Origin of the sequence: Streptomyces sp. 1331.2 (assembly GCF_900199205.1) — a bacterium.
In the GTDB taxonomy this organism is placed as follows: domain Bacteria; phylum Actinomycetota; class Actinomycetes; order Streptomycetales; family Streptomycetaceae; genus Kitasatospora.
Genome location: NZ_OBMJ01000001.1, coordinates 2,581,029 through 2,637,154, shown reverse-complemented (window position 1 = coordinate 2,637,154; position 56,126 = coordinate 2,581,029). Strand labels below are relative to the sequence as shown.

The window sequence follows — 56,126 nt, the reverse complement described above, 5'->3', positions numbered from 1 at the left end:
GTCTACACCACGCAGATCCTGCTGGTCGGCATCGTGCTCGCGGTGTTCAAGAACACCGAACTGTTCAACCGACAGGCGTTCGCCTTCACGCTGCTCGGCTGCGCCCTGATCTGGACGGGCTTCCAGGTGCGCGGCGCGCTCAAGGCCAAGACCTTCTACGTCGACACCGACGCCTCGGAAAACAAGGACGACAAGCCCTCCGACAAGGGGCGTCAACAGTGACGAGGCCTCACTGTCCCCCCAACGAGGGGGGCGGTGTTTATGCCGCACTGACGGGCTGCTATCGTCCGTCGCAACAACGGAGTACGGGAAGAGGCCTGGTCTGTCCGAGTAGCGGACGGATCGCCCCCCGGATCCGCGCAGTCTTCGATGATCCCGCTGTGGTGCAGTCCACTGCCGCGCGGGGTCGGCGAGAAACCCATCAAGTTCCAGTGCCGCTCCGTGGCCTCAGGCCACGCCGACACACCGAGGTTGCCGTATCCATGCGTCACGACGAAGGAGTCCGTGGTGAGTTCTGACCTCACGTCCCTCGCCTCAGGCAGTTGCCACTTCGGGGATGCTGGCTGCGGCTTCCCGGCCCCGGGTCTGAACGAGTTCGACTTCAAGCCGATCTTCCAGATCGGCAGCTTCTACTTCAACAAGCCGATGCTGCTGTCGATGATCGTCGCAGTGCTGGTGGTCGTCTTCTTCTGGGCCTCGTTCGCCAAGCCCCGCCTGGTCCCCGGCAAGCTCCAGCTGGTCGGCGAGATCGGCTACGACTTCGTCAAGCGCTCCATCGTGCTGGAGACGATCGGCAAGAAGGGCGAGAAGTACGTCCCGATGCTGGTCTCGATGTTCTTCTTCATCTGGTTGATGAACATCATGTCGATCATCCCGTTCGCGCAGTTCCCCGTGACGGCGGCGATCGCGTTCCCGGCCGGCCTCGCCGGCGTCGTGTGGATCACCTACATGACGCTGACCTTCAAGAAGCACGGCTTCGTCGGCGGTCTGAAGAACCTCTGCTGGCCGTCGGGCATCCCCGGCTGGGTCATGTTCATCCTGGTGCCGATCGAGTTCTTCTCGAACATCTTCGTGCGCCCCTTCACGCTCGCGGTCCGAGCCTTCGCGAACATGTTCGCCGGCCACCTGCTGATCGTGATGTTCTCCATCGCCTCCTGGTACCTGCTCAGCCCGACCCTGGGCGCGCTCTACGGCTCGGCCTCGTTCATCGTCGCCGTCGGCCTGACCGCCTTCGAGCTGCTGGTCCAGTTCCTGCAGGCCTACATCTTCGTGATGCTGGCCAGCAGCTACATCGCCGGTGCCCTGGAAGAGGCGCACTGAGCCCCGAGGCCCTGGCCTCCCGTGAACCACCATCCGGATCGCCCGGTGGCCAATCACCACCGGTTCACCACCCCTTGCAAAGGACACAACTGCAATGACCATGATCGCTGAGGGCGTCGTCGGTTCCATCGCTTCCGTCGGTTACGGCCTTGCCGCCATCGGCCCCGGCATCGGCGTCGGTCTGATCTTCGGTAACGGTGTCCAGGCCATGGCCCGTCAGCCCGAGGCTGCCGGCCTGATCCGCTCGAACATGTTCATCGGCTTCGCGCTGACCGAGGCGCTCGCGCTCATCGGCATCGTCATGCCGTTCGTGTTCGGCACCGGCAAGTAATTCCGGCGTAGCCCCTTTCTGAGGAAGGTCCAGATATGACCATCGCGGCTTCGCTCGCGGCCGAGGAGCAGATGAACCCGCTCCTCCCCGCGTGGCCCGAGATCATCATCGGCCTGCTCTGCTTCTTCATCGTCTTCGGGCTGCTCGGCAAGAAGCTCCTCCCCAGCATCGAGAAGGTGCTGTCGGAGCGCCGGGACGCCATCGAGGGCGGCATGGAGCGCGCCGAGGCCGCTCAGGCCGAGGCCCAGGCCCTGCTTGAGCAGTACCGCGCCGAGCTCGCCGAGGCGCGCCACGAGGCTGCCCGCATCGTCGAGCAGGCTCGCGAGCAGGGTGCCGCCCAGCTCGCCGAGATGCGCGAGGAGGGCCAGCGTCAGCGCGAGGCCATCGTCGCGGCCGGTCACGCCCAGATCGAGGCGGACAAGAAGCAGGCGACTGCCGCCCTGCGCCAGGACGTGGGCTCGCTGGCCACCCAGCTGGCGTCCCGCATCGTGGGTGAGTCCCTTGAGGAGCACACCCGCCAGAGCGGCGTCGTCGACCGCTTCCTGGACGAGCTGGAGGCCAAGGCCGCCGTTGCTCAGGGTGCGGCCAAGTGATCGGCGCCAGCCGCGAAGCGCTCGCCGCCGGCCGGCAGAACCTGGAGAGCCTGACCGACTCCACCTCGGTGGACGCGGCCAAGCTCGCCGAGGAGCTCACCGCCGTCACGGCCGTCCTGGACCGTGAGGTGTCGCTGCGCCGCGTCCTGACCGACCCCTCGCGGTCGGGCCAGGACAAGGCCCAGCTGGTCACCTCGCTGCTGACCGGTCAGGTCTCCGGCGAGGCCGTCGACCTGGTCTCCGGGCTGGTCCGCTCCCGCTGGTCGGGCTCGCGCGACCTGGTGGACGCGACCGAGGAGCTCGCCGCGTACGCCGAGATCATCGCCGCGGACAAGGCCGGCGCCCTGGACGACGTCGAGGACGAGCTGTTCCGCTTCGGCCGGGTGGTGAGCGGCTCGCACGAGCTGCGCTCCGCGCTGACCGAGCCGAAGGCCGGCGCCGTCGCCAAGGCGGAGCTGATCAAGAAGCTGCTCGGCGGCCGCGCCAACGCGGGCACCGTCCGGCTGGTCACCGCCCTCGTGAACGCGCCGCGTGGCCGTAGCCTTGAGCAGGGCCTGGAGTCCTACTCCAAGCTCGCCGCCGCGCGCCGCGGCCGGGTAGTGGCCCTGGTCACCACCGCGGTTCCGCTGTCGGACACCCAGAAGGAGCGCCTGACCGGTGCTCTGGGCCGGATGTACGGCCGCCAGGTCCACCTGAACATCGACGTCGACCCCGAGGTCGTCGGCGGCGTGCGGGTGCAGATCGGCGACGAGATCATCGACGGCACCGTGTCGAGCCGCCTCGAAGGCGCTCGCCAGTCGCTCGAAGGCTGAGCAACCGAGCAGCACATCCGACCCTCGGTCGGGAAACCGGCTCCCCAAGGAGCCGGCAAAACGTACGGCCGGTTCATACGACCCGGCCGAGAGTCGAGTACTTGCGGCCCTCAATGGCGGGCCGAGGATCGCAAACTAGGAGAGCAGGGAAGCCTGATGGCGGAGCTTACGATCCGTCCGGAGGAGATCCGGGACGCGCTGGCCGACTTTGTCCAGTCGTACCAGCCGGACGCCGCTTCTGTGGAAGAGGTCGGCACGGTCACTGACGCGGCGGACGGTATCGCGCATGTCGAGGGCCTGCCCTCGGTCATGGCGAACGAGCTGCTGAAGTTCGAGGACGGGACGCTCGGCCTCGCGCTGAACCTCGACACCCGCGAGATCGGTGTCGTCGTCCTGGGTGAGTTCGGCGGCATCGAAGAGGGCCAGACCGTGCGCCGCACCGGCGAGGTCCTCTCGGTTCCGGTCGGCGACGGCTACCTCGGCCGCGTCGTGGACCCGCTGGGCAACCCGATCGACGGCCTCGGCGAGATCGCGGCCACCGGCCGTCGCGCCCTGGAGCTGCAGGCCCCCGGCGTCATGGCCCGCAAGTCGGTCAAGCAGCCGCTGCAGACCGGCATCAAGGCCATCGACGCGATGACCCCGATCGGCCGCGGCCAGCGCCAGCTGATCATCGGTGACCGCCAGACCGGCAAGACCGCGGTGGCCGTCGACACGATCATCAACCAGCGCGACAACTGGCGCTCGGGCGACCCGGAGAAGCAGGTCCGCTGCATCTACGTCGCCGTGGGCCAGAAGGGCTCCACCATCGCGTCCGTCCGCGGCGCCCTGGAGGAGGCCGGCGCGCTGGAGTACACCACCATCGTGGCCGCTCCCGCCTCCGACCCGGCCGGCTTCAAGTACCTCGCCCCGTACACCGGTTCGGCCATCGGCCAGGAGTGGATGTACGACGGCAAGCACGTCCTGATCATCTTCGACGACCTGTCGAAGCAGGCCGAGGCCTACCGCTCCGTCTCCCTGCTGCTGCGCCGCCCGCCGGGCCGCGAGGCGTACCCGGGTGACGTCTTCTACCTGCACTCCCGTCTGCTGGAGCGCTGCGCCAAGCTGAACGACGCCCTGGGCGGCGGCTCGATGACCGGTCTGCCGATCATCGAGACCAAGGCCAACGACGTCTCGGCGTACATCCCGACCAACGTCATCTCCATCACCGACGGCCAGTGCTTCCTGGAGTCCGACCTGTTCAACGCCGGCATCCGCCCGGCCGTGAACGTCGGTATCTCGGTCTCCCGCGTCGGTGGCTCCGCCCAGATCAAGGCCATGCGCTCGGTCGCCGGCCGTCTGCGCCTGGACCTCGCCCAGTACCGTGAGCTGGAGGCCTTCGCCGCCTTCGGTTCCGACCTGGACGCGGCCTCCAAGGCCCAGCTGGAGCGCGGTGCGCGCATGGTCGAGCTGCTGAAGCAGGGCCAGTACCAGCCGTTCCCGGTCGAGGAGCAGGTCGTCTCCATCTGGGCCGGCACCACCGGCAAGATGGACGACGTCCCGGTCGCCGAGATCCGCCGCTTCGAGCGCGAGTTCCTGGACCACGTCCGCCTGCAGCACAAGGACCTGCTGGCCGGCATCGTCGAGACCGGTCTGCTGGCCGACGGCACCGTCGACGCGCTGACCACCGCGATCGAGGCCTTCAAGCAGGGTTACCAGACCGCTGACGGCAAGCTGCTCTCCGAGCAGGCCTGAGTCCGGTAGCGAGGGAAAGGACGTAACGACCCATGGGAGCACAGCTTCGGGTCTACAAGCGCCGGATCCGCTCTGTCACCGCGACGAAGAAGATCACCAAGGCGATGGAGATGATCTCCGCGTCGCGCATCGTCAAGGCGCAGCGCGCGGTGGCCGCCTCCACTCCGTACGCCGATGAGCTCACCCGGGCGGTGACGGCGGTGGCCACCCGGTCCAACGCCAAGCACCCGCTCACCACCGAGAACCCGAACGCCTCGCGCGCCGCCGTGCTTCTGATCACGGCGGACCGCGGCCTGGCGGGCGGCTACTCGACCAACGCCATCAAGGCCGCGCTGACGCTCACCGAGCGCCTGCGCGCCGAGGGCAAGGACGTGGTGACGTACATCATCGGCCGCAAGGGTGTCTCGTACTACACCTTCCGCAACCTCGCGATCACCGCGTCGTGGACGGGCTTCTCGGACAAGCCCACCTACGGCGACGCGAAGACCGTGGCGGCCGACCTGATCGAGGCCTTCACGGCCGAGACCGGCGGTGTGGACGAGCTCCACCTGATCTCGACCGAGTTCGTGTCGATGCTGACGCAGAACGCGGTGGAGGCCCGGCTGCTGCCGCTGAAGCTGGACGAGGTCCAGCTCAGCGACCAGACGCCGGCCAAGGCGGAGATCTTCCCGCTCTACGACTTCGAGCCGTCGGCGGAGGGCGTCCTGGACGCGCTGCTGCCGCGGTACGTCGAGAGCCGGATCTACAACGCGCTGCTGCAGTCGGCCGCTTCCGAGCACGCCGCCCGCCGCCGCGCGATGAAGAGCGCGACGGACAACGCCGGCGAGCTCATCAAGTCGCTCACGCGGCTTGCCAACTCGGCCCGTCAGGCCGAGATCACCCAGGAAATCAGCGAGATCGTCGGCGGCGCCAACGCCCTCGCCGACGCTAGCCGCGGGAGCGAATGAGTATGACCACCACTGTTGAGCCGACCACGGCGACGGGCCGCGTCGCGCGGGTCATCGGCCCGGTCGTCGACGTGGAGTTCCCCGTCGACGCGATTCCGGAGATGTTCAACGCCCTTCACGTCGAGGTGGACAACCCCGACGGCTCGGGCAAGAAGACCCTGACCCTTGAGGTCGCCCAGCACCTCGGCGACGGCATGGTCCGCGGCATCTCGATGCAGCCGACCGACGGCCTGGTCCGCGGTTCGCAGGTCACCGACACCGGTGCCGCGATCTCCGTGCCGGTCGGCCAGATCACCAAGGGCAAGGTGTTCAACGCCCTCGGTGACGTGCTGAACGTCGACCAGAAGGAGTTCGACCAGCAGGTCGAGGTCCGCTGGCCGATCCACCGCAAGGCCCCCGAGTTCAAGGACCTTGAGTCCAAGACCGAGATGTTCGAGACCGGCATCAAGGTCATCGACCTGCTCACCCCGTACGTCCAGGGTGGCAAGATCGGTCTGTTCGGTGGTGCCGGTGTCGGCAAGACCGTTCTGATCCAGGAGATGATCTACCGCGTCGCCGAGAACTTCGGTGGTGTGTCGGTGTTCGCCGGTGTCGGCGAGCGCACCCGTGAGGGCAACGACCTCATCGACGAGATGGTCGACTCGGGCGTTCTGGACAAGACCGCGCTGGTCTTCGGCCAGATGGACGAGCCGCCGGGCACCCGTCTGCGCGTCGCGCTCTCCGCGCTGACCATGGCGGAGTACTTCCGTGACGTCGAGAAGCAGGACGTGCTCCTCTTCATCGACAACATCTTCCGGTTCACCCAGGCCGGTTCCGAGGTGTCGACCCTGCTCGGCCGCATGCCCTCCGCAGTGGGCTACCAGCCGAACCTGGCTGACGAGATGGGCCTCCTGCAGGAGCGCATCACCTCGACCCGCGGTCACTCGATCACCTCGATGCAGGCGATCTACGTCCCCGCGGACGACCTGACCGACCCGGCGCCGGCCACCACCTTCGCCCACCTGGACGCGACCACCGTTCTGTCGCGCCCGATCTCGGAGAAGGGCATCTACCCGGCCGTCGACCCGCTGGACTCCACGTCCCGCATCCTCGACCCGCGGTACATCGCGCAGACCCACTACGACACGGCCATCCGTATCAAGGGGATCCTGCAGAAGTACAAGGACCTCCAGGACATCATCGCGATCCTCGGTATCGACGAGCTGTCCGAAGAGGACAAGATCACGGTTCACCGTGCCCGTCGCATCGAGCGCTTCCTCTCGCAGAACACCTACGTGGCGAAGCAGTTCACCGGTGTCGAGGGTTCGACCGTGCCGCTGTCGGAGACCATCGAGGCCTTCAACGCGATCGCGGACGGCAAGTACGACTCCGTCCCGGAGCAGGCCTTCTTCATGTGCGGTGGCATCGAGGACCTGGAGAAGAACGCCGCCGAGCTGGCGAAGAAGTAGTCGCGGCCGGTAGCAGCTGAGTGACCGTGAGGGGTGGGCCCCAGCCCTGGGACCCACCCCTCGCGTCGCATCGGCTGTGATTCCGGTCAAATCCGTGCCGCCGGTTTCATGCCGGAGGCGCGGGGCCGTTATTCTTACCGAAACTCCCGAGTAATCGGGCGTTGCATGAGCCTAGGAGCCCACGTTGGCTGAGCTGCACGTCGAGCTGGTCGCAGCCGACCGCAAGGTGTGGTCCGGCGCGGCCACCATCGTCGTCGCCCGTACGGCCTCCGGTGACACCGGCATCATGCCGGGCCACACCCCGGTGCTGAGCGTGCTGGAGACCGGTCCGGTCACCATCCGCACGGTGGACGGCGGCACCGTGATCGCCGCGGTGCACGGCGGCTTCATCTCCTTCGCCGACAACAAGCTGTCTCTGCTCGCGGAGATCGCCGAGCTGGCGGACGAGATCGACGTCGCGCGTGCCGAGCGCGCACTGGAGAAGGCCCAGTCGGACCTGGACGCGCACGCCGAGCGGCGTGCCGAGGTCCGGCTGTTCGCGGCGCGCGGCCTCAAGGCCCACGTCTGAGTGTGCCGGACCCCGGCTTGGCGGGGTCGACCGACGGTCCCGGGGACGCGCGAGCGTGACCCCGGGACTGTCGTCGTAGTTGGTAGGTCAGCGCGGTCGCTTGATACGACCGCTACGGGGAACGCGGGTAGCGAGGAGGTAGGTGAGCATGGTCCTCGCGCTTGTGGTGTGTGCGGCGGTCGTGGCCCTGGGTGTGATCGGCCTGATGGCCTTCGCCGTGCGCCGCCGCCTGATCCAGCGGGTGGGCGGCACGTTCGACTGCAGTTACCGGCTCAAAATGCCCGCGGACGCCTCGACGCAGCCCGACCTCGACGAGAACGGCAAACCCACCTCCGCCCCGGTCCCCCCGACCGACGGCAAGGGGTGGGTTTTCGGTATCGGCCGGTACAGCGGCGACTCGATCGAGTGGTTCCGGGTCTTCTCGTACGCCCCGCGCCCGCGCAAGGTGCTGCCGCGCCGGGAGATCGAGGTGCTCGGCCGGCGCTACCCGGAGGGCCAGGAGGAGCTGGCGCTGCTCTCCGGCTCGGTGGTGCTGCGCTGCCTGCACAACGGGGCGCCGCTGGAGCTGGCGATGAGCGAGGACGCACTGACCGGCTTCCTCGCCTGGCTGGAGGCGGCCCCGCCCGGGCAGAGGGTTAACGTCGCCTAACCCGCCGGGCTAGGGTGGCCGCATGGTCAATCTGACGCGCATCTACACCCGTACCGGCGACGACGGCACCACCGCGCTCGGCGACATGAGCCGGACCACCAAGACCGATCCGCGGCTGATCGCGTACGCCGACGCCAACGAGGCGAACGCGGCGATCGGGGTGGCCCTCGCGGTCGGGGGGCTGCCGGAGGACGTGGCGGCGGTGCTGGTCCGGGTCCAGAACGACCTGTTCGACGTCGGCGCCGACCTGTCCACCCCGGTGGTCGAGGACCCGAAGTACCCGCCGCTGCGGGTGCTGCAGTCCTACGTCGACCGGCTGGAGGGGGACTGCGACCACTACCTGGAGCAGGTGGAGAAGCTGCGCAGCTTCATCCTGCCCGGCGGCACGGCCGGCGCGGCCCACCTGCACCTGGCCTGCACGGTGGTGCGGCGGGCCGAGCGCTCCACCTGGGCGGCGATCGCGGAGCACGGCGACACCGTCAACCCGCTGACCGCGAAGTACCTCAACCGGCTCTCCGACCTGCTGTTCATCCTGGCCCGGGTGGCCAACAAGGAGCGCGGGGACGTGCTCTGGGTGCCGGGCGAGAACCGCTAGAGCCGGTCGGCCGGGGCCTTCTCCTCGGCCACCACGCGGCCGTTCTCGACCCGGACGCCCTCCGGCGCCTCCTTGGGCCAGAGCGAGAAGCAGCCGGCCACGACCAGGTTGACCACGGCCGCGATGCCGAGCTTCCAGTACCACTGGGCGAAGGTGTCGTAGTGGGCCGAGCCCGCGGAGAGCGGGACGAGCAGGGTGATCAGGCTCAGCGTGATCGCGGCGGAGACGACGGTGCGGCCGGCGACCTGCCACTCGTACCTGGTCCGCTCCGGGCCGTACTTCGGCGAGGGCAGCGGCTTGGGGCCGCCGGCGAAGCGGTGCAGGAAGTGCCGGTCGGCCCAGCGGACCAGCGAGGGGCCGTAGCCGACCGAGAAGCCGGCGTAGCTCGCGGCGAGCGCGTGCACCCAGCTCGCCTCGGCGCCGCCGCGCAGGTTGAGCACGGTGAGCGCGTACAGGGCGAGGTCGACCGCGGGGAGGCCGAGCAGCAGCACGGTGCTGGTGCGCTGCCACCGCAGCAGGTAGCGGGCGGAGAGGGCGAGGCCGAGCACGATCCACCAGGAGATCTCGGCCGCGACGATGAGGGTGACGATCACGTTCTGCTCCAGGGCGTTCGGCGGTGCCTCCAGCCTCGTGCGCGGGTGCGCCCGTGTCGTCGTCGTGCGGTGCCGTCCGGGCCTGCATCTTTCGATGTAGCGGCCTCCTCCGTGGACCCGAGCCGGGTGGGCCGCCGGGAATGGTGGGATGGGGACGTGCTCCTACCGTCCGTCCCCCCGCGCCGGCTCGACCGGCTGATCGCCCTGGCCGGGCTGCTCGGCGGCGCCGTGCTGATCGCCTTCAAGGTGTACGACCGGGCCGACCGCCTGCCGCTGTGGGCGGTGGCGCTGCCGATGCTGGTGATGGCGGGGCTGGAACTGGTCCGGCGGACCCGGCCGGTGCTCGCGGTGACGGTGGGCGGGCTGGCCTTCGCGGCCAGCGTGTTCTCCGGCAGCCTGCTGGCGACGATGATCATGTACACCGATCTGCTGTACGCGGCGGTGCTCTACGGCACCCGGCGGATGTCGCGGGTGCTGCACCTGACCGGCGGCGCGACCGTGCTGGTGCTCTCCGGCCTGGCCTGGTACGCGGGCGGCACCGCGGCCGGACTGCTGATCGTGGTGGTCGGCTCGCTGGTGTTCCTGGCCCCGGTGTGGACCGGCGACCTGGTGCGCAAGCACCGGCAGGAGGCGGAGACCGAGCGGCTGCGGGCCGAACAGACCGCGCTGCTCTCGGAGCTCGACCGCCGGGAGGCGGTGGGCGCCGAACGGGCGCGGATGGCACGGGAGTTGCACGACGTGGTGGCCAACCACCTGTCGGCGATCGCGATCCACGCCACCGGCGCGCAGTCCGTCGCCCGGCGGCGGAGCCTGCCCGAGGACGACCCGCTGGTGGAGGTGCTGGCGGTGATCCGGGAGAACAGCGTCCAGGGATTGGCCGAAATGCGTCGCATGATCGGACTGCTCCGGGACAGTGGCGGGGGAGAGGTCGACGAGTCGTACGCGGCGCCCGACCTGGCCGCGGTGGACGCCCTGCTGGCGAAGGCCCGGGCGGCCGGCCGGGACGTCGGGCTGGACTTCGAGCTGGCCGAGCACGGTGAGCGCGGGCAGCTGCCGGTGCCGGTCGGGCTGGCCGCGTACCGGATCGTCCAGGAGTCGCTGACCAATGCGCTCAAGCACGCCGCGCCCGGACTGGTCCGGCTGCGGCTGGAGTTCGGGCCCGAGGACCTGCGGATCGCCGTCGACAGCCCGTACCGGGACGAGCCCGGCCGCGGACTGCCCGGCGCCCGGGCCGGATTGGTGGGCATGGCGGAGCGGGCCGGACTGCTCGGCGGCAGCTTCGAGGCCGGACCGAAGGACGGGTACTGGAGCGTGCGCGCGGTGCTGCCGCGGGCGCAGGAGAGCGAGGGGCGGGCATGACGATCCGGGTGCTGGTGGCCGAGGACCAGGCGGCGGTACGGGCGGCGCTGGTGATGATCCTGCGCGCCGAGCCGGAGTTCGAGGTGGTCGGGCAGGCCGCCGACGGCGAGGAGGCCGTCCGGCTCGCGCTGGAACTGCGGCCGGACGTGGTGCTGATGGACGTGCAGATGCCCCGGCTGGACGGCGTCTCGGCGACCCGCGAGGTGGTCGCCGCCGGGGCCGCCCAGGTGCTCGTGCTGACCACCTTCGATCTGGACGAGTACGTCTACGGGGCGTTGCGCGCGGGTGCGGCCGGGTTCCTGCTCAAGGACCTGGAGGCGGACACCCTGGTCGAGGGCATCCGGACGGTGGCGCGCGGGGACGGCATGCTGGCGCCCTCGGTGACCAGGCGGCTGATCGGGGCCTTCGCCCGCCCGGAGCGGCAGGTCGGGCCGGAGGCCCGGGAGGCGGTGGCCGGGCTGACCGGCCGCGAGCGGGAGGTGCTGGCCTGCCTCGGGACGGGGATGTCCAACGGGGAGATCGCGGCCCGGCTGGAGATGGCCGAGGCGACCACCAAGACGCATGTCAGCCGGATCCTGGCGAAGCTGCGGCTGCGCAGCCGGGTGCAGGCGGCGATCCTCGCCCAGGACCTCGGACTGACCATCTGACCGTCCGACCGTCCGACCCTCCGATCGGCTACTTGGGCGGCTGACCAGGTCGGTTGCAGATCACACTCTCGATTGCTATTGCGGGCGGGATCCGGGCACTAGAGTCCCGGGGACGAGCGATGCGGCTCTCCGGCGGTCACCCCTGCCCTGAGCCGCCTTCAGGGCCCGCCCGCGAGGCGGCGACGGCATCGGGAGACCCAGCCATGAGCAACGCGTCCAGCAAGCAGATCGCCGTGATCGGTGCCGGCCTGATGGGTGCCGGCATCGCCCAGGTCTCCGCCCAGGCCGGCCACCCGGTGGTGCTGCGGGACGTCACCGAGGAGGCGCTGCAGCGCGGCCTCGCGGGTATCCGCGCCTCCTACGAGAAGTTCGTCGCCAAGGGCAGGCTGAGCGCCGAGGACGCCGAGGCCGCGCTGGGCCGGATCACCACCACCACCGACCTGGGCGCCGTCGCCGAGGCCGACATCGTGGTCGAGGCCGTGTTCGAGCAGCTGGAGGTCAAGGAGGCCGTCTTCCGCGAGCTCGACAAGCTCGCCAAGGACGGCGCGGTGCTGGCTTCCAACACCTCCGCCATCCCGATCACCCGGATCGCCGCCGCCACCCGGCGCCCGGAGTCGGTCGTCGGCGTCCACTTCTTCTCGCCGGTCCCGATGATGAAGCTGGTCGAGCTGGTCCGCGGCTACAAGACCAGCGACGAGACGCTGGCCACCGTCCGCGCCTACGCCGAGGGCATCGGCAAGGAGGTCGTGGTGGTCAACCGCGACGTCGCCGGCTTCGTCACCACCCGCCTGATCACCGCGCTGGTCGTCGAGGCCGCCAAGCTGTACGAGTCGGGCGTCGCCACCGCCGAGGACATCGACACCGCCTGCCGCCTCGGCTTCGGCCACGCGATGGGCCCGCTGGAGACCGCCGACCTGACCGGCGTGGACATCCTGCTGCACGCCGCCCGCAACATCTACACCGAGACCCAGGACGAGAAGTTCGCCGCCCCGGAGCTCATGGCCCGCATGGTCACCGCCGGCGACCTGGGCCGCAAGAGCGGCCGCGGCTTCTACCCGTACGAGGGCAAGTAGCCGACGGGGGCGAACGACCGGGCGGGCCGTGCGATCGGAGCATCGTGCGGCCCGCTCCACCGAGGGCGGGTGAGTTTCCTCACGCCGGGTGCCGCAGACGGGTGATTTGGGCGGTAATCGAGCGTAGGTGTGGAGGCTTCCTGCGTATATTCCCTCGGACGAGTGAAGTTGCTTCAGATCCGGCCGGAACCAGCAACCTGCGGAGCCGGTACACCGTCAGATGAGGGAACCCGGCATTCCGACCGGGTCCGGGTGTCAGGGCCACGGCCCGCCCGGAACGCCCCCCGCTCCCGCACCCGGTACGGCCGGGGCGGACCCGCCCCGCACAGGCCGTCCAGGCGAAGGAGGAGAGCATGCGCATCACCGGCGACCACAGGGCGCTGGCCATCGAAGGCCGCCTCGACGTGCGCACCGCTGCCGACGCGCGGGCCCGACTGCACCAGGCCGTGGACGGCGGCTTCGGCGACCTCGTACTCGACCTCGCCCGGCTGGAGTTCTGGGACGCCACCGGCCTCGGCGTGATCATGGGCACCCACCGGCGGGCCGGCCGGATCGGCCGGCGCCTGGTGCTGCGCTCAGTCCCGGCCCAGCTCCAGCGGCTGCTGGTCGCCACCAAGCTGCACCGCATCCTCGCCGTGGACGGCGGCATCGCCGAGGCGCACGGAGTCGCGCTGTAACGTTCCTGGTCAGCGCCGCCCACCGGTCTCCGGCCCCGGTCCGCCCTGCACGGGCGGGCCCGGATGTGCGAGAGTCTGCCCGTCAGAAGACGGCGACAGGCCCCGAGACCGCCCGCGGCCGCGACCGGGACGTCAGCCGGTCGGTGCGGAGCGCCGGCGGCCGAGCACGATGCGGAGCAGAACGTGGCACAGCCATCCGGGGAGTTCCGGCAGGAGGCGGTCCGCACCCGCGGCGGTGAACTGGTCTCCGGCGCCCTGCTGGTGGGGGTCGGCGCCCCGGAGGGCTCGGAGGCCCGGCCCTGCCCCGAGGAGTGGCGGCCCCGCCCGCGCCGGATCGGACGCAGCGAGCCCGCCCGCGGCCCGGTCGGCGGCGTCGGCCGGGCCGTCGGCCCGCTCGCGCTCGGCGCCGGACCCGCCGACCTGCCGCTGCTGGACCGCGAGGCCGACATCGCCGAACTGCTCGGCCTGCTCGCCGAGGGCCGCTCGATACGCCTGGTCGGCCAGGCCGGCTCGGGCCGCAGCGCGCTGCTGTCGGCCGTCGCCGAGGCCGCCGCCGACCTCGCCCCCGGCGGAGTCGTCCAGCTCTGCGGCCACCGCCGCACCGCCGCCGACCTGCTCCAGGACCTCTTCGCCGCCACCCACCACGCCCCCGGCTTCCGGCCCGATCCGGCGCAGCTGGCCGCCCACCTCGCCGAGGTCGCCGCGGTCGTCGTGATCGACGAGGCCGAGCCCTCCGGCGCCGAACTGGAGCACCTGCTCGCCACCGCCCCCGGCTGCGCCTTCCTGGTGTCCGTCGCCCCGGGCAGCCCGCCGCCGGCGGCCGGCTCCCGGATGCAGGACCACCTCGTCGCCGGGCTCTCCCGCTCCGCGTGCCTCGCCCTCACCGGCCGGCTGGCCGGACGGCCGCTGGACGTCGCCGAGAAGGCCTGGGCGGTGGACCTCTGGTTCGAGTCCGAGGGCCTGCCGCTGCGCTTCGTCCAGGCCGCCGCCCTGCTGCGCCAGCGGGACGTCTCGGTGGACGCGCTGGTCGCCGCCGAGGACGACCGGATGGACGTCTTCGGCGCGGTCGAGGAGCCCGTCCGCGACGCCGACCCGGCGATCCGCGAGGACGCGTTGCGCCGCACCGTCCCGCTGCCCTCCGTCGCCGAGACCGCCTCGCCCGCCGTCCGCCTCGCCGAGGGGCTGAGCGAGCCCGCGCGGGCCGTGCTGCGGCTCGCCGTCGCGCTCGGCGGCGAGTGCCCCACCGCGCCGCACCTGCCCGCGTTGATCGACGTCGGCCAGGGCGAGGCCGCCCTCGCCGAACTCGCCGACGCCGGGCTGGCGGTGTCCATCGGCGGGCACCACCGGCTGACCGCCGGCGCGCTCGAACTGCTCGCCCCGCACTGGCCGCCGCTCGGCTGCGTCGACGGCGCCGCCCAGCATTTCGCCTGGTGGGTCGGGCACAGCTCGGTGACGCTGGAGCAGATCGCCGCCGAGGCCGAGGTACTGATCGGCGTCCTGCTCGCCGACCGGGACGCCGGACGCCACGAGGCGGTGGTCAAGCTCGCCCGCGCGGCGGCGCCGGCACTGGCGCTGGCACTGCGCTGGGGCGCCTGGGAGCGGGTGCTGCAGCTCGGCCTGGAGGCGGCCCGCCGGGCCGGCTCGCCGATCGACCAGGCCTGGTTCCATCACGAGGCGGCCGTGCACGCGTTCTGTGTCCAGCAGCCGTCCCGGGCCGTCGCGGAGCTGGAGACGGCACTGACCCTGCGGGCGACCGCGGGGGAGCAGCGCGGGGTCGCCTCCGCGCGCCGGATGCTCGACCTGCTGCGCGCCGACGGACGGCAGCTGCCGCCCGCCGCGCCCGCCGCGGCGCCCAGCCGGCCGGTCATCCGCAAGATCGCGGCCCGAGTGCCGGCCCGGCTGAAGTCCAGCCGGCGGCGCCGGGTGGTCGTGGTCTCCACGGCCGTCCTGACCCTCGGGGTGCTCGGGACGGCGGTGGCGATGAGCTTCAGCGGGCCGCAGGACCGTACCGGCAAGGACCCGCACAGTGGCCGGCTGGACGACGGCAGCGCCCAGGACGCGCCGTTCCCGCAGCCCTCCGGCAGCGGCACCGGCCCGGCCGCGCCCGGCACGGTGCCGGGCAGCCCGGCGGCGCAGAGCGGCAGCGCGGAGCCCTCGGCGAGCGGCAGCGCGTCGCGTTCGCCGAGCGCCACGGCGTCGAAGAAGCCGAGCTCCTCGCCGGGGGCGACCGAGTCGCAGGCCCCGCAGCAGCCGCAGCCGCCCGCACCGGGCCAGCCGCAGCCGCCGGCGCCGCAGCCGGGGCAGCCTCAGCCGACCTGGCCGCAGCCGACGAAGACGGCGCCGAGCCAGTCCACGAGTCCGGTGCCGACCCCGAGCAACCCGACGACGTCGCCCTCCGCGACGCCGACGACCCCGAGCGGGACGGCCACCTCGACCTCCGGGACCTGACCGGTCAGAACAGCTTGAGCTTGTCGTCGTCGATGCCGCGCAGCTCGTCGTAGTCCAGGACCACGCAGCCGATGCCCCGGTCGGTGGCCAGCACGCGGGCCTGGGGCTTGATCTCCTGCGCGGCGAAGACGCCCTTGACCGGGGCCAACAGCGGGTCCCGGTTGAGGAGTTCGAGGTAGCGGGTGAGCTGCTCGACGCCGTCGATCTCACCGCGGCGCTTGATCTCGACGGCCACCGTGGCGCCGTCGGAGTCGCGGCAGAGGATGTCGACCGGGCCGATCGCGGTCGGGTACTCGCGGCGGATGAGCGACCAGCCGGCGCCGAGCACCTCCATCCGGTCCGCGAGCAGCTCCTGCAGGTGCGCCTCGACGCCGTCCTTGATCAGGCCCGGGTCCACCCCGAGTTCGTGGGAGGAGTCGTGCAGCACCTCCTCCAGCGTGATGATGAGCTTCTCGCCGGCCTTGTTCTCCACCGTCCAGACCCCGTCGGCCTCCTTCAGGGCGCACGGCGGGGACATCCAGTTGAGCGGCTTGTAGGCGCGGTCGTCGGCGTGGATGCTGACGCTGCCGTCGGCCTTGACCAGGATGAGCCTGGTGGCGGAGGGCAGATGGGCGGAGAGCCGACCGGCATAGTCGACTGAGCAGCGGGCAATTACGAGACGCACGGTCGACCACGCTAGCCCACCGGGGCCAGTTGATGCGATTCCGCGACGACGGGGTGAAGAAAGCGCGAACCCCGCGAACATGGAGGTTCAGCGGTTCCGCTCCCTCCGTCGGGGTCTGGCGCCCATCCCCTCGGGTCGCTACGGTGTGTGACGGCACGCTTGCGGGATCGTTGTCAACGGGGACGGAGACTTCAGATGAACGATCCGACAGGATCCGGCCAATCTGGTTCACCACGGCGTAATTCCGAAGCAATCCACAGGAACGACCGGCCTGTTCCGCCGTTGACTGCCACGCTGTTCTGAGCGCTGTCGGTGTTCGGGACGTCACGTCCCGTGCCGCAGCGGCTGGTCGCGAAGGTGCCGGAAACGCCTGTCCCACGGCGTTCCGGACACCCCACACGATGTCGCCCACCCTCACCTGAGCTTGGACTACGCACGACCACCCGGGCGCCGCGCGGGTGGACCGCGAGAGGAGAATCCATGTCGCTCGACGTCTCACCGGCCCTGCTGGAGAAGGCTGAGCGGGGCGAGGTCGACGAGCGGGAATTCGTCGACTGCGTCCGCGTCTCCCTGCCCTACGCCTGGGACCTGATCAGCTCGCTGGTCGCCCAGGCGAAGGTCGACGGCACCGACTTCGCCGACAACCACGTGCCGCCGCCCAGCGAGCAGGCCCGTGGCCAGCTGCTGCGCGCCCTGGCCAGCGACGCCATCCGGGGCGCCCTGCAGCGCCACTTCGGGGTGCAGCTGGCCTTCCAGAACTGTCACCGGGTGGCGGTGTTCCTGCCGTCGGAGGCCAACGAAGCGCGGTACACGCGCTTCACCTCCGTCCGGGAGCAGCTGCTCAACCAGTCCGAGGAACTGCGGGACTGCTGAACGGCGGTACCACCGCCACGGCGCCGGCCGCCCCCGTCCCCCGGTTGCGGGGGAGGGGGCGGCGGCGTTGCGGTCGCCCCGGCCGCCATTGCCCCGGTCGCGGTCACGCCAGTTGCGGCAGCACCTCGGAGCCGAGCCGGGCGATGTTGTGCAGGGTCGCGTCCTGGTCGCCGCTGCCCTCGGCGAGCAGCGCGAAGCGGCGGATACCGGTCCGCTCGGCGGTGGCCAGCAGCCGGTCGGCGCACTGCCGCGGGGTGCCCACCGCGTGCAGGTCGCAGAGGAGTTCGGTGTACTGGCGCGCGTCACGCATCTTGCGCTCGCGGCCGTCCACGGTGCGGTGCGCGCCCAGCCCGAGGTCGAACCAGCCGGGCATCGCGTTCAGCAGGGTGGAGCGGGCCGCCGCGGCGCGGTCGTCGACCTGCGCCACCCCGGCGGCGACGTGCCGCCGGCTCACCCGGCGCAGCTGTTCCTCGCTGCGCCCGGCGGCCAGCCAGGCGGTGCGGTACAGCTCCAGCATCCGCAGCTTGTCCTCGTCCCCGGAGTGCATGCCGAGCAGCATCGGCAGGCCGCGCTCGGCGGCCAGCCTGACCCCGCCGGGGGAGGTGCAGGCGACCACCACGGGCGGACCGGCCACCGGCCGTCCGGTGACGGTGAGCTCCTCGCCGAGGCCGTCCTCGTCCTGGCGCTGGCGCGGGAAGCGCACCGTGCCGGGACGCTCGCCGAGGCCGAGCCAGCTGCTCAGGGCGGGCCGCCGCACCGGTTCGGTGGCCCGTGGGACCACCGCCACCTCGGGGAAGGAGAACTGGGGGCCGTCCGCGCCCACCCGGGAGCCGCGCAGCCAGCGCAGCAGCAGGTCCAGCCGCTCCGGGAAGCCGTGCTCGAAGGCGTCCACGCCGTCGCCGAACACGTCCAGGTCGATCCACGGCCCGCCGCGGCCGACCCCGAGCGTGAAGCGCCCACCGGAGGTGAGGTGCAGCAGCGCGGCCTGCTCGCCGAGGGCCACCGGGTGGCGGGTGGAGAGCACGCTGACCGCGGTGCCGACGCCGATCCTGCGGGTACGGCCGAGCAGCAGCCCGGCCAGCGTGGCGGCGTCCGGGCAGACCCCGTACGGCACGAAGTGGTGCTCGGCCAGCCAGACGCTGTCCAGGCCTGCGCGTTCGGCCTCGACGGCGGAGTGGACGGTGCGCTCCAGCGCCTCGCCGTGGCTCTGCCCGGGGAACTGCGCGGACAGCAGGAACAGGCCGACCCGCACCGGCGCGGTGTCGGCCGGCCGTGTCCCGGCGCGCTGGGCCGTGGGCAGTGGCTCGCCCGCGACGGCCGTCACCGGGGGGACGGAGGTCAGCGACGGCCCGGACGCGGGCGGCCGGACCCCGACGGGTCGACGGGTCTCGGCACGGGCACTGGTCTTGGTCATCCTTGGGCCTCCTCGGGTGCGCGCAGGGTCTGCGGGCCCCGCCTCTCCCCCTGTGGGTATCCGATGTCATGTGCCAATGGCACGCGGAGACCCGAATTTCCCCGATGATCGGGTGGATCTCGGCAAAAACACCGGAGCGCCCGACGGAGCCGTGATAGTGGCCGAACGGGAGGCCGGGCGGCCGTAGGCTGGAACGACCGAGAGCCCCCGGAAGAGAGGCAGTCCGCCGTGTCGCCGCGCCGTAACCGGATCAAGAGCGCCGCCCCCCAGGAGAGCATCGAGCCGACCGCCCCGCTCGGCGGTTCGCTGCGCCGCACGGAGAGCTATCAGGGCGACGACTGGGTGGTCCAGACGGTCGCCGGGACGTCCGGACGGTCCTACCGCTGCCCGGGCTGCGACCAGGAGATCCCGCCGGGCATGGGCCACGTGGTGGCCTGGCCGATGCACGGCGCGGGGGTGGACGACCGGCGGCACTGGCACCGGGCCTGCTGGGGAGCGCGGGAGCGCCGGGCCTCCAACGTGCTGCGAGGCCGCGGCGCTCCGCGGTACTGACGGCCTGTTACCGACTCCCTTACGCGTCCCGCTTCTTGAGCACCAGCGCGCCGCCGGCCAGGGCTGCGGCCGTCCAGGCGAGGCAGATCAGGAAGCCGGGCCACGGCCCGTAGGGCTGGCCGTGCTGCTCGTACACCAGCAGCATCCGCGAGCCCGCGTAGTCGGGGAAGTAGTGGGCCAGGGTCTTGACCTTCGGCACCGCCGAGAGGATCGGCGAGAGCAGGAAGAAGAACGGCACCAGCACGCCGAGTGCCAGCGTCTGGTTGTGCAGCATGGTGGTGACGCCCGCCGAGAACAGGCAGAGCATCGTCAGGTACAGCGCGGCGCCGAAGACCGCGCGCAGCACGTGCGGTTCGCCGAGGGTGGTGGAGTGCGAGCCGAGCAGCGCCTGGCCGACGAAGAAGGTGACGAAGGCCGTCACCAGCGAGACCACCAGGGCGAGCGCGCCGAGCACCGCGGCCTTGCCGCCGAGCAGGGTCGCGCGCTGGGGGACAGCGGCCAGGGTGACCCGGATCATGCCGCTGCTGTACTCGTTGCCGATCGCCAGCACGCCGAAGACGATGATGGCGAGCTCGCCGAGCATGATGCCGGCGAAGGCCGTGCCGGTGGCGTCGAACGGGGTCTGCTCGTTGCGGCGGAACTCGGTGAAGTTGTTGTTGGTGAGCAGGGACAGCAGCGCGCCGATGCCGACGGTGACGACGAAGGTCAGCGCGAGCGTCCAGACCGTCGAGCGGACGCTGCGGATCTTCGTCCACTCGGAGCGCAGGATCGCCGGGAAGGACGCCATCTCAGTTCTCCTCCTGCCGTGCCGCGGCGGTCTGCCGGGCGCCGTCCGCCTTCCAGCCGGCGCCCCAGACGCCGGCCGCGCCGGCCGCGTCCCGGCCCGGTCCGTCGCCCGCGTGGTACTCCACCGAGTCGGCCGTCATCTGCATGAACGCCTCCTCCAACGAGGCCTGTTGCGGGCTGAGTTCGTGCAGCACCACGCCGTTGGCCGCGGCCAGTTCGCCGAGCCGGGCGAGGTCGCCGTCGACCACCTCCCAGGAGCCGTCCGGGCCCGCTTCGTACCGCAGGCCTGCGGCGGCCAGGACGTCGAGGAGCCGTTCCGGCTCGGGGCTGCGCAGCCGTACGGCGGAGCGGGAGTTGCGCCGGATGAACTCCGGCATCGGCAGGTCGGCGAGCAGCCGGCCCCGGCCGATGACCACCAGGTGGTCGGCGGTGACGGCCATCTCGCTCATCAGGTGGGAGGAGACGAAGACCGTCCGGCCCTCGCCGGCGAGGCGCTTCATCAGGTTGCGGATCCAGAGGATGCCCTCCGGGTCCAGGCCGTTGACGGGCTCGTCGAACATGACGATCTCCGGGTCGCCGAGCAGGGCCGAGGCGATGCCCAGGCGCTGGCCCATGCCGAGCGAGAAGCCGCGGGCCCGCTTGCGGGCGACCGGGGTGAGGCCGACCAGGGCGAGCACCTCGTCCACCCGGCGCTCCGGGATGCGGTTGCTCTGGGCGAGCCAGAGCAGGTGGTCGCGGGCGGTGCGGCCGGGGTGGACGGCCTTGGCCTCCAGCAGTGCGCCGATGTACTTGAGCGGCTCGCTGAGCTGCCCGTAGCGCCTGCCGTCGATGGTGACCCGGCCGCCGGTGGGGCGGTCGAGGTCGAGGATCATGCGCATGGTGGTGGACTTGCCGGCGCCGTTGGGACCGAGGAAGCCGGTCACCACGCCCCGGGGCACGGTGAAGCTGAGCCGGTCCACCGCGAGCGTCTTGCCGTAACGTTTCGTCAGGTCGTGCAACTCGATCATTCGCGCTCCCTTGCTCCTTGGCAGGTTAGGACAAACCGGATATCGCGGCCCGCTGAGTGGGCCCGCCGGGCGTGCCGGAATACGGTGGGCGCATGACCGAGCTCCCCTCCGCAGTGTCCGTCCGCGAGAGCGGTACCGGAACACCCCTAGTGCTGCTGCACGCCTACCCGTTGAACGCCTCCATGTGGTCGTCCCAGCTGGACACGCTGCCCGGTCCGACCGGGGCCGGGGCCCGGGTGCTCGCCCCCGACCAGCGAGGGTTCGGCGGCACCGAGCTGGGCTCCGACGAGCCCTCGCTGGATCACGTCGCGGACGACCTCGCACTGCTGCTGGACGCCGCCGGGATCGAGCGCGCCGTGGTCGTCGGGCTCTCCATGGGCGGCTACGCGGCGCTGGCCCTCGCCCGCCGCCACCCCGGGCGGCTGTCCGGCCTGCTGCTGGCCAACACCCGCGCCACCGCCGACCCGGACACCGTCCGGGCCAACCGGGAGCGGATCGCGGCCGCCGTCACCGCGCGGGACAGTGTGCAGCTGCTGCTGGACGAGCGGGTCGCGGCCGGGCAGCTCGGGCCCGACTCGCAGCACCTCGTGGAGCGGGTGCAGACGATGGTCGCCGCCGCCTCGCCGGCCGCCGTCGCCTGGGCCCAGCGGGCCATGGCGGCCCGCCCGGACTCGCTGGACGTGCTGGCCGGGCTCCGGGTGCCGGTCGCGGTGGTGACGGGCGCCGAGGACTCCCTGGTGGCGCCGGAGGAGGCCGAACGGATGCTGCGGGCCCGTCCGGACGCCGAACTGACCGTCATCCCCGGAGTGGGCCATCTGAGCGCCCTGGAGGCGCCCGAGGCCTTCGACACGGCCGTCCGCGCCCTGCTGGACCGGGTGGCGGCCGGATGAGCCAGGAGAGCCAGGACGCGGCCGCCTGGGACTTCTCGGCACTGGAGGTGACCGGCCGGATGCCGGTGACCAACCGGGGCGAGGGGCTGCTCGAACTGACCCTCGAACCGCTCGGCGAGGACTACTGGATGCGCCCGGGGGAGACCTTCACCGTCACCTCGTACGGCGACCACGGATCCGGGCACCCCTTCGAGGTGCAGTACTGGCCCGACTCGGTGTCGGTCTGGTGCACCTCCTGGTTCGGCACCGTCTCGGACGACGAGGGCAACCAGCTCAGCAGCGGGCACCAGCGGCCGGACGGGGCCTACCCGAGGTAGTGACGGGCGATAAGCCCGCAGGCCCTCACCCGGGAGGGTGAGGGCCTGCGGTACTGCGGTGCTGCGGGGTCACTGCGCACGAGACAGGGGCACGTGCGGCCGGGACGTCAGCGCGACTGCTGGGCGGGCACGCCCATGGTGTCGTCGTTCGGCAGCGAGGCGGCGGCCACGGCCGCGCCGGTCAGCGTCGCCAGCATCTCGCGGACGTTGGTCAGCTGGGCGTTGATGCTGTCGCGGCGGTTGGTGAGCGCCGCCAGCTCGCGCTCGGATTCGCTGCGGATGCGGTCCGCCTTGGCGTTGGCGTCCGCCACGATGTCCTCGGACTGGCGCTGGGCCGTCTCGACGGTCTGGCGGGCACGGCGCTCGGCGTCGGTGCGCAGCTTCTCGGCCTCCAGGCGCAGCTGCTCGGCCCGGTGCTCGATCTCGGCCAGGCGCTTCTCGGCCTTGGCCTGACGGGCGGCCAGGTCCCGCTCGGACTGCTCGCGGCGCTTGGCCAGGTTGGTCTCGAACTCCAGCGCGGCCTGGGCGGCCTTGGTGCGGGTCTCCTCGAAGAGGGCGTCCGCCTCCTCGCGCTTGTTCTGGGCGTCCTTGTTGGCCTCGGCGCGCAGCTGGGCGGCGTCGCTCTTGGCCTTGTCGACGATCCGCAGGCCCTCGTCCTCCGCCTTGGCCTTGCGGTCCTTGGCGTAGTTCTCGGCCTCGGTGCGGACCTGCTGGGCGGCGGCCTCGGCGAGCTCGCGGTGCTGCTCGGCGGCGCGGTGCGCCTCGTCGCGCAGGTCCTTGGCCTCCTCCTCGGCCAGTCGCAGGATCTTCTCGACCCGGGCACCGAGGCCGGCGTACGAGGGCTCCTGCTCGACCACGGCCGCCTGGGCGGTCTGGGTCTCCAGGTGGAGCTCCTCGATGCGCTTCTCCAGCGCGCTGATCCGGGTCAGGGCACTGTCACGGTCGGCCACCAGCTTGGTGATCCGCTCGTCGACCTGGGCACGCTCGTACCCACGGCGCACCAGGTCGAAGCCGTGAGGGGAGTGACTGTCGCTCATGGGGTTCTGGGCTTCCTGTCGTCAAACCGCTGAGGTGGTTGAGGGAATCCTGACACGGTACCGGAGTGTCGACGGCGAAATGCCGTTGTCCCGCGGACAATGTCCGCTCAATCGGGTGGTGAGCTCTTGGAGCGATTGCCACCCGATCGGGGGGAGCCAACTCCGGCACCGGCCTTGGCACCCCCGTCCTTCTTGGTGTTGCTTCCCCCGTTGGCCTGAGTGACCGGTGACGGTGCCTCGAATGCCTCCAGCGCGGACAGCACGTCCTGGACCCTGGAGATCTCGGTGTTGATGTCCTTGCGGCGGCGCACCAGCTCGTCCAGCTCGCGCCGGCCCTCGTCGGTGACCCGCTTCGCCTCCGCCTTCGCCTCGGCGAGCAGCCGCTCCGCCTCCGCCTTCGCCAGCTCGACCTGCTCGTCCGCGGCCCGGTCCGCGTCCAGCAGCCGCTTCTCCGCCTCGGCGGACGCCTTCTCCAGCCGCTCCTCCGCCTCGGCCTCGGAGGACCGCAGCTTCGCCTCGGCCTTCTCGATGAGCGCCTCGGCGCGGTCGGTGGAGTTGGCGAGCTTGGTCTCCGCCTCCTTCAGCAGGCCCTCCGCCTTGCGGACGGCCGAGAGCCGGACCTTGCTGGCCTCCGCGGACGCCTCCGAGGTGAGCTCGTTCGCGCGGTCCTCGGCGGCGGCGACCAGGGCGGCGGCGCGCTCCTCGGCCTCGGCGACGGTGGCCACCGCCTGCTCCTCGGCCTCGGTCAGCTGCTCCTGGGCGGCCGTCACCAGCGCGTCCACCCGCTCGCCGGCCGACTTCATGGCCGCCGCGTTCTCCTTGCGGGCGCGCTCGTGCAGCGCCTCCACCTCGGCGTCGGTGCGCTCGCGCAGCTCCTCGGCGCGCTCGCGGATCGCGGTGGCGTCCCGGCGGGCCTCGGCGAGCAGGGCGTCGGCGTCGGAGCGGCCCTTCTCCACCTCGGCCTGGCCGGCCGCCTCGCCGGCGGCGACCAGCCGGTCGGCCTCCTTGCGGGCGGCGGCGACCATCGCGTCGGCCTGTTCCTCGGCGGCGGCGGTGGTGGCCAGCGCGGTGGTCTGGGCGTCCTCGCCGAGCGCCTCGGCGTCCGCGAAGGCCTTCTCCAGAACGGAGTTGGCCTGCTCGCGGGTGGCCCGGTCGAACTGCTCGGCGGCCTCCCTGATCTCCGCGTCGAAGGCGTCGGCGCGGGCGTGGGTGGCGCTGTCGTACTCGTCGGCCAGGGTGCGGGTGGCGAGCGCGTACTCCTCGGCCTCGGCGCGCAGGCCGGCGGCCAGCTCCTCGGCCTCGGCGACCGTACGGGCGGCCTGGGCCTCGGCGTCGGCCACGGTACGGGCGGCCTGCGCCTCGGCCTCGGCGCGCAGCTGCTCGGCGGCCTCCCGGGCGGTGCGCAGCTCGGTCTCGGCGTCCGCGCGCAGCTGCTCGTCGTAGGCCAGGGCCTCGGTGCGCCGGCGGTCGAGCTCGGCCTCGGCGGCCTCGCGGTCGGCGGCCAGCTCCAGCTCGGTCTGCTCGCGCAGGGCGGCGGTCTCCGCCTCGGTGCGGGCGCGCAGGTCGGCGCTGTAGGCGTCGGCGGCGGCGCGCTGTTCGGCGGTCTCGCGGTCGGCGAGCTCGCGCTGCTCGGTGGTCTCGCGCTCGGCCAGCTCGCGCAGGTCGGCAGCGGCCTGCTCGGCGGCCTCGCGGAGCTCGTCGGCCTGCTGCTCGGCGGCGGCCTTGAGCCCGGCGATCTGCTCGGCGGCGGCCTCGTGCATGCCGGCCACCGACTGGCGGACCTCGGCGGCCTCCTCCTCGGCGACGGCGATCAGCTCGGCACCCTCGGCCTTGGCGGCGGCGATCAGCTCCGCGCGGTCGGCCTGGGCCTGCTCCAGCTCGGCGCCGGCCTCGGCGCGGATGTCGTCGGCGGTGGCGCGGGCCTCGGACAGCTCGCGGCCGGCCTCGGCCCGGACGGTCTCGGCCTGCTCGTTGGCCAGCGCCAGCTCGGCGGCGGCCTTCTCGCGGACGGCCTTGGCGTCCTTGGCGGCCTCGGCCCGGCGCTGTTCGGCGGTGGCCTCGGCGCGCTCCAGCAGCCGGTCGGCGGCCTCGTGCTGCTCGGTGGCGTAGGCGTCGGCGGCCTGGCGGACCTCGGCGGCGTGCCGTTCGGCGGCTTCGCGCTGCTCGGTGGTCTCGCGCTCGGCCAGGGCCCGCAGCTCGGCGGTCTCGGCGGCCGTACGCTCGGTCAGCTCCGCGGCGGCCTGCTCGGCGTCGGTGCGGACGCGGTCGGCGTAGGCCTCGGCGGCTTCGCGCTGCTGGGTGGTCTCGGCGGCGGTGCGTTCGGTGAGCTCGGCGGCGGCCTGTTCGGCCTCGGTGCGGACGCGGTCGGCGTAGGCCTCGGCGTTCTCGCGCTGCTGGGTGGTCTCGCGCTGGGTCAGGGCCCGCAGTTCGGCGGTCTCGGCGGCCGTACGCTCGGTCAGCTCGGCGGCGGCCTGCTCGGCCTGCTCGCGGGCGGCCCGGGCGGCGGCCAGCTGCTCGGCGGTCTCCGCGCGCTCCCGGTCCAGCCCGGCGGACGCCTCCTCGCGTTCGCGGCGGCTCTCCTCGCGCAGCGCCTCCGCGATCGCCTCGGCCTCGGCCCGGGTCCGGGCGGCGTCGGTGTCGGCCCCGGTGCGCACCCGCTCGGCGTCCGCCACCGCGGCGTCCCGGACGGCGGTCGCCTCGGCCTGTGCGTCGGCGGTCAGGGCCTCCGCCGCGGCGGTTGCCTCGGCGCGGACCCGCTGGTCGAACTCCGTTGCCTCGCGCCGCAGTTCGGCGGTCTCGCGCTCGGCGGCGGTGCGGTTCTCGGCGGCCGCGGCCTTGGCGGCGGAGAGTGCGTCCTGGCTCTGCTGCTCGGCGGCGGCGGTGATCTTCGCGGCCTCGGTACGGGCCCGGGCCAGGGTCTGCTCGGCCCGGCCCTGGGTCTCGGCGGCCTGCTCCTGGGCCTGCTCGCGCAGCCGCTCGATCTCGCCGGCCGCGCCCGCGCGCAGCTCGTCCGCGTCGGCCTTGGCCTTGGTGAGCAGTTCCTCGGCGTTCTTCGCCGACTCCTCGATCTGCAGCACGGCCTGGCGGCGGGCGTCACTGCGGACCCGGTCGGCCTCGGCGGCGGACTGGGCGCGCAGCTCCTCGGCCTCGGCCCGCAGCCGGGCCGCCTCGTCCTGCATCTGCTCGATCCGCTCGCGGATCGCGGCGGCGTCGTCCAGCGCGGCGTTCTGGGCCTGCTCGACCGCGGCCTGGGCCTGCTCGCGCAGCCGCTGCGCCTCGGCGGCGGCCTCGGCGCGGATCCGCTCGGCCTCGGCGGCGGCCTCGCTGCGGGTGGTCTCGGCGTCCTGGTTGGCCCGGCCGAGCACCTCCTCGGCGGTCTTGGCGGCCTTGGCGAGGTGGACGGTGGCGTCCTTGGCGCCGGCTGCCCGGCCCTGCTCCTCGGCCTCGCCGCGCAGCCGCTGCGCCTCGGCTTCGGCCTGCGCGCGCAGCGCGGCGATGTCCCGCTCGGCCTGGGCGCGAAGTTCGGCGATCGCGGCCTCGGCCTCGGCGCGCAGCTCGGTGGCGACCGACTCGGCGGTGGCCCGCAGCCGCTCGCTCTCCTCGGCGGCGGCGGCCTTGGCGGCGTCCGCCTCGGCCTGCTTGGTGGCCGCCATGGTGCGTACGGCCTCGGCCTCGGCGCGGATCGCGTCGGCCTCCTTGGTGGCCTGGGCCACCATCCGGGCGACCTCGGCCCGGGCGGTCTGGGAACGCTGCTCGTTGGCGGCCTCGCCGTCGGCGACCTTGCGCTCGGCGGCGGCCTCGGCGTCGGCCTGGAGCTGTTCGGCGGCCTGCTCGGCCTGTGCGCGCAGGGCGGCCGCCTCGTGGCGGGTGCGCTCGGCCTCGGCGATCGCCTCGGCGCGCAGCCGCTCTATCTCGGCCTTGGCGGCGGCGAGCTGCTGCTCGGCCCTGGCCTGCTCGGCGGCGGCCTGCTCCTTGAGCCGGCTGATCTCGGCGTGCGCGACGGTCAGCTGCTGCTCGGCGGCGACGTGCGCGGCGGCCAGCTCCTGCTGGGCCTGGCCGCGGGCGGCGTCCACGTCCGCGGCGGCCTGGGCACCGGCCTGCTGGGCCTGCTCGGAGGCGGCGCGCAGCAGGCGCTCGGCGTCGTTCTGGGCCCGCTGGAGGGCGGCCTCGGCGGCGGCCTGGGCCTCGCCGCGGGCGGCGTCCACGTCGGCGGCGGTCTGGGCGCGGGCCTGGTCGGCGAGGGCGACGGCCTCGGCGCGGGCGGCGGCGACCATCCGCTCGGCCTCGGCGCGGGCGTCCTGCAGCAGGCGCTGGGCCTCCTGCTCGCTGCCGGCCCGGGTCTGTTCGGCCCAGCCGTTGACGTGCTGTTCGGCGGTGCGGCGCAGCTCGGCGAGCTCGTCCTCCAGCTGGCGGCGGCGGGCGCTGAGCTCGGCCTCCAGGCGGGCGGTGCGCTCGGCGGCCTCGGCCATGATCCGCTGGGTGGCGGCCTGGGAGTCGCGCAGCTGGCGCTCGGCGTCGGCGCGCAGCTGCTGGGCCTGCATCTCGGCGGTGCGGAGCATCTGCTCGGCCTGGCCGGAGACGGCGTCGAAGGCGCGCGGCTGGGCGAGCATCCGGCGGGACTCGTGCAGCTTCGCCCGCAGCACCTCCACCTGGTAGGCGAGGTCCTCGGCATGCTCGACTGCCTTGTCCCGCTCCTTTCGAGTCCGACCCATCTCGGCCTCGAACTGGGAGAGGTGATCGTCAGCCTCGTAGCGGTCGTTGCCCCGCACTCCGCGGTCCCATCCATCTCCTGGTCGCGTCCTCGACCCGGCCGGTCCCGGGCTCCCGATCTTCCGGGGGCCGGTCCGACTGGTCCTTGCATCCGCGGCTGCCGGACGGCCCCTGCCAAGCCGGGGCCACCCGTCGCGGTCGTCGGAGTCCGGGGCGCGGAAGCGCGGGGGTACCGCGTTCCCCCGTCCGGGTGGACTCCTGGGCGAACTCTTGCCTTGTGGAGAATGGTGACAGATCCGTCTAGCGACTGTTCAGCCGTGCCCGCGTAATGGACTCCCCTTGCGACGGGCCGACCGCCGGCGGGCGGACAGGCCAGTCTTCGGCCGTGCCCGTCGCCTCCGTCCCCCGGAGTCTTCGCGCACTTGGGCATTGTAGTGGGAGCGCACTGCGGGGGAATGGCCGCAGGGGGGTTTTCCGGCTGTCCCGGCCAGGTTACTGACGGGTCATGACCGACGGGCCGTCGGGCGCCGCCGGGGCGGGCGGCACCCGGGGGGCCGGTTCGGGGACGATCAGTGCTCCTCGCCGGTGCTCTGCGCGGAGTCGTCGGTGCCGTGCCCGGCGTCGTGGGCGTTCTGCGCGGAGGTGACCAGCTCGGTCAGCACGCCGCCGCAGTCCTTCGGGTGCAGGAAGGTGATCCGCGAACCCATCGAGCCGATCCGCGGCTCGTCGTAGAGGACCCGGATGCCCTTGCCGCGGATGGCCTCGGCGTCGCCGTCCACGTCCGCGGTGCCGAAGGCGATGTGGTGCACGCCCTCGCCGTTCTTCTCCAGCCACTTGGCGACGGTGGAGTCCGGCCGGGTCGGCTCCAGCAGCTGGAGGTACGAGGCGCCGCCGTCGTCCGTCCCGTTGATCCTGAGCATGGCCTCGCGGATGCCCTGCTCCTCGTTGACCTCGGAGTGGAAGACCTCGAAGCCGTAGGTGGCGCGGTAGAACTCGACCGTCTTGTCGAGGTCTCGACAGGCGATGCCGATGTGGTCGATACGGGTCAGCACGGCGACCTCCGGGAGTCGGGAGCGGGTGGCACCCAGTGCAGCGCATGGCCCGCGGCCCACGCCAGTGCCGGACGTGCGAGCCTGCTCACACGGACGGGGTTCACCCGGACCGCGTCGGCGCGGTGTTGACTGGATGGTGCCAGTGCGCTCGATCACACCGTCGCTCCGGTGACGGGCGGGTAACAGGTCAGTACATTGAGCGGCATCCTCACCTGGCCACGACGTGCGAAGGGGCCCGTCCCATGACCAACACCACCTCTGTGATCGTCGCCGGTGCGCGGACCCCGATGGGTCGCCTGCTCGGTTCCCTCAAGGGCTTCTCCGGTGCGGAGCTCGGCGGCGTCGCCATCAAGGCCGCCCTGGAGCGGGCCGGAATCACCGGGGAGCAGGTCCAGTACGTGATCATGGGCCAGGTGCTGCAGGCCGGCGCCGGCCAGATCCCGGCCCGCCAGGCGGCCGTCAAGGCCGGCATCCCGATGAACGTGCCGGCGCTGACCGTCAACAAGGTCTGCCTCTCCGGCCTCGACGCCATCGCGCTCGCCGACCAGCTGATCCGCGCCGGCGAGTTCGACATCGTGGTGGCCGGCGGCCAGGAGTCGATGACCAACGCCCCGCACCTGCTGCCCAAGTCCCGCGAGGGCTTCAAGTACGGCGCGGTCGGGATGCTGGACGCGATGGCGTACGACGGCCTCACCGACGCCTACGAGAACATCCCCATGGGCGAGTCCACGGACAAGCACAACATCCGCCTGGGCATCCCGCGCGAGGCGCAGGACGAGATCGCCGCCATCTCCCACCAGCGGGCCGCCAAGGCGCAGGCCGACGGCGTCTTCGAGGCCGAGATCGTCCCGGTCGCCATCCCGCAGCGCAAGGGCGAGCCGGTCCTGTTCAGCCAGGACGAGGGCATCCGCGCGGACACCACCGTCGAGGGCCTGGCCAAGCTGCGCCCGGCCTTCACCAAGGACGGCACGATCACCGCCGGCACCTCCTCGCAGATCTCCGACGGCGCCGCCGCCGTGGTCGTGATGAGCAAGGCCAAGGCCGAGGAGCTGGGCCTGACCTGGATCGCCGAGATCGGCGCGCACGGCAACGTGGCCGGCCCGGACAACTCGCTGCAGTCGCAGCCGTCCAACGCGATCAAGCACGCGCTGGGCAAGGAGGGCCTGGAGGTCGCCGACCTCGACCTGATCGAGATCAACGAGGCCTTCGCCGCGGTCGCCTACCAGTCGGTCAAGGACCTGGGCGTCTCCTCGGACATCGTCAACGTCAACGGCGGCGCGATCGCGCTCGGCCACCCGATCGGCATGTCCGGCGCCCGCCTGGTGCTGAGCCTGGCGCTGGAGCTGCAGCGCCGCGGCGGCGGCGTCGGCGCGGCCGCGCTGTGCGGCGGCGGCGGTCAGGGCGACGCGCTCATCGTGCGCGTCCCGAAGGCCTGATCGCTGACCTGACCCTCCGGGCTGCGGACCGCTTCCAGGGCGGTCCGCAGCCCTTCGGCGTACGCATTGCGAGGAGTTTCCGATGATCGATGTCGCCACGCTGGTCGAGCAGGCCAGGGAGGGCCGGCCGCGGGCCGTCGCCCGGCTGATCACGCTGGTCGAGAACGCCGCTCCGCAGCTGCGGGAGGCGATGGCCGCGCTCGCGCCGTACACCGGCCAGGCCTACACGGTCGGTCTGACCGGCTCGCCCGGGGTCGGCAAGTCCACCTCCACCTCGGCGCTGGTCTCCGCCTACCGGCGGCTCGGCAAGCGGGTCGGCGTCCTGGCCGTCGACCCGTCCTCGCCGTTCTCCGGCGGCGCCCTGCTGGGCGACCGGGTCCGGATGCAGGACCACGCGACCGACCCCGAGGTGTTCATCCGCTCGATGGCCACCCGCGGCCACCTCGGCGGGCTCTCCTGGGCCGCGCCGCAGGCCCTGCGGGTGCTGGACGCGGCCGGCTGCGAGGTGATCCTGGTCGAGACCGTCGGCGTCGGGCAGTCCGAGGTCGAGGTCGCCGCCCAGGCGGACACCACCGTGGTGCTGCTGGCCCCCGGGATGGGCGACGGGATCCAGGCCGCCAAGGCCGGGATCCTGGAGATCGGCGACGTCTTCGTGGTCAACAAGGCCGACCGGGACGGCGCCGACGCCACCGCGCGGGAGCTCAACCACATGCTGGGCCTGGGCGAGGCCCGCGAGGCGGGGGACTGGCGCCCGCCGATCGTGAAGACCGTCGCGGCCCGCGGCGAGGGCGTGGACGAGGTGGTCGAGGCGCTGGAGAAGCACCGCGCCTGGCTGGAGGAGCACGGCGAACTCGCGGCGCGGCGCCGCCGCCGGGCCGCCGAGGAGATCGAGGCGATCGCCCTGGCCGAGCTGCGCGCCCGGATCGGCGACCTGCGCGGCGACCGGCACCTGGCCGCCCTCGCCGAGCGCGTGGCCGCCGGCGAGCTCGACCCGTACGGCGCGGCCGACGAACTGGTCGCCGGTCTCACCGCCGGCTGAGCGGCCGGACAGGCCCTGGCCCGGAGCTTGCGCAGGGAGTCGGACCGGCCGACTTCCTGCGCCAGGCCTGGGCACCCGCCCGGATGGCCCGGGCGGGTGAGCCGGTGCCCGTCCCGGTTGCTCCGACCGGTCGGACCTTTCGGTGGGTCGTGCCGGGACGATCCGGCGGCGGCAGAACCGAGGTTATGAATGCTCACCGGACCACCCGTGAGCATCAACCTCAGGAGTCACCCGATGCGCCCCACCAGAACAGCCCGTCTCGGCACGGCCACAGCGCTGGTCACCCTCCTCGTCTGCACCCCCGTCGCGGCCGCCGCGGCGGACACCGTCGATTCCGCCCAGGCCAGGGGCAGGGACCGGGTCATCACCCTCATCGGCCGGCTCGCGCAGCAGTCGCACTTCCCGGTCAACCCCGGCGGCGCCCCGGCTCAGGGCGATCGGACCGTCTTCCGCTCGATCCTCTTCGACAAGGACGGCATCAACCAGGTCGGCGAGACCGACGGCACCTGCACCACCACCACCGCCGACAACGGCGGAGCGGAGGAGTGCGAGGTGACCTACACCCTCGCGAGCGGCCAGATCACCGTGCAGGGGATGGTCTTCGGCAACCTCAACCCGGGCCCGCCGCCGTCCTTCGACAACGCGATCACCGGCGGCACCGGAGAGTACGACCGGGCCCGTGGCGAGGTCCACGCCGACACGATCGGTCCGGGCACGAGGCGCTTCACGATCGACCTCGACCGCTGACCGGTCCTGCACACCGCTTCCGGCGGCCCCGCCCTCTCGGCGGGGCCGCCGTCGTTCTCAGGTGCTCCCCGGTGAAAGCGCCGTGGCGGCTACGGCTTGCCGCGGAGGCCGCGGAGGTGGTCGGCAATGGGGGAGAGGGCCTCGAACATGGCGTCCAGCTGCTCCGGGGTGAAGCGGTCGATGAAGTGCGCCCGGACGCTGCGCACGTGGTCCGGGGCGACCCGCTGCATGGTCTCCCAGCCCTGTTCGGTGAGGTGGGCGTAGAGGCCGCGGCGGTCGCCGGGGCACTCCTGGCGCAGCACCAGGCCGGCGTTCTCCATCCGGGTGATCTGGTGCGAGAGCCGGCTCTTCGACTGCAGGGTGGCGGTGGCCAGGTCGGTCATCCGCATCCGGTGGTCGGGGGCCTCGGAGAGGACGACCAGGATCTCGTAGTCGTTGATCGCCAGGTTGTGGGGCTGGAGTTCGCGGCTGAGCTGGTACTCCAACAGCTTGGCCACCTCCAGATGGGCGCGCCACATCCGCTGCTCCCTGGCGGTCAGCCAGGGAGTCTCCTCCCCGGGCTGCGGCGGAGGGTTGTCCGCAGTGTCGATCGTGTGCGTATCCATGGGGTCCAGCATAGCCGATTTAGTTCAATCTTGTACAAGTTTACAGACCGAAACGTCGGCCGAGATCGCCCAGGTTACCCAGGCCCGGAACGTTGGGGTTGCCGCCGCCGTGCCCGGCCGTACCCGGCTGGGGCGGCACCCCGCCGACCGGGATGCCCGCCTCGGCGCCGACCACGCCCACCGACCGCTCGGCCATCAGCTTCTCGCTGGACTGCAGCAGCACCTGGCCCGCGCCGATGAACTCGAACTGGTGCTCCTCGCCGGAGGCGCCGCCGATGCCGGTCAGCCGCCGGATGCCGCCGATCAGCCCGTGCATGTAGTCGTGGTCGTAGTGGTGGCACGGCGCCGGGCAGTCCGCCCAGCCCACCAGCGCCTGTGGGTCCACCCGGATCGGCGGCTCGACGAAGTGCACCGGCCCGTTGGAGGCGGCGACGAAGCGGCCGGTGCCGATCAGGGTCAGGAAGCCCGGGATGATCGACTGCTTGAGCCGCAGCGTCGGGTCGAAGGCGAGCAGGTTGCCGGAGCGGACGGTCAGGTTGCCGTCCTCCAGGTCGTAGGAGTTGAGGTCGAAGGCCCGGTCGGCCAGCAGCAGCTTGCCGCGCCCCTCGGCGACCACCCAGTCCGCCGCGTGCATCGGCGAGTTGAAGTGCTGCCCGAGCATCCGGTCGATCGCGCCGGCGCCGACGCCCCTGAAGGTGATGTCGCCGTAGTAGGCGACCATCTTGCCCTTCTGCAGGAAGTAGGACCCGTTCAGCTCAACCGAGAAGGCGTACGGGTTGACGTTGTCGTTGACCGGCAGGCTGTGCACGTCGTGCACCACCGGGCCGGCGCCGCCCTGCGCGGTCGGCAGCGGGGCGATCGGGCCGCCGAACTGCTCCTGGGCGTACGGCTGTTGGGGAGGCTGCTGGGCGTACGACGGTTGGCCGTACGGCTGCTGGGGCGGCTGCTGCGGGTACGCCGGCGGGGGCGGCGGGTACCCGCCCTGCGGGACGGCGAAGCCGGGCTGGGTCGGCTGGTCGTGCGGCGAGCCGTACGGGGGCTGCGGCGGGTAGGACATCAGAGCTTCTCCTCACTCGCCTGGACGTACACCGCGCCCTGACCGGACAGTTCCAGCTGGAACGCCTCGCCCGAGCCGCGGCCGATCATGTCGCGCCAACCGACCGCGGTGGACAGCTTGTTGCGGACGTCGCCGCGGTGCGCCACGTACGCCTGCGGGTCGACGTGCACCTCCTGGCCGGGGACGATCGGCAGCTCGAAGACGCCGCCGTGGGCCATCACGGCGACCGAGCCGTGGCCCTCCAGCTTGGTGGTGAACAGGCCCTGGCCGGTGACCTGGCCGCGGACCATGCCCATCACCCCGCCCTGCGAGCCCATGAACATGGTGGACTGCCGCAGCGTGCCCTCGAAGGCGAGCAGCCGGTCCGCCTCGACGTACAGGGTGTCGCCGAGCAGGTCGATCACGTGGATGTGGTGGCCGCCGTGGCCGAACATGACCCGGCCCTGGCCCTCGACGGTCATCAGCGGGGTGTCCTCGTTGGCGACCCGCCGGCCGATCATCGACATCACGCCGCCCTGCCCGCCGGTGATGTTCGGCGTGAAGCGGACGTCGCCGCTGTAGGCGAGCATCGCGCCGCGCTGGCTGAACAGCCGCTGCCCGGGCACCACCTGGGCCTCGACCATCTTGCTGTTGATCTTCGTGAAGCCCATCAGACGTCACCTCCGATGGTGACCTTCTCGGAGGGCTGCACGTACACCAGGCCCTCGCCGGTGAACTCGACCTGGACGGCCTCGCCGCCGCCCTCGCCGATCACGGTGGTCCAGCCGGCGCCGGACTTCAGGCTGCGGTGCAGGTTGCCGGTGTGCGCCACGTAGGCCCCCGGGTCCACGCGCAGCGGCATGCTCTTGTCGACCCGCAGGATGACGGCGGGCCCGTTGGAGGTGACGGCGGCCCAGCCGTGGCCCTCCACCTTGGTGGTGAAGAGGCCGTTGCCGGAGGACATGCCGTTCAGGCCCGTGAAGCTGGTGCCGGTGTGCAGGCCCGCCTCGGTGCAGAGCAGGTTGTCCGCCTCGACGTACAGCGTCTCGCCGTTGAGTCTGACCAGGTTGATCTCGGTGGCCTTGTCGGCGAAGTAGCAGGTGCCCTGGCCCTTCACCTCCATGACGGTCATCTTCTCGCCGGTCAGCCGGCGGGCGACCATGCCGCGCAGGCCGTCCCCGCCGCCGGTCAGCTTCTTGAAGGTCATCTGCCCGGTGTAGGCGACCATGGAGCCGTGTCGGGCCTTGACGGCGTCGCCGGTCAAGTCGACGGCGAGCACCCGCGATCCCTGGAGTCTGAACTGAGCCACGGCCGCAATCTAGCTGTTGCGGCCGTGGCCCGGGGAGGGTGCGGGGCCGAACTGGTACGGGGTCGGGACAAAACGCGCCGGTCAGGCGCGGGCGTGCGCTCCGTGCTCGGGGCGCGGAACCGTGCCGGCCGCCTGCTCGACCTCCAGCAGGGACGCCGAGTGGCGCTCCGCCTCGAAGGCCACCACGCCGCCGCGGAGCCCGAACAGGCGCTTGGAGAGCAGGATCCAGAGGACGGCCGCGATGTTCAGCAGCAGGGTGCAGATCTTCACCGCGCTGACGTGCTCGCTCAGCTCGTAGCCCTCCAGCGGCAGGAAGGCCGCGGTGGCGACCACCGTCAGGTACTCCGCCCAGCGCTTGCCCAGCCAGAGGCCGACCGCCTCGACGATCTCGATCAGCGCGTAGGCGATCAGCGCGCCGGCGACGATCAGCAGGGTGCTCTTCTTGTAGTCGAAGGTCTTGCGGATGGTGTCGACGATCGGGGAGTGCTCCAGGTCCCAGTGGAAGTGGTCGGTGACCGGCTTGAAGACGGTCAGGTTGTCGTCGAAGATCCGGTGCACGGCGTCCTGGCTGTTGGAGAACTTCCAGACGGCCCACGCCACGACGAGGATCAGCAGCCCGCGCAGCACCCGCTCGACGGCCAGGAACCGCAGGATGAACAGGTCGCGCAGCGCCTTGCCGCGCGGCACCAGCGGGGCGTCCGCGGCGGGCCCGGAGCCGTGCGGGGCGCCCAGCGCGAAGTCGCCGCAGCGCAGGCAGCGCCAGGCCTCGCCGACGGCGGTGGCGGTGTGCAGCCGGGCGGCGAGCTCGGGCTCGGTCGGCGCGTAGGTGGTGTGGCCGCGCTTGGCGCAGGTCCTTCGGTCCCAGTCCCGCTTGAACATGTGGCTACCCCCGTGTGCGGTGCGTCGGCGCCCGGATCGGTGGGCGCGCGGGCAGCAGGATAGGGGTTCCCGGTGACGGGCGGTCGCGCTCGGTCGCGTTCTGGCGCACAGCTGTGACAAGCCGGGCGGGGTGCCGTACGGCGTGGGCCCGGGCGGGCGCTGTGAGATCGGGCACGGTGCCCACCCCCGGCCGGGGGCTCGGACATGTGCTCGGTGATAATGGCCCGAAGGCTTGTGAGTCGCTTCACAAGCGCGTCCGCGCCTCCGACCCCCCGTATTGAGGTACCCCACGTGAACAGCAGCGCCGTCCACCGTCTGCGCCTGGTCTCCGGCCCCGAAGGGGTCTCCTTCATCCTGCTGCTGATCTGCTCGGTGCTGAAGCGGACGACCTCCTTCGACGCCGTCCCGGTGATGGGCATGGTCCACGGGATCCTGTTCATCCTGTACGCGATCTTCTGGATCCTGGCCTGGCAGACGCAGAAGTGGGACGCCAAGCGCGGCGTCCTGCTGTTCGTCCTCTCGGTGCTGCCCACCGGCGGCTTCTTCGCCGAGCGGATGCTGGCCCGCGAGGAGCGCGGCGAGCTCAAGGCCGCCCCCGCCACCGCCTGAATCCCGCTTCGCGGACGGTCGACAGGCTGCCGCGGCCTCCTCTCCCAAAGGGCCGCGGCAGCCTGTCGCCGTTTCTTACCGGGGGTGGCTCCTGGCGGGGGTGCTCCTACCGGGGTGCTCCTGCCCGGGTTCCTCGGCTAGTTGACGTTCACCGCGCTCCAGGCCGCCGCCACCGTCTTGTACTCGGTGCTGGTGGAGCCGTACAGGTCGGTGGCGGCCTTCAGGGTCGCCGCGCGGGCGGCCTTGTAGTTGGTGGTGGAGGTCATGTAGACGGTCAGCGCGCGGTACCAGATCGCCGCGGCCTTGGTGCGGCCGATGCCGGTCACCGTCGAGCCGTTGGAGGTCGGGCTGTTGTAGCTGACCCCGTTGATGACCTTGGCGCCGCTGCCCTCGGAGAGCAGGTAGAAGAAGTGGTTGGCGACGCCGGAGGAGTAGTGGACGTCCTTGTTGCCGACCGTGGAAGACCAGTAGTCGGCCGAGGCGCCGTCCTTGGAGGGCTTGTCCATGTAGCGCAGCGGGGTGCCGTTGCCGTTGATGTTGAGCTTCTCGCCGATCAGGTAGTCCGGCGGGTCGGCGGGCAGGTTGGCCGACCACTCGACCATGGTGCCGAAGATGTCCGAGGTGGCCTCGTTGAGGCCGCCGGACTCGCCCGAGTAGATCAGGCCGGCGGTGGCGGAGGTGACGCCGTGGCTCATCTCGTGGCCGGAGACGTCGATGGCGGTCAGCGGGTGGGTGTTGCCGGAGCCGTCGCCGTACGTCATGCAGAAGCAGGAGTCGTCCCAGAAGGCGTTCACGTAGCCGGTGCTGTAGTGGACGCGGCTGGCGGCGCCGACGCCGTTGTTCTTGATGCCGCTGCGGCCGAAGGTGTTCTTGTAGAAGTCCCAGGTGGCGGCGGCGCCGAACTGGGCGTCCACGGCGGCGGACTCGCGGTTGGACGCCAGGCCGTTGCCCCAGGAGTTGGTGGTGTTGCTGAACAGCGTGCCGCTGCCCGAGGTGCCGCCCTTGAGGTCGGTGGTGGACTGGTTGCCGCGGGAGGCGTCCTTGAGCTGGTAGCTGGAACCGCTCTGGGTGGTGGTCAGGGTGACGGTGCCGACGTTGACGCCCTTGCCGGTGCCGGTGGCGGTCTGCACGTGCTCCTGGCTGGCGAGCACCTGGCCGGTGGCGGCGTCGGTGACGACCTCCTGACGGCTCGGGGTGCCGTCCGCCCGCTCGCCGGTGACCACCGTGCGGTGGGCCAGCCGCGGGGCGCCGTCGGCGGCCCAGACGACCAGCTCGGCCGCGTCGGCGCCGTCGACCCGGCTGAGCGCCGCCTCGTCCTCGTCGGCGGCGAGGCCGACGGTGGCCCGCACCGCGGCGGTGGCCCGCTCGGCGGCCTGGGGCGCGGCGAGGCCCGGGGTCAGGCTGGGCACGGACAGCCGGCCGGCGAAGGCACGGTCGACCGAGGCCACCGAGCCGTCGGCCTTCTGGTGGACGACCAGGTCGCCGCCGATCACCGGCAGGCCGGCGTAGGTCCGCTCGTACCGGAGGTGGCGGGTGCCGTCCCGGTCCACCACGACGTCCTTGGGCACCAGCTTCTCCTGGCCGCCCAGGGCCAGGGCCTGTGCGACCGGGGCGCTCTGCCCGGCGGCCAGCGCGAGCAGCGCGGACTGCTGCTGCTCCGGCGCGGGGGCGGCGGCCTGGGCGGCGGGGACGGCGGCGATCTGGATGACGCCGGCGAGCAGGGCGGTGGCGGAGAGTACGGCTCCGACAGTCAGCTTTCGCTTCACGTACGGGGGTTCCTTCCACGAGACCCGCGGGTGCGTGCGGGTGCGCCGCGTACCGGGGCGCCGGGTTTGACGCCGTGGGGCGGTAGGGCGCGGACGTGCTGCTCCCGTGCGGTGCCTGACGCTCCGCCGGATGGGTGGGGGCGGCGGAGGTCGGACGGGGCTTTGGTCAGAAGCATGACAATCGTTGGCAGGAATGGACAGACCGCCTCCCGGGATTGGCAAGGAATCGCCAAGTCGCGGTAAGGACGGTTCGATTGCTGCTCATTGCCCGGTATTTCCGGTTCGTCCCTCCTGGCGGGACTCCGCCAGCCGGGCGGCCTTGACAGCCCCCGGCGCGGCCGGACGCCCGGGGCCTGTCCTGCGACAGGGCCCCGGGCGTCCGGATCCGCTTGCGCCGTACGGTAGTTGGTCCCGTACGTCACGCGTGGGTGGGTCGGCTGCGTTGTGCGCCGTGCGTCGTACGTCAGTTGACGTTGACGGCGGCCCAGGTCGCGGCGACCGCGTTGTACTCGGCGCTGCCGGCGCCGTACAGGTCGGTCGCGGCCTTCAGGGTGCCGGTACGGGCGGCGGCGTAGTTGGTGGTGGAGGTGAAGTAGGTGGTCAGCGCCTTGTACCAGATCTGCGCGGCCTTGTCCCGGCCGATGCCGGCGAGGGTCGAGCCGTTGTAGGTCGGGCTGTTGTAGTTGACGCCGTTGATGGTCTTGGCGCCGCTGCCCTCGGCGAGCAGGTAGAAGAAGTGGTTGGCCACGCCGGAGGAGTAGTGCACGTCCAGGCTGCCGACCGAGGAGGACCAGTAGTCGGCCGAGCGGCCGTCCTTGGAGGGCTGGTCCATGTAGCGCAGCGGGGTGCCGTTGCCGTTCAGGTCGATCTGCTCGCCGATGAGGTAGTCCGGCTTGTCGGTGGCCAGGTTGGCGTACCACTCGACCATGGTGCCGAAGATGTCCGAGGTGCCCTCGTTCAGGCCGCCGGACTCACCCGAGTAGTTCAGGTTGGCGGTGGCGGCGGTGACGCCGTGGGTCATCTCGTGGCCGGCCACGTCGATCTCGGTCAGCGGGTGGGTGTTGCCGGCGCCGTCGCCGTACGACATGCAGAAGCAGGTGTCGGACCAGAACGCGTTCACGTAGTTCTTGCCGTAGTGGACCCGGCTGGCGGCGCCGACGCCGTCGTTGCGGATGCCGCTGCGGCCGAAGGTGTTCTTGTAGAAGTCCCAGGTGGCGGCGGCGCCGAACTGGGCGTCCACGGCGGCCGACTGGCCGTTGGAGGCGGTGCCGTCGCCCCAGGCGTTGTCCGCGTCGGTGTACAGCGTGCCCGAGCCGGAGGTGCGGCCCTTGAGGTCGCTGGTGGACTGGCCGCCGCGGGAGGCGTCCTTGAGCGAGAAGCCGCTGCTGACCTGGGTGGTGGTCAGCGGGACGGTGCCGACGAAGACGCCCTTGCCGGTGCCGGAGGCGGTCCGCACCTGCTCGTGGGTGGAGAGCACCTGGCCGCTCGCGGCATCGGTGACCAGCAGCTGGCTGCTCGGGGTGCCGTCGGCGCGCAGGCCCTCGACGGTGGTCTGGTACGCCAGGCGCGGGGCGCCGTCGGTGGCCCAGACGACCAGCTTGGCGGCACCGGTCTGGTGGACCTCGGTCAGCGGCGACTCGTCCTCGTCGGCGGCGATGCCGATGGTGGACTGCACGGCGCCGGTCGCCTGGGCGGCGGCCTTGTCGGCGGGGATCTGCGGGGTGAGGCTCGGAAGTGCGAGCTGCGCGCCGGTGGCCTTGTCCACGGATATCACCGAGCCGTCGGCCTTCTGGTGCACCACCAGGTCACCGCCCAGGACCGGGAGCCCGGCGAAGGTGCGCTCGTAGCGCAGGTGGCGGGTGCCGTCGGCGTCCACCAGGACGTCCTTGGCCACCAGCTGCTCCTGGCCGCCGAGGGCCAGGGCGTGTGCGACCTTGCCGGCCTGGCCGTTCGCCAGCGCGATCAGGTCGGCACGCTGCTGCGCGGCCTGGGCGGCCGGGGAGACCGGGGAGGGGGCGGCCTGGGCAGCGGTGCTCACCTGGACGACACCGGTGAGCAGGGCGGTGGCGGAGAGTACGGCGACTGCGGCGAGCTTTCGCTTCACGGACGAGTCCTTCCGGGAAACCGCGTGTGGGCGCGGTCGCACCTCGTCCCGGGGGCCGGGGTCGGCTCCTTTGGGGCGGGACGGGCGCTGACGTGCAGGACCCCGAGCGGTCGAGCGGCTGGCCACCGGGGGTGGGGGTGGTGGCTACCGGACGGGGTTGGCGGAAAGCATGACAATCGAGCAAAACAAATGACAGGTCTTGCTCATGAATTGGCCAAGTCCCGCCAGGGGGAAGGAATGTGAACGGGACGACAAACCGGACGAATCACCCCGCCTTGCAGCGGGTTGCCATCCGAACCGAGGCCTGCCGAAGCGGCATTGGCGCGATCGACGGCCAACCCCGTTGCGCCGCACGCACGTTGCGGAGCGTTCACGCCCGTGCAATGTCCTGGTATGGACCTGGCCGTCCGATTGGCGGGATCTCGCCACCCATCCCGCTTGTCCACCATCAGGACAGCTGGTATCACCCGTTCGGTCCGCCGGTACGGTTGGGAGGTGGCCAAGCCCCTCGCTCTCGACTTCGACCCGATCGCCCGCGCCGACGAGCTGTGGACCCGCCGATGGGGCGGAGTCCCCTCGATGGCGGCGATCACCTCGATCATGCGCGCCCACCAGATCCTGCTCTCCCGGGTGGACGCGGTGCTCAAGCCGTACGGGCTGACCTTCGCCCGCTACGAGGCACTGGTGCTGCTCACCTTCAGCCGGACCGGGGAGCTCTCGCTCTCCAAGATCGGCGAGCGGCTCATGGTCCACCCGACCAGCGTGACCAACACCGTCGACCGCCTGGAGCGGGCCGGCCTGGTCGCCCGCCGCCCCAACCCGCTGGACGGCCGCGGCGTGCTGGCCACGATCACCGGGCGCGGCCGCGAGGTGGTCGAGGAGGCCACCCGGGAGCTGATGGCGATGGAGTTCGGGCTGGAGGAGTACGGGCCCGAGCAGTGCCGTCAGGTGTTCGAGCTGCTCAGGCCGCTGCGGGTCGCGGCCGGCGACTTCGACGAGTCGGGCGAGGAGGCGGCGGCGCGAGCTGCGGCCGGGGCTGTGGCCGGGACCGCGGAGGGGGCTGCGGAGGGGACGCCGTGAGGGCGGCTACCCTCGTGGGAGCGGTGCGCGGATCCGGGCGTACCGGCCGAAACTGCCGAGCGACGCGAGGAAGACTATGAAGGCGACCCCCCTGCTGGGCTGGTACCGGGCCCTGGCCATTGCGACCGGTGTGGCGCTGCTGGTGTTCTGCGGCTTCATGGTCGCCAAGTACGGCTTCGGCAAGGCCGAGGAAGTGACCACCTACGTCGCGATGCTGCACGGGTACCTGTACATCGGGTACTTCGTGGTGACCTTCCTGCTCGGGCAGAAGCTGAAGTGGCCGCTCGGCCGACTGGTGCTGACCCTGGCGGCGGGCTGCATCCCGTTCCTCTCCTTCGTCTTCGAGCGCAAGGTGGCCGGCGAGGCCGCCGAACAGCTGACGGCGGGTGCCGGCGCCCGCCAGCCGGCCGGCGTCTGAGCCGACCGGCCACGAGAGGGCCCCTTCCCCGGGTGGGGAAGGGGCCCTCTCGGCGTTCCGGGCAAGGAGGCCTCGTCGCGGAGTCGCGGAGGCAGTCCCCGCCGCAGGCGTCCCCCGTCCGGCCTGCTGCCATCCGTCCGCGCCCCCACCCCTTCCCCCGCTGCCCGCCGCAGGCGTCCCCCGTCCGGCCTGCTGCCATCGACAAGTACTAGGACGTCCGAGTAAATTAGTAGGACGTCCTAATAGCTGTGCCGCCATCGCCCGTGGCGGCCGTACTGAGCGGAGTTCGGGGTCATGGACGCCGAGGAGATCGAGCGCGGCCGGCAGCGCTGGCAGCAGCGGTACGACAAGGCCCGGAAGCGGGACGCGGACTTCACCACCCTCTCCGGTGACGAGGTCGAGCCGGTCTACGGCCCGCCGGCCGGGCAGCCCTACGAGGGCTTCGAGCGGATCGGCTGGCCGGGCGAGTACCCGTACACCCGCGGTCTGCACCCCACCGGCTACCGGGGCCGCACCTGGACCATCCGCCAGTTCGCCGGCTTCGGCAACGCGCAGCAGACCAACGAGCGCTACCGGATGATCCTGGACGCGGGCGGCGGCGGCCTCTCGGTCGCCTTCGACATGCCCACCCTGATGGGCTACGACTCCGACGACCCCAAGTCGCTCGGCGAGGTCGGCCACTGCGGCGTGGCCATCGACTCGGCGGCCGACATGGAGGTGCTGTTCCAGGGCATCCCGCTCGGCGAGGTCACCACCTCGATGACGATCAGCGGCCCGGCCGTCCCGATCTTCTGCATGTACCTGGTCGCCGCCGAGCGCCAGGGCGTGGACCCGGCGGTGCTCAACGGCACCCTGCAGACGGACATCTTCAAGGAGTACATCGCGCAGAAGGAGTGGCTCTTCGCCCCGGAGCCGCACCTGCGCCTGATCGGCGACCTGATGGCGTACTGCGCGGAGGGCATCCCCGCGTACAAGCCGCTGTCCGTCTCCGGCTACCACATCCGCGAGGCCGGGGCGACGGCCGCGCAGGAGCTGGCGTACACCCTCGCGGACGGCTTCGCCTACGTCGAGCTGGGCCTGTCCCGCGGCCTGGACGTGGACGTCTTCGCGCCCGGCCTGTCCTTCTTCTTCGACGCGCACCTGGACTTCTTCGAGGAGATCGCCAAGTTCCGCGCCGCGCGCCGGATCTGGGCCCGCTGGATGCGCGACCGCTTCGGCGCCAAGACCGACAAGGCGCAGTGGCTGCGCTTCCACACCCAGACCGCGGGTGTCTCGCTCACCGCGCAGCAGCCGTACAACAACGTGGTCCGCACCGCCGTCGAGGCGCTGGCCGCGGTGCTCGGCGGCACCAACTCGCTGCACACCAACGCCCTGGACGAGACCCTGGCGCTGCCCTCCGAGCAGGCCGCCGAGATCGCCCTGCGCACCCAGCAGGTGCTGATGGAGGAGACCGGCGTCGCCAACGTGGCCGACCCGCTGGGCGGTTCCTGGTACGTCGAGGCGCTGACCGACCGGATCGAGCAGCAGGCCGAGGCGATCTTCCAGCAGATCTTGAACAAGGCACGTCTGGACAAGGGCCGCGAGGGCCACGAGATCGGCCCGATCACCTCCGGCATCCTGCGCGGCATCGAGGAGGGCTGGTTCACCGGGGAGATCGCCGAGGCGGCCTTCCAGTACCAGCAGGGCGTGGAGAAGGGCGAGAAGCGCGTGGTCGGCGTCAACTGCCACCCGCGCAGCGTCACCCCCGAGTTGGAGATCCTGCGGGTCAGCCACGAGGTCGAGCGCGAGCAGGTGCGCGTGCTGCGCGCGCGCAAGGCGGCGCGGGACGAGGCGGCCGTCCGGGCCGGGCTGGACGCCATGCTGGCGGCTGCGCGTTCGGGCGAGTCGATGATCCCGCCGATGCTGGACGCGGTGCGTGCCGAGGCGACGCTCGGCGAGATCTGCAACGCACTCCGCCAGGAGTGGGGCACCTACCAGGAGAACGCGATGTTCTGATCACGCTGTTCTGAGCGAGCGCGTGACTGCCGCCCGTACGGGGATTCCGTACGGGCGGCTTCGCCGTTCCCGGGCGGGTGGGGTCAGGCGGTGGTGGCGAGGGCGCCGAGGAGGAGGTCGGTGAAGCGGCGGGTCCAGGCCGGGGTGATGGGTTCGCCGCTGACCAGGACGCGGTGTTCGACGGTGCCGGCGATGGTGTCGAAGATGATGTCGACCTCCTCGCGGGCCGCTGCGGCGTCGGTGTCGGCCTCCAGTTCGCCGCGGGCCTGGGCGGCCGCCCGGCCCTGGCGGACCAGCCGCTTCTGCGGGTCGACGATGGCCTCGCGGATGCGGCGGTGCAGCTGGCGGTCCCGGATGCCCTCGGCGAACAGGGCGAGCAGGGCGGCCTGGGTCTCCGGCCGGGCCAGCAGGTCGGCGAACTGGGCGACCACGGCCTCGATGTCGGCCCGCAGGCTGCCGAGGTCGGGCATCACCAGCTCGTCGAAGAGGGTGGCGACGGCGTCGACCACCAGTTCGTTCTTGGACGGCCAGCGGCGGTAGAGGGTGGTCTTGGCGACGCCGGCGCGGCTCGCCACGTGGCCCATGGTGAGTCCACCCCAGCCGTGTTCGGCGAGGGCTTCGCGGGTGGCGTCGAGGATCGCGCGGTCGGCGGCGGCGCTGCGCGGACGGCCCTTGGCACGGGCGGCGTTGGCGGCCTCGGGGGCCGGTTGCGCGGCGTCCGGGGCGGTGCTCGTCCGGGCGGGGGACGCCAGGTGCGGGCTCTCCGGGCTGGCGGGGGGCTGGGCGGCCGGCACCGGGCCTCCTTGCGCTGTACTGGTAAGTAACTTGGGTGGGGCTGGTAACGGTAGCGACTGTCGGCCGATTCGGGCAGTCGGGCCGCCCGGGAAAGTGGGGCAGGTCACGTCCCCGAACCGCCGGTGGGGCTTGCGGGCGGGGCACCGGCTCCAGTTACGCTACGACTCGTAGCGAAAGCAGTGACAACCAGGCGCCGCACCCCGTGGGACGGGGGCGGCGAAGGTGCGGGTGGGGATCCGCGCCGAACGGTTCAGGCTACCGGGGGACGGGCACGACGGCCGGGAACCCGCACCGCGCGGCCCGCGCGGGGCGACTTTCCCGAGGTTGGTGCCCGCGAGCAGCGCGGACGGGGGAGGATGGTCTCATGCAGCCACGGAATTCGCGTCTCAACAGCTCCGCCCTGCGCGGTGCGGTCGACCTCGCCGCAGTGAAGGCGGCCGGCGAGGCCGCCCAGAAGGCCGAGCAGGCCCGGGCCGAGCGGGCCCGTCAGGCCGCCGCCGCCGAAGCGGACGGCTCCGCCGTCGCCCAGCCCGTCCACCAGCTCGTCATCGACGTCACCGAGGACACCTTCGAGGCGGAGGTCGTCCAGCGCTCCACCGAGGTGCCGGTCGTCATCGACTTCTGGGCCGAGTGGTGCGGCCCCTGCAAGCAGCTCAGCCCGATCCTGGAGGGCCTGGCCGAGGAGTACGCCGGCCGCTTCGTGCTCGCCAAGATCGACGTGGACGCCAACCAGCTGCTCGCCCAGCAGTTCGGCATCCAGGGCATCCCGGCCGTGATGGCCGTGGTGGCCGGCCAGCTGGTGCCGCTGTTCCAGGGCGCGGAGAGCGCCGCCAACGTCCGCAAGGTGCTGGACCAGCTGATCCTGGTCGCCGAGCAGCGCTTCGGCGTGGGGGGCCTGGCCGGCGGCGCGGTCGCCCCGGGCGAGGCCCCGGCCGCCGCCCCGCAGCGCCCCGAGGACCCGGCGCTGTCCGCCGCGCACGACGCGCTGGACGCCGGCGACCTGGGCGGTGCCATCCAGGCGTACAAGAACGTGCTGGCCGGCGAACCCGGCAACACCGAGGCGAAGTTGGGCCTGGCCCAGGCCGAACTGCTGCAGCGGATCGAGGGCCTGGACCTGCAGACCGTCCGGGCGGCGGCCGCGGCCGACCCGAAGGACGTCGGGGTCCAGCTCCAGGCCGCCGACCTGGACCTGGTCGGCGGCCACGTCGAGGACGCCTTCGGGCGCCTGGTGGACACCGTCGGGCGGACGGCCGGCGAGGACCGGGACACCGTCCGGCTGCGCCTGCTGGAGCTGTTCGAGGTGATCGGCCCGGAGGACCCGCGGGTCGTCACGGCCCGTGCGGCGCTGGCGCGCGTGCTGTTCTGAGGCTGCCGCGGGCCCGGTTCGGGCGCGGTCCGCGTCCGGTCCGGGCGCATGGTCTGGCACAGCGGATGACCTGCGGTGTCGCCAGGTGATTTGGCGACAATCCGGTCAACCGGGCGGACGTTTACCAAATCTTGATTTCACCCGTGGGTGGTCACGCTAAGTGATCACCCACGGGTGTTTCGCTCGTGTTTCCGGCAGATTTCGCCGTCCAGTTTCCGCCAAGTCGTCACGCACGGTATAAATCGCGCGCATTTCATGATCGACGTCGCCGGATGTTGCATTACCCGTCAGTAAGGCACCCCTTGTGCTTCGCCCGGGATTCAAGCACGATCGGCGACGCCCGGTCCCAGACTCCACACCCTCCGACAGCCGGTCGGCACGCGGAGCGCGGGATCCCCACCGGGCGATCCGCCGGCCCCGGCCGGCGGTAGGGAGGGCAGGGGGGTATCCGCGGTCCCACGGCGGTTCCTGTCCTTTTACGGCCGCGCGGCCCTGCGCGGTCGCTGGTTGTCGCTCGGGGGTGATCGCCGATGTCGTCGGTCCTGCCCGCCGCCCCGCAAGGACGGTCGGTGCTCGGCCGGGAGGGCCGCTGTACGCAGGCCGCTCCCGCGTCCGACGACGCCCAAGGCGCTCTCCGCTACCGAGGACGTAGCTCTCTCCCATCCCAGGCCCCCACCGGCGCTGGACGCGCCGCCGGGGAGCCGGAGATGTACGTCCTAGAAGGAGGACTCGCATGTCCCAGACCTACGGCAAGACCCGCTGGAAGCGCTTCGCCCTGGTGATGGTGCCGAGCGTCGCGGCCACCGCGATGGTCGGCGTGTCGATCGCCAACAGTGCGCTCGCCGCCTCGTTCAGCATTTCCGGCCAGCAGTTCAAGGTGAGCACCACCCACCTTGAGGGCAGTCACTTCGCGCAGTTCGGCACCGTCGACATCGAGGCCAGCGGCCAGCCGCACCCGGTCGCCGTCTCGGCCTTCGACTCGGCCGACATCACCAACCTGTGCCAGTCCGTGGTGACCGACCTGTCCGGCTTCGGCCTCGGGAAGATCACCCTCCAGCTGAACGCCGGTGGCCCGGGCAGCAAGCCGGTGCACGCCGACAACCTGCTCATCGACCTGGAGCAGCTGAAGGCCGACGCGACATTCAAGAACATCAACATCGGCCAGGACGCCTCCACGCTTTCCGGTGCGGCGACCCAGGGCTGGAAGCCTCACCAGAAGGTCACCGACGCGGGTGGCGGCAAGGGCCTGCCGACCGGTGCCACCGGCTTCGCCCAGGCCGCGGACTCGGCCATCCTGGACAACGTCCAGCAGACCGCCCGCGCCACCTCGGCCGGCAACTTCGTCCTGAGCGGCCTGAACCTGTCGCTCAAGAAGGGCGACGGCCCGGGCATCGAGTGCTTCTGAGCCCTTCCTGACGGTGCGCCCACGGGCGCGCCCGACTGACGGGTCTTCGCGGGCCGGGGGCGGCGGGGTCATCACCGCCGTTCCCGGCCTCATGCCAATCGTTCTTCCCTCGTAGCGATGTCGAGGAGCTGCACCATGTCCAGCGCAACGGTCGAACCCCGGACCGGCCACCAGAATCCGATCGGGTGGCTCTGGCGGCACTTCCGTGAATTCCGCCGCACCAGGCCCTTCTGGGGCGGCCTGCTGGCCATGATCGCCGGCGGCCCGATCCTCTACTTCCCGTACGCGCACCTGTCGCTCGGCGGCCTGACCATCGCGATGTCCACCACGGCCGGCGCCGGGTCGATGATCATCGGGGTGCTGATGATCATCCTCGGGCTCACCGGGTGGTTCCAGCCCGCCGTCCGGGTCTTCGCGGGCATCGCGACCATCCTGCTCACGCTGATCTCCATACCGGTCTCCAACCTGGCGGGCTTCGGACTGGCGCTGCTGCCGGGCCTGATCGGCGGCGGCCTGATGGTCTCCTGGGCGCCGCTGCCGGAGCCCAAGGCCGAGTCGGCGCACCGGCGCCGCCGCAAGGGCAAGGCGGCCGAGGCCGGGAACGCGGTGGCGGAGAGCGTCGCCGCCGAGCCGGCTGAGGCACCCACCGCCGCAGACACCGCCGCAGACACCGCCGCCGAGACGCCCACCGCCGAGACGCCCACCGCCCAGCTGCCCGCCCAGGGCGCGCCGCAGGAGCCGGGCGCCGGTGCCGCCGCCGAACCGGCCGCCGGTGCCACCCTCCCGAAGCAGGCCGGCGCCGCTGATCCGGAGGGGGCACGGTGACCGGGCCGGCCGAGCAAGCCGACGGCACAGCCGTCCCCGCGCAGCGTTCCGGCCGGCACGCGGCCCCGCGCACGCCCGTACGGGCCCGGCTGAGAGGCCGTGCGCTGGCCATGGCCGCGGTGCCGACCGCGCTGCTGATGGCCGCCGCCTACACGCCCAACCCGGCGCTCGCCGAGTCCGCGGCGGGCAAGCCGTGCGGGAACGCGCCGGTGGCCGTGCCGGACGTCGCGCCGATCGAGACGCCCGTCCCCAAGAGCGAGCTGCCCGAGCCGCCGGGCCCGTCCACCGTGCCGAGCACGGCGCCCACCCAGACGCCGACCCAAGCACCGACCCACACGCCCACCCAGGTGCCGACCCAGGCGCCGACCGGCGCTCCCGTCCAGCAGCCCACCTCGCCGGTCAAGCCGCCGTCCGCCTCGACGCCGACCACCCAGCCGCCCGCCGCCCGCTCGGCCACCAACGGCGGCTCGGTGGCGAGCAGCGCGGTCTACCCGGACAGCAGCACCGGCACCGGCACGGTGGCCCGGACGGGCCTGATCGACGACATCGTCGGCGGCATCAACCACCTGCTGAACCCGAGCGCCTCGCCCAGCCCGAGCGCCAGCCCGACCGCCGGCGCCACCGCCACGCAGGGCACGACCCCGGCGCCCGCGCCCACCCCGGCCGCCCCGGCTCCGCGTGCGGGCACCCCGGCCCAGCCGGCCCCGGCCGCCGCCGGCCAGGGCGCCGCGCCCACCGCGGCCCAGCCGTCCGGCGGCGCGCCCTCCGCCGCCGCGACGCCGACCGGCAAGGCGAGCCCCAAGGCGACGCCCACCGCGGGCGCCTCCGGCACCGCCTCGCCCACCGCGACGCCCACTCCCACCGGGACGCCCACCGACAACCCCAACTGCGCTGTGGACACCCGGAGCCTGACCGCCGGTGCGGCCGCCTCCGGCCAGGTCGTCCCGGAGCAGAACTGGACGCTGAACACCAGCCGGCTCGCCCTGCACGGCGCAGCGTTCCACGGCGTCTACGACGTGAAGACCCCGACCGGCACCAAGCGGGTGCTGAAGTTCGTGGTCGACAGCGTGGACATCGACAACCTCGACATGTCGACCCTGGAGGGCAACGGCGTGACCTTCCACGTCCAGGGCGCCCCGGGTTCCACCTCGACCATGCGCAACGGCCAGGTCACCATGTACGTGGAACGGCTGACCGGCCACCTCTCCAAGGTGCTCGGCCTGCCGCTCCCGGTCGACCTGGGCGAGATCACCCTGACGCCGGACACCCTGCCGCGCTGGCTGTACGACCTGATCGGCGCCATCCCGATCCCGCTGGAGCTGGAGCTGACCGGCGTCACCGCCAAGCAGGCCGGCCAGTTCGGCGGCACCCTGCACATCCCCGGGATGCACCTGTTCAACGACAACGCGCCCTACAGCGACAAGTAGCAGCACGTAGCGACAACCAGCCCGCGAGCAGCGGCAGTCGACGCACAACGCCCGTGGGGCGGCCCTCCGAGGAGGACCGCCCCACGGGCGTTCGGGCGTGACGGGTGCTCACTCGCCCCGGGTGCCCAGGTGGTGAACCTGCACCATGTTGGTGGTGCCGGGGATGCCGACCGGCACACCGGCGGTGACGATGACGGTGTCGCCCTCGTCGAGCCGGCGCATCTTCAGCAGCTCGCGGTCGACCTGCGCGACCATCGCGTCGGTGGTGGCGACCTGCTCGGTCACGTACGCCTCGACGCCCCAGCTCAGCGAGAGCTGGTTGCGGGTCGCGGTGTCCGGGGTGAAGGCGATCACCGGGATCGGCGAGCGGTAGCGCGACAGCCGGCGGGCGGTGTCACCGGACTTGGTGAACGCGACCAGCGCCTTGCCGTCGAGGAAGTCGCCCAGCTCGCACGCGGCGCGGGCGACCGAGCCGCCCTGGGTGCGCGGCTTGCGGCCCGGGTTGAGCGGCTGCAGGCCCTGGGAGACCAGCTCCTCCTCGGCCTTCTCGCAGATCCGGCTCATGGTGCGGACGGTCTCGACCGGGTACTTGCCGACGCTGGACTCGGCGGAGAGCATGACCGCGTCGGCGCCGTCCAGGATGGCGTTGGCGACGTCGGAGACCTCGGCGCGGGTCGGGCGCGAGGCGTGGATCATCGACTCCATCATCTGGGTGGCGACGATGACCGGCTTGGCGTTGCGGCGGGCCAGGGTGACCAGCTGCTTCTGGACCAGCGGGACCCGCTCCAGCGGATACTCCACGGCGAGGTCGCCGCGGGCGACCATGATGGCGTCGAAGGCGAGGACGATCTCCTCCATGGCCTCGACGGCCTGCGGCTTCTCGATCTTGGCGATGACCGGCACGCGGATGCCGACCTCGTCCATGACCTCGTGGACGTCCTTGATGTCCTCCGCGTTGCGGACGAAGGACAGGGCGACCATGTCGACGCCCAGGCGCAGTGCGAAGCGCAGGTCGTCCTTGTCCTTCTCGGACAGGGCGGGCACGTTCACGGCCGCGCCGGGCAGGTTGATGCCCTTGTTGTTCGAGAGCACGCCGCCCTCGACGACCACGGTCTTCACCCGCGGGCCGTCGACGCTGACGACCTCCAGGGCGATGACGCCGTCGTTGATCAGGATCGGGTCGCCGGGCTTCACGTCGCCGGGCAGGCCCTTGTAGGTGGTGCCGCAGATGTGCTGGTCACCGGGGACGTCCTCGGTGGTGATGGTGAACTCGTCGCCGTTGTCGACGGTCACCGGGCCGTTGGCGAAGGTCGCCAGACGGATCTTCGGACCCTGGAGGTCGGCCAGGACGCCGATGGCCTTGCCGGTGTCCTCCGAGACCTGGCGGACCTTGCGGTACCGCTCCTCGTGGTCAGCGTGGTTGCCGTGGCTCATGTTCAGTCGGGCGACGTTCATGCCCGCCTCGACGATGGCCTTCAGCTGTTCGTAGGAGTCCGTCGCCGGACCCAGGGTGCAGACAATTTTCGCTCGGCGCATATCGATCAGTCTATCTGTTCGGGTTATGGGCGCATTCGGCATGTATCGGTAGGAATCGCCGACGAATAATTCCGCGGAGTGAGACGATTCCGTGTCAGTCCGCGGACTCCTGGCTCTCCCGGTGCACCAGCGCGAAGGCCTGCCGGGCGATCTCCAGCTCCTCGTCGGTGGGCACCACCGCGACCGCCACCCGGGCGTACTCGGGCGAGATGATCCGGGCCTCGCCCGAGCGCACCGAGTTCAGCTCCGGGTCCACGGCGATGCCCAGGTCGTCCAGCCCCGCGGTGGCCGCCGCCCGCACCGGCGCCGCGTTCTCGCCGACCCCCGCGGTGAACGCGATCGCGTCCACCCGGCCGAGCACCGCGTAGTAGCCGCCGATGTACTTGCGCAGCCGGTGGACGTACGCGTCGAAGGCGAGCCGGGCGTCCGCGTCTCCCTCGTCCGCCCGCCGCATGATCTCGCGCATGTCGTTCTCGCCGCACAGGCCGCGCAGGCCGCTGCGGCGGTTGAGCAGGTCGTCGATCTCGTCGATCGACAGCCCGCCGACCCGGTGCAGGTGGAACACCACGCCGGCGTCGATGTCGCCCGAGCGGGTGCCCATGACCAGGCCCTCCAGCGGGGTCAGGCCCATCGAGGTGTCCACGCAGCGGCCGCCGCTGACCGCCGAGGCGGAGGCGCCGTTGCCCAGGTGCAGCACGATCACGTTGACCTCGGCCGGGTCCTTGCCGAGCAGCCGCGCGGTGGCCCGCGAGACGTACTGGTGCGAGGTGCCGTGGAAGCCGTAGCGGCGCACCCGGTGCTCGTCGGCGACGGCCCGGTCGATGGCGTACCGGGCCGCGTACTCGGGCATCGAGGCGTGGAAGGCGGTGTCGAAGACGGCCACCTGGGGGAGGTCGGGGCGCAGCGCCCGGGCCACCTCGATGCCGGTGATGTTGGCCGGGTTGTGCAGCGGGGCGACCGGGATCAGCCGGCGGATCTCCCGCAGCACCTCGTCGGTGATCACGGTCGGCTCGGTGAACCGCTTGCCGCCGTGCACCACCCGGTGGCCGATCGCGGCCAGCTCGGGGGAGTCCAGCCCGAGGCCGTCGGCGGCCAACTCCTCGGCGACGGCCTTGAGCGCGGCGGAGTGGTCCGGGAAGACCTGCGAGGCCTCGCGCCGCTCGCCCGCGCGCGGGGTGTGCACCAGGCGGCCGCCGGCCTCCCCGATCCGCTCGACCAGCCCGGAGGCCAGCCGGGCGCCGTCCAGCATGTCGATCAGCTGGTACTTCACCGACGAGGAGCCGGCGTTCAGCACGAGAACGCGCGTTCCTTCACTCATGCCTGCGGCTCCTTGCGGTCCTGCGACTGGATGGCGGTGATCGCGACGGTGTTGACGATGTCCTGCACCAGCGCCCCGCGCGAGAGGTCGTTGACGGGCTTGCGCAGCCCCTGCAGCACCGGGCCGACCGCGACGGCCCCGGCCGAGCGCTGGACGGCCTTGTAGGTGTTGTTGCCGGTGTTGAGGTCAGGGAAGATCAGCACGCTCGCCCGCCCGGCCACCGGCGAGCCCGGCAGCTTGGTGGCGGCGACGTGCTCGTCCACCGCCGCGTCGTACTGGATCGGGCCCTCGACCAGGATGTCCGGCCGCAGCTCACGGACCAGCTCGGTGGCCTTGCGCACCTTGTCGACGTCCGCGCCGGAGCCGGAGGTCCCGGTCGAGTAGGAGAGCATCGCGACCCTCGGCTCCACCCCGAACTGGGCGGCGGTGGCGGCGGCCTGGATCGCGATGTCGGCCAGCTGCTGGGCGTCCGGGTCGGGGTTGACCGCGCAGTCGCCGTACACCAGCACCTTGTCGGCCAGGCACATGAAGAAGACGGAGGAGACGATCGAGGCGCCCGGCGAGGTCTTGATCACCTCGAAGGCGGGCCGGATGGTGGCCGCGGTGGAGTGCACCGCGCCGGACACCATGCCGTCGGCGATGCCCTCCTGGACCATCAGGGTGCCGAAGTAGGAGACGTCGGTGACCACGTCCAGGGCCAGTTCGACGGTCATCCCCTTGTGCGCCCGCAGCCGGGCGTACAGCTCGGCGAACTGGCGGCGCAATGGGCTGGTGGTCGGGTCGACGATCCGGACCTGGGCGCGGTCGGCCCCCGCCTCCGGCTGCGGCAGCTCGATGCCCAGGCCCGCGGCCTTGCGGCGCACCGCGTCCGGCTCGCCGAGCAGGGTGAGGTCGCAGATGTTGCGGCGCAGCAGGATCTCGGCCGCGCGCAGCACCCGCTCCTCGGTGCCCTCGGGCAGCACGACGTGCCGGCGGGCGGCCCGGGCGCGCTCCAGCAGCTCGTGCTCGAACATCATCGGGGTGACCCGCTCGGACCGGCCGACCTCGATCCGGTTGGTCAACTCGGCGGTGTCGACGTGCAGTTCGAACAGGCCGAGGGCGATCTCGGCCTTCCGCGGGCTGGCCGCGGTGAGCTTGCCCTCCAGGTGGGTCAGGGTGGCGGCGGTCGGCCAGCTGCCCTCCGGGACGACTGCGACCGGGGTGCCGGGGGCGAGCCGGGCCGCCAGGGCCATCACGTTCGGGCCCGGGTGCTGGCCCAGCGTCAGCAGCACGCCGGCGATCGGCGGGGCGCCGGCGGCGTGCGCGGCCAGCGAGCCGACCACCAGGTCCGCGCGGTCCCCGGGGGTGACGACCAGCGCGCCCTCGGTCAGCGCGTCGAGGAAGGTCGGCAGCATGGCGCCGCCGAAGACGTAGCCGCGCACGTCGCGGGCCAGGCCGGCGGCGTCGCCGAGCAGCACCTCGGCGCCGGTCGCCTCGACCAGCTGCGCCACGGTCGGCGCGGCCAGGGCAGGCTCCTCCGGGATGACGTAGGCGGGGATCGGCAGCTTCTCGGTGAGCGCCCGCTGGATCCGCTGCTTGGCGCCCGGGGCGACCCGGTTGGCGATCATCGCCAGGGTCTCGCAGCCGAGGTCGGTGTACGCCCGGTGGGCGTTGCGGACCTCGGCGATCACGGCCTCCGGGTCCTCGCTGTGCCCGCCGACCACCGGCAGCACCGCGGCGCCGAACTCGTTGGCCAGGCGGGCGTTGAAGGCCAGTTCGTCCGGGATGTTGGTGTCGGCGAAGTCGGTGCCGAGCACCAGGACGGCCTGGCACCGCCGCTCCAGCGCGCGGAAGCGGTCGACCAGGACGGAGACCAGCTCGTCCTGCCCCTGCGCGGCCTGCAGCGCCGCGGCCTCCTCGTAGGTGAGGCCGTACAGCTCGGAGCTCGGCAGGTCGATCCGGTAGCGGCCGTGCAGCAGCTCGACCACGTGGTCCGAGCCCGGCTGCCCGGGCGCGGCGGCGTGCACCAGCGGGCGGAAGACCCCGACCCGGTCCACCTGGCGGGTGAGCAGTTCCATGACCCCGAGTTCGACCGCCTGCCGGCCGTCCCCCCGGTCGATCCCGGTCACGTACACGCTGCGCGCCACGTGGATGTCTCCGTCCCGTCGTCTCGGAAGGTGGTCACATCGACCCTACCTTCGCACCCCGAACACCCGTCCGCGAGCAGAGCTGCCCCCGCCGGGCAAGGGGCGAACGGCCTGAGCTCGGGATTTGCGCGGCCCTTCACCCTTGATGTACCTACATGATGTAGTTACATTGGCTGGTATGGAGACCATGGGACTGCGTGAGCTGAACCAGAACCCGTCGAAGGCAGTCGCGCGGGTCCGGGCCGGCGCGACGATCGTCGTGACCGACCGCGGGCGGCCCGTGCTGAGACTGGTGCCGGAAACGGCTCCGGAGACGACCCTCGAACGGATGGTCGCGGCGGGCGAGGTCACGCCGCCCGCCGACCAGGGCATGCCCGAACTGGCCCTCGATCTGCTGCCGGACGTCGGTAGCCTGTCGGACCTGCTGATCGAAGACCGAGACCGGGAGCGCAACCGTTGATCTACCTCGACTCGTGTGCGCTGCTCAAGTTCATCAAGCCGGAGCCCGAGACGGCCGCGCTGCGCGCTTGGCGGCAGGCGCTCCCCGACGGCACCGAATTGATCACCAGCGAGCTGGCCCGACTGGAGATCACCCGCACGCTGCTCCGAGCGGGCATCTCGCACCAGCTGGTCCCGTACCACGTCGACCAAGCGCTCCGGGGCGCCTACCGGGTCGACCTCAGCAGCGCGGTGCTCGCCAGGGCGCTCGCCTACCGCACCCCACGGTTGGGATCGCTGGACGCGCTCCATCTGGCCAGCGCCGAGCCGTTCCGGGCCGAACTCACCGACTTCGTCACCTACGACCGCGAGCTCGGCCGGGCAGCCGAGGAGCTCGGGTTTCCGGTCACTGCTCCGAGGTGAGTGCCCGCCCGTTGCGACGGGCGGGCACTCGGTGGTCAGCGGGACGGGCGGAGCCAGATGGTGGCGAGTGGGGGGAGGATCAGTTCGGCGGAACGGGGCTGGCCGTCCCATGCGACCGGCTCGGCCTTGACCGGGTGGGAGTTGCCGATGCCGCTGCCGCCGTAGGCCTCGGCGTCGGTGTTCAGCACTTCCTCCCACAGCTGGTCGCGGCCGTCCAGGCCGGGCAGGCCGACCCGGCGGCCGTGCCGGACGACCGGGGAGAAGTTGCAGACCGCGACCAGCGGCGAGCCGTCGGCGGCGTAGCGGACGAAGGAGAGCAGGTTGTCGTCGGCGGCGCCGCCGTCGAGCCAG

Annotated in this window: 53 protein-coding genes (2 of these 53 cut by a window edge); 33 read left to right on the top strand and 20 right to left on the bottom strand. The window is 72.2% G+C overall.

Annotated features, from left to right (window positions below; genetic code table 11):
- The 11 genes from CRP52_RS11045 to CRP52_RS10995 form a co-directional block, all read left to right on the top strand.
- Nucleotides 1–222, top strand: the end of a protein-coding gene (locus tag CRP52_RS11045; RefSeq protein WP_097236236.1) for a hypothetical protein. The gene continues 222 nt to the left of window position 1, outside the view; 222 of the gene's 444 nt are visible here — the last part of the coding sequence; its start codon lies beyond the left edge, outside the window; its stop codon occupies nucleotides 220–222.
- Nucleotides 223–507: 285 nt separating this feature from the next.
- The gene (atpB, locus tag CRP52_RS11040) at nucleotides 508–1,320 is read left to right on the top strand and encodes a F0F1 ATP synthase subunit A (RefSeq protein WP_257032413.1); all 813 of its coding nucleotides are present in this window, start codon (nucleotides 508–510) and stop codon (nucleotides 1,318–1,320) included.
- A 94-nt stretch (nucleotides 1,321–1,414) separates the two neighbouring features.
- Nucleotides 1,415–1,651 carry an ATP synthase F0 subunit C gene (gene atpE / locus CRP52_RS11035; protein WP_097236234.1) on the top strand — a complete coding sequence of 79 codons (237 nt, stop codon included), beginning with the start codon at nucleotides 1,415–1,417 and terminating at the stop codon, nucleotides 1,649–1,651.
- Nucleotides 1,652–1,686: 35 nt separating this feature from the next.
- On the top strand, nucleotides 1,687–2,244 hold the full coding sequence (locus tag CRP52_RS11030; protein WP_097236233.1) for a F0F1 ATP synthase subunit B: 558 nt from the start codon (nucleotides 1,687–1,689) through the stop codon (nucleotides 2,242–2,244).
- Nucleotides 2,241–3,056, top strand: coding sequence for a F0F1 ATP synthase subunit delta (locus tag CRP52_RS11025; protein ID WP_097236232.1), 816 nt, complete (start codon nucleotides 2,241–2,243; stop codon nucleotides 3,054–3,056). The genes CRP52_RS11030 and CRP52_RS11025 overlap by 4 nt, the downstream gene beginning before the upstream one ends.
- 156 nt (nucleotides 3,057–3,212) lie before the next feature.
- Nucleotides 3,213–4,787 carry a F0F1 ATP synthase subunit alpha gene (atpA, locus tag CRP52_RS11020; protein WP_097236231.1) on the top strand — a complete coding sequence of 525 codons (1,575 nt, stop codon included), beginning with the start codon at nucleotides 3,213–3,215 and terminating at the stop codon, nucleotides 4,785–4,787.
- A gap of 32 nt (nucleotides 4,788–4,819) precedes the next feature.
- Nucleotides 4,820–5,734 carry a F0F1 ATP synthase subunit gamma gene (locus CRP52_RS11015; protein WP_097236230.1) on the top strand — a complete coding sequence of 305 codons (915 nt, stop codon included), beginning with the start codon at nucleotides 4,820–4,822 and terminating at the stop codon, nucleotides 5,732–5,734.
- 2 nt (nucleotides 5,735–5,736) lie between these two features.
- Entirely contained in the window at nucleotides 5,737–7,182 is a 1,446-nt protein-coding gene (gene atpD / locus CRP52_RS11010; RefSeq protein ID WP_097236229.1) for a F0F1 ATP synthase subunit beta, read from the top strand.
- Nucleotides 7,183–7,366: 184 nt separating this feature from the next.
- Nucleotides 7,367–7,750, top strand: a complete 384-nt coding sequence (locus CRP52_RS11005; RefSeq protein WP_097236228.1) for a F0F1 ATP synthase subunit epsilon — start codon at nucleotides 7,367–7,369, stop codon at nucleotides 7,748–7,750.
- A gap of 148 nt (nucleotides 7,751–7,898) precedes the next feature.
- Nucleotides 7,899–8,399 carry a DUF2550 domain-containing protein gene (locus tag CRP52_RS11000; RefSeq protein ID WP_030057523.1) on the top strand — a complete coding sequence of 167 codons (501 nt, stop codon included), beginning with the start codon at nucleotides 7,899–7,901 and terminating at the stop codon, nucleotides 8,397–8,399.
- Nucleotides 8,400–8,421: 22 nt separating this feature from the next.
- Entirely contained in the window at nucleotides 8,422–8,994 is a 573-nt protein-coding gene (locus CRP52_RS10995; protein WP_097236227.1) for a cob(I)yrinic acid a,c-diamide adenosyltransferase, read from the top strand.
- On the opposite strand, the gene CRP52_RS10990 is transcribed toward CRP52_RS10995, so the two are convergent.
- Entirely contained in the window at nucleotides 8,991–9,587 is a 597-nt protein-coding gene (locus CRP52_RS10990; protein ID WP_179852757.1) for a hypothetical protein, read from the bottom strand. The genes CRP52_RS10995 and CRP52_RS10990 overlap by 4 nt on opposite strands.
- Nucleotides 9,588–9,743: 156 nt before the next feature.
- Here CRP52_RS10990 and CRP52_RS40430 point away from each other — a divergent pair, with 156 nt between their 5' ends.
- The 5 genes from CRP52_RS40430 (at nucleotide 9,744) to CRP52_RS10965 (ending at nucleotide 15,791) form a co-directional block, all read left to right on the top strand.
- Entirely contained in the window at nucleotides 9,744–10,946 is a 1,203-nt protein-coding gene (locus CRP52_RS40430) for a sensor histidine kinase (protein ID WP_259470398.1), read from the top strand.
- A complete protein-coding gene (locus CRP52_RS10980; RefSeq protein ID WP_097236225.1) occupies nucleotides 10,943–11,593 on the top strand; it encodes a response regulator in 651 nt (216 codons plus the stop codon). The genes CRP52_RS40430 and CRP52_RS10980 overlap by 4 nt, the downstream gene beginning before the upstream one ends.
- A gap of 203 nt (nucleotides 11,594–11,796) precedes the next feature.
- Entirely contained in the window at nucleotides 11,797–12,666 is an 870-nt protein-coding gene (locus CRP52_RS10975; RefSeq protein ID WP_097236224.1) for a 3-hydroxyacyl-CoA dehydrogenase family protein, read from the top strand.
- 353 nt (nucleotides 12,667–13,019) lie between these two features.
- Nucleotides 13,020–13,343: an STAS domain-containing protein gene (locus CRP52_RS10970; protein WP_097236223.1), complete on the top strand. Its 324-nt coding sequence runs from the start codon at nucleotides 13,020–13,022 to the stop codon at nucleotides 13,341–13,343.
- A 183-nt stretch (nucleotides 13,344–13,526) separates the two neighbouring features.
- On the top strand, nucleotides 13,527–15,791 hold the full coding sequence (locus tag CRP52_RS10965; RefSeq protein WP_097236222.1) for an ATP-binding protein: 2,265 nt from the start codon (nucleotides 13,527–13,529) through the stop codon (nucleotides 15,789–15,791).
- A gap of 4 nt (nucleotides 15,792–15,795) precedes the next feature.
- On the opposite strand, the gene nucS is transcribed toward CRP52_RS10965, so the two are convergent.
- On the bottom strand, nucleotides 15,796–16,455 hold the full coding sequence (gene nucS / locus CRP52_RS10960) for an endonuclease NucS (protein WP_030057515.1): 660 nt from the start codon (nucleotides 16,453–16,455) through the stop codon (nucleotides 15,796–15,798).
- Nucleotides 16,456–16,935: 480 nt separating this feature from the next.
- Between nucS and CRP52_RS10955 the strand changes: the two genes are divergently transcribed.
- Entirely contained in the window at nucleotides 16,936–17,328 is a 393-nt protein-coding gene (locus CRP52_RS10955) for an SCO5389 family protein (protein WP_097236221.1), read from the top strand.
- 103 nt (nucleotides 17,329–17,431) lie between these two features.
- Here CRP52_RS10955 and CRP52_RS10950 read toward each other — a convergent pair whose 3' ends face one another.
- Nucleotides 17,432–18,580 carry an LLM class flavin-dependent oxidoreductase gene (locus tag CRP52_RS10950; RefSeq protein ID WP_097240001.1) on the bottom strand — a complete coding sequence of 383 codons (1,149 nt, stop codon included), beginning with the start codon at nucleotides 18,578–18,580 and terminating at the stop codon, nucleotides 17,432–17,434.
- 390 nt (nucleotides 18,581–18,970) lie between these two features.
- Between CRP52_RS10950 and CRP52_RS10945 the strand changes: the two genes are divergently transcribed.
- Complete coding sequence (locus CRP52_RS10945) at nucleotides 18,971–19,294, top strand: ATP/GTP-binding protein (RefSeq protein ID WP_097236220.1); 324 nt, start codon at nucleotides 18,971–18,973, stop codon at nucleotides 19,292–19,294.
- A gap of 19 nt (nucleotides 19,295–19,313) precedes the next feature.
- Here CRP52_RS10945 and CRP52_RS10940 read toward each other — a convergent pair whose 3' ends face one another.
- Nucleotides 19,314–20,081, bottom strand: a complete 768-nt coding sequence (locus tag CRP52_RS10940; RefSeq protein WP_097236219.1) for an ABC transporter permease subunit — start codon at nucleotides 20,079–20,081, stop codon at nucleotides 19,314–19,316.
- A 1-nt stretch (nucleotide 20,082) separates the two neighbouring features.
- Nucleotides 20,083–21,087 carry an ABC transporter ATP-binding protein gene (locus tag CRP52_RS10935; protein WP_097236218.1) on the bottom strand — a complete coding sequence of 335 codons (1,005 nt, stop codon included), beginning with the start codon at nucleotides 21,085–21,087 and terminating at the stop codon, nucleotides 20,083–20,085.
- A 92-nt stretch (nucleotides 21,088–21,179) separates the two neighbouring features.
- On the opposite strand from CRP52_RS10935, the gene CRP52_RS10930 reads away from it, so the two are divergent.
- Nucleotides 21,180–21,977, top strand: coding sequence for an alpha/beta fold hydrolase (locus CRP52_RS10930; RefSeq protein ID WP_097236217.1), 798 nt, complete (start codon nucleotides 21,180–21,182; stop codon nucleotides 21,975–21,977).
- A complete protein-coding gene (locus CRP52_RS10925; protein WP_097236216.1) occupies nucleotides 21,974–22,294 on the top strand; it encodes a hypothetical protein in 321 nt (106 codons plus the stop codon). The genes CRP52_RS10930 and CRP52_RS10925 overlap by 4 nt, the downstream gene beginning before the upstream one ends.
- Nucleotides 22,295–22,401: 107 nt before the next feature.
- On the opposite strand, the gene CRP52_RS10920 is transcribed toward CRP52_RS10925, so the two are convergent.
- From CRP52_RS10920 to mce, 3 genes are all read right to left on the bottom strand, one after another.
- Nucleotides 22,402–23,331, bottom strand: coding sequence for a cellulose-binding protein (locus tag CRP52_RS10920; RefSeq protein ID WP_030057505.1), 930 nt, complete (start codon nucleotides 23,329–23,331; stop codon nucleotides 22,402–22,404).
- Between the two features lie 107 nt (nucleotides 23,332–23,438).
- Entirely contained in the window at nucleotides 23,439–28,043 is a 4,605-nt protein-coding gene (locus CRP52_RS10915) for a hypothetical protein (protein WP_179852756.1), read from the bottom strand.
- A 567-nt stretch (nucleotides 28,044–28,610) separates the two neighbouring features.
- Nucleotides 28,611–29,093, bottom strand: coding sequence for a methylmalonyl-CoA epimerase (gene mce, locus CRP52_RS10910; RefSeq protein ID WP_257032412.1), 483 nt, complete (start codon nucleotides 29,091–29,093; stop codon nucleotides 28,611–28,613).
- Between the two features lie 242 nt (nucleotides 29,094–29,335).
- Here mce and CRP52_RS10905 point away from each other — a divergent pair, with 242 nt between their 5' ends.
- The 3 genes from CRP52_RS10905 (at nucleotide 29,336) to CRP52_RS10895 (ending at nucleotide 32,315) form a co-directional block, all read left to right on the top strand.
- On the top strand, nucleotides 29,336–30,529 hold the full coding sequence (locus CRP52_RS10905) for an acetyl-CoA C-acetyltransferase (protein ID WP_097236214.1): 1,194 nt from the start codon (nucleotides 29,336–29,338) through the stop codon (nucleotides 30,527–30,529).
- Nucleotides 30,530–30,611: 82 nt separating this feature from the next.
- Nucleotides 30,612–31,568 carry a methylmalonyl Co-A mutase-associated GTPase MeaB gene (gene meaB, locus CRP52_RS10900; protein ID WP_097236213.1) on the top strand — a complete coding sequence of 319 codons (957 nt, stop codon included), beginning with the start codon at nucleotides 30,612–30,614 and terminating at the stop codon, nucleotides 31,566–31,568.
- 234 nt (nucleotides 31,569–31,802) lie between these two features.
- The gene (locus CRP52_RS10895) at nucleotides 31,803–32,315 is read left to right on the top strand and encodes an allene oxide cyclase barrel-like domain-containing protein (protein ID WP_257032411.1); all 513 of its coding nucleotides are present in this window, start codon (nucleotides 31,803–31,805) and stop codon (nucleotides 32,313–32,315) included.
- Nucleotides 32,316–32,404: 89 nt separating this feature from the next.
- Here CRP52_RS10895 and CRP52_RS10890 read toward each other — a convergent pair whose 3' ends face one another.
- The 5 genes from CRP52_RS10890 to CRP52_RS10870 all read right to left on the bottom strand — a co-directional run bounded on the left by CRP52_RS10890 (nucleotide 32,405) and on the right by CRP52_RS10870 (nucleotide 36,144).
- Complete coding sequence (locus CRP52_RS10890) at nucleotides 32,405–32,920, bottom strand: MarR family winged helix-turn-helix transcriptional regulator (protein WP_097239999.1); 516 nt, start codon at nucleotides 32,918–32,920, stop codon at nucleotides 32,405–32,407.
- Between the two features lie 40 nt (nucleotides 32,921–32,960).
- Nucleotides 32,961–33,770: an AIM24 family protein gene (locus tag CRP52_RS10885; protein WP_179853037.1), complete on the bottom strand. Its 810-nt coding sequence runs from the start codon at nucleotides 33,768–33,770 to the stop codon at nucleotides 32,961–32,963.
- Between the two features lie 206 nt (nucleotides 33,771–33,976).
- On the bottom strand, nucleotides 33,977–34,627 hold the full coding sequence (locus CRP52_RS10880) for an AIM24 family protein (RefSeq protein ID WP_097236211.1): 651 nt from the start codon (nucleotides 34,625–34,627) through the stop codon (nucleotides 33,977–33,979).
- Entirely contained in the window at nucleotides 34,627–35,265 is a 639-nt protein-coding gene (locus CRP52_RS10875; RefSeq protein ID WP_097236210.1) for an AIM24 family protein, read from the bottom strand. The genes CRP52_RS10880 and CRP52_RS10875 overlap by 1 nt, the downstream gene beginning before the upstream one ends.
- Before the next feature lie 81 nt (nucleotides 35,266–35,346).
- On the bottom strand, nucleotides 35,347–36,144 hold the full coding sequence (locus CRP52_RS10870; protein WP_097236209.1) for a DUF2127 domain-containing protein: 798 nt from the start codon (nucleotides 36,142–36,144) through the stop codon (nucleotides 35,347–35,349).
- Between the two features lie 291 nt (nucleotides 36,145–36,435).
- Between CRP52_RS10870 and CRP52_RS10865 the strand changes: the two genes are divergently transcribed.
- The gene (locus CRP52_RS10865) at nucleotides 36,436–36,753 is read left to right on the top strand and encodes a DUF3817 domain-containing protein (protein ID WP_257032410.1); all 318 of its coding nucleotides are present in this window, start codon (nucleotides 36,436–36,438) and stop codon (nucleotides 36,751–36,753) included.
- 137 nt (nucleotides 36,754–36,890) lie between these two features.
- On the opposite strand, the gene CRP52_RS10860 is transcribed toward CRP52_RS10865, so the two are convergent.
- A complete protein-coding gene (locus CRP52_RS10860) occupies nucleotides 36,891–38,519 on the bottom strand; it encodes a M4 family metallopeptidase (RefSeq protein WP_097236207.1) in 1,629 nt (542 codons plus the stop codon).
- A 463-nt stretch (nucleotides 38,520–38,982) separates the two neighbouring features.
- Entirely contained in the window at nucleotides 38,983–40,623 is a 1,641-nt protein-coding gene (locus CRP52_RS10855) for a M4 family metallopeptidase (RefSeq protein ID WP_097236206.1), read from the bottom strand.
- Nucleotides 40,624–41,118: 495 nt separating this feature from the next.
- Here CRP52_RS10855 and CRP52_RS10850 point away from each other — a divergent pair, with 495 nt between their 5' ends.
- From CRP52_RS10850 to CRP52_RS10840, 3 genes are all read left to right on the top strand, one after another.
- Nucleotides 41,119–41,703: a MarR family winged helix-turn-helix transcriptional regulator gene (locus CRP52_RS10850; protein WP_097236205.1), complete on the top strand. Its 585-nt coding sequence runs from the start codon at nucleotides 41,119–41,121 to the stop codon at nucleotides 41,701–41,703.
- 76 nt (nucleotides 41,704–41,779) lie between these two features.
- Nucleotides 41,780–42,121 (top strand): DUF3817 domain-containing protein, encoded by a 342-nt coding sequence (locus CRP52_RS10845; RefSeq protein WP_097236204.1) that lies wholly within the window; start codon nucleotides 41,780–41,782, stop codon nucleotides 42,119–42,121.
- A 294-nt stretch (nucleotides 42,122–42,415) separates the two neighbouring features.
- Nucleotides 42,416–44,116, top strand: a complete 1,701-nt coding sequence (locus CRP52_RS10840) for an acyl-CoA mutase large subunit family protein (protein ID WP_097236203.1) — start codon at nucleotides 42,416–42,418, stop codon at nucleotides 44,114–44,116.
- Nucleotides 44,117–44,199: 83 nt separating this feature from the next.
- Here CRP52_RS10840 and CRP52_RS10835 read toward each other — a convergent pair whose 3' ends face one another.
- A complete protein-coding gene (locus tag CRP52_RS10835) occupies nucleotides 44,200–44,754 on the bottom strand; it encodes a TetR/AcrR family transcriptional regulator (RefSeq protein WP_257033042.1) in 555 nt (184 codons plus the stop codon).
- Between the two features lie 521 nt (nucleotides 44,755–45,275).
- Here CRP52_RS10835 and CRP52_RS10830 point away from each other — a divergent pair.
- The 4 genes from CRP52_RS10830 to CRP52_RS10815 all read left to right on the top strand — a co-directional run bounded on the left by CRP52_RS10830 (nucleotide 45,276) and on the right by CRP52_RS10815 (nucleotide 49,934).
- Nucleotides 45,276–46,277 (top strand): tetratricopeptide repeat protein, encoded by a 1,002-nt coding sequence (locus CRP52_RS10830; protein WP_097236202.1) that lies wholly within the window; start codon nucleotides 45,276–45,278, stop codon nucleotides 46,275–46,277.
- A 733-nt stretch (nucleotides 46,278–47,010) separates the two neighbouring features.
- Complete coding sequence (locus CRP52_RS10825) at nucleotides 47,011–47,682, top strand: DUF6230 family protein (protein ID WP_097236201.1); 672 nt, start codon at nucleotides 47,011–47,013, stop codon at nucleotides 47,680–47,682.
- Between the two features lie 135 nt (nucleotides 47,683–47,817).
- Nucleotides 47,818–48,507: a DUF6114 domain-containing protein gene (locus tag CRP52_RS10820; protein ID WP_097236200.1), complete on the top strand. Its 690-nt coding sequence runs from the start codon at nucleotides 47,818–47,820 to the stop codon at nucleotides 48,505–48,507.
- The gene (locus CRP52_RS10815; RefSeq protein WP_097236199.1) at nucleotides 48,504–49,934 is read left to right on the top strand and encodes a hypothetical protein; all 1,431 of its coding nucleotides are present in this window, start codon (nucleotides 48,504–48,506) and stop codon (nucleotides 49,932–49,934) included. The genes CRP52_RS10820 and CRP52_RS10815 overlap by 4 nt, the downstream gene beginning before the upstream one ends.
- A 108-nt stretch (nucleotides 49,935–50,042) precedes the next feature.
- Here CRP52_RS10815 and pyk read toward each other — a convergent pair whose 3' ends face one another.
- The 3 genes from pyk to pta all read right to left on the bottom strand — a co-directional run bounded on the left by pyk (nucleotide 50,043) and on the right by pta (nucleotide 54,914).
- The gene (gene pyk / locus CRP52_RS10810) at nucleotides 50,043–51,470 is read right to left on the bottom strand and encodes a pyruvate kinase (protein ID WP_097236198.1); all 1,428 of its coding nucleotides are present in this window, start codon (nucleotides 51,468–51,470) and stop codon (nucleotides 50,043–50,045) included.
- A 94-nt stretch (nucleotides 51,471–51,564) separates the two neighbouring features.
- Nucleotides 51,565–52,788, bottom strand: coding sequence for an acetate kinase (locus CRP52_RS10805; protein ID WP_097236197.1), 1,224 nt, complete (start codon nucleotides 52,786–52,788; stop codon nucleotides 51,565–51,567).
- Nucleotides 52,785–54,914: a phosphate acetyltransferase gene (pta, locus tag CRP52_RS10800; protein WP_097236196.1), complete on the bottom strand. Its 2,130-nt coding sequence runs from the start codon at nucleotides 54,912–54,914 to the stop codon at nucleotides 52,785–52,787. Before pta ends, CRP52_RS10805 begins: the two co-directional genes overlap by 4 nt.
- Nucleotides 54,915–55,092: 178 nt before the next feature.
- On the opposite strand from pta, the gene CRP52_RS10795 reads away from it, so the two are divergent.
- Together CRP52_RS10795 and CRP52_RS10790 are read left to right on the top strand one after the other, a co-directional pair.
- Complete coding sequence (locus CRP52_RS10795) at nucleotides 55,093–55,374, top strand: type II toxin-antitoxin system Phd/YefM family antitoxin (protein WP_097236195.1); 282 nt, start codon at nucleotides 55,093–55,095, stop codon at nucleotides 55,372–55,374.
- On the top strand, nucleotides 55,371–55,775 hold the full coding sequence (locus tag CRP52_RS10790) for a type II toxin-antitoxin system VapC family toxin (RefSeq protein WP_097236194.1): 405 nt from the start codon (nucleotides 55,371–55,373) through the stop codon (nucleotides 55,773–55,775). Before CRP52_RS10795 ends, CRP52_RS10790 begins: the two co-directional genes overlap by 4 nt.
- Before the next feature lie 35 nt (nucleotides 55,776–55,810).
- On the opposite strand, the gene glgB is transcribed toward CRP52_RS10790, so the two are convergent.
- Nucleotides 55,811–56,126: the 3' end of a 1,4-alpha-glucan branching protein GlgB gene (glgB, locus tag CRP52_RS10785; RefSeq protein ID WP_257032409.1), read on the bottom strand. 2,030 nt of this gene lie beyond the right edge of the window; the window shows 316 of its 2,346 coding nt (coding positions 2,031–2,346); its start codon lies off the right edge, out of view — the gene reads right to left on this strand; the stop codon is at nucleotides 55,811–55,813.

Coding starts and splice junctions, on each gene's coding strand:
- atpE (WP_097236234.1), top strand. CDS start 1,415: ATGACCATGATCGCTGAGGGCGTCGTCGGTTCCATCGCTTCCGTCGGT.
- CRP52_RS11030 (WP_097236233.1), top strand. CDS start 1,687: ATGACCATCGCGGCTTCGCTCGCGGCCGAGGAGCAGATGAACCCGCTC.
- atpA (WP_097236231.1), top strand. CDS start 3,213: ATGGCGGAGCTTACGATCCGTCCGGAGGAGATCCGGGACGCGCTGGCC.
- CRP52_RS11015 (WP_097236230.1), top strand. CDS start 4,820: ATGGGAGCACAGCTTCGGGTCTACAAGCGCCGGATCCGCTCTGTCACC.
- atpD (WP_097236229.1), top strand. CDS start 5,737: ATGACCACCACTGTTGAGCCGACCACGGCGACGGGCCGCGTCGCGCGG.
- CRP52_RS11000 (WP_030057523.1), top strand. CDS start 7,899: ATGGTCCTCGCGCTTGTGGTGTGTGCGGCGGTCGTGGCCCTGGGTGTG.
- CRP52_RS10995 (WP_097236227.1), top strand. CDS start 8,422: ATGGTCAATCTGACGCGCATCTACACCCGTACCGGCGACGACGGCACC.
- CRP52_RS10980 (WP_097236225.1), top strand. CDS start 10,943: ATGACGATCCGGGTGCTGGTGGCCGAGGACCAGGCGGCGGTACGGGCG.
- CRP52_RS10975 (WP_097236224.1), top strand. CDS start 11,797: ATGAGCAACGCGTCCAGCAAGCAGATCGCCGTGATCGGTGCCGGCCTG.
- CRP52_RS10970 (WP_097236223.1), top strand. CDS start 13,020: ATGCGCATCACCGGCGACCACAGGGCGCTGGCCATCGAAGGCCGCCTC.
- CRP52_RS10955 (WP_097236221.1), top strand. CDS start 16,936: ATGTCGCTCGACGTCTCACCGGCCCTGCTGGAGAAGGCTGAGCGGGGC.
- CRP52_RS10940 (WP_097236219.1), bottom strand. CDS start 20,081: ATGGCGTCCTTCCCGGCGATCCTGCGCTCCGAGTGGACGAAGATCCGC.
- CRP52_RS10935 (WP_097236218.1), bottom strand. CDS start 21,087: ATGATCGAGTTGCACGACCTGACGAAACGTTACGGCAAGACGCTCGCG.
- CRP52_RS10930 (WP_097236217.1), top strand. CDS start 21,180: ATGACCGAGCTCCCCTCCGCAGTGTCCGTCCGCGAGAGCGGTACCGGA.
- CRP52_RS10925 (WP_097236216.1), top strand. CDS start 21,974: ATGAGCCAGGAGAGCCAGGACGCGGCCGCCTGGGACTTCTCGGCACTG.
- CRP52_RS10920 (WP_030057505.1), bottom strand. CDS start 23,331: ATGAGCGACAGTCACTCCCCTCACGGCTTCGACCTGGTGCGCCGTGGG.
- CRP52_RS10915 (WP_179852756.1), bottom strand. CDS start 28,043: ATGGGTCGGACTCGAAAGGAGCGGGACAAGGCAGTCGAGCATGCCGAG.
- CRP52_RS10905 (WP_097236214.1), top strand. CDS start 29,336: ATGACCAACACCACCTCTGTGATCGTCGCCGGTGCGCGGACCCCGATG.
- meaB (WP_097236213.1), top strand. CDS start 30,612: ATGATCGATGTCGCCACGCTGGTCGAGCAGGCCAGGGAGGGCCGGCCG.
- CRP52_RS10895 (WP_257032411.1), top strand. CDS start 31,803: ATGCGCCCCACCAGAACAGCCCGTCTCGGCACGGCCACAGCGCTGGTC.
- CRP52_RS10890 (WP_097239999.1), bottom strand. CDS start 32,920: ATGGATACGCACACGATCGACACTGCGGACAACCCTCCGCCGCAGCCC.
- CRP52_RS10880 (WP_097236211.1), bottom strand. CDS start 34,627: ATGGGCTTCACGAAGATCAACAGCAAGATGGTCGAGGCCCAGGTGGTG.
- CRP52_RS10870 (WP_097236209.1), bottom strand. CDS start 36,144: ATGTTCAAGCGGGACTGGGACCGAAGGACCTGCGCCAAGCGCGGCCAC.
- CRP52_RS10845 (WP_097236204.1), top strand. CDS start 41,780: ATGAAGGCGACCCCCCTGCTGGGCTGGTACCGGGCCCTGGCCATTGCG.
- CRP52_RS10840 (WP_097236203.1), top strand. CDS start 42,416: ATGGACGCCGAGGAGATCGAGCGCGGCCGGCAGCGCTGGCAGCAGCGG.
- CRP52_RS10830 (WP_097236202.1), top strand. CDS start 45,276: ATGCAGCCACGGAATTCGCGTCTCAACAGCTCCGCCCTGCGCGGTGCG.
- CRP52_RS10825 (WP_097236201.1), top strand. CDS start 47,011: ATGTCCCAGACCTACGGCAAGACCCGCTGGAAGCGCTTCGCCCTGGTG.
- CRP52_RS10820 (WP_097236200.1), top strand. CDS start 47,818: ATGTCCAGCGCAACGGTCGAACCCCGGACCGGCCACCAGAATCCGATC.
- pyk (WP_097236198.1), bottom strand. CDS start 51,470: ATGCGCCGAGCGAAAATTGTCTGCACCCTGGGTCCGGCGACGGACTCC.
- CRP52_RS10805 (WP_097236197.1), bottom strand. CDS start 52,788: ATGAGTGAAGGAACGCGCGTTCTCGTGCTGAACGCCGGCTCCTCGTCG.
- CRP52_RS10795 (WP_097236195.1), top strand. CDS start 55,093: ATGGAGACCATGGGACTGCGTGAGCTGAACCAGAACCCGTCGAAGGCA.